At 31.4% G+C, this 57,671-nt stretch carries 56 protein-coding genes (1 of these 56 running past the window's edge); 23 read left to right on the top strand and 33 right to left on the bottom strand.

The window, feature by feature from the left end; translation table 11 throughout:
* The 3 genes from ileS to ACVC2P_RS03125 all read right to left on the bottom strand — a co-directional run.
* Window positions 1–1,186 carry the 5' end (the start) of an isoleucine--tRNA ligase gene (gene ileS / locus ACVC2P_RS03135; protein WP_452597030.1) on the bottom strand. It extends 2,222 nt beyond the left edge of the window, so only the first 1,186 of its 3,408 coding nucleotides appear in the window; the start codon lies at window positions 1,184–1,186; the stop codon falls past the left edge of the window.
* Window positions 1,187–1,295: 109 nt separating this feature from the next.
* Window positions 1,296–1,475, bottom strand: a complete 180-nt coding sequence (locus tag ACVC2P_RS03130; RefSeq protein ID WP_452597029.1) for a hypothetical protein — start codon at window positions 1,473–1,475, stop codon at window positions 1,296–1,298.
* Between the two features lie 169 nt (window positions 1,476–1,644).
* The gene (locus ACVC2P_RS03125; RefSeq protein ID WP_452597028.1) at window positions 1,645–2,646 is read right to left on the bottom strand and encodes an NAD(P)H-dependent glycerol-3-phosphate dehydrogenase; all 1,002 of its coding nucleotides are present in this window, start codon (window positions 2,644–2,646) and stop codon (window positions 1,645–1,647) included.
* Between the two features lie 135 nt (window positions 2,647–2,781).
* On the opposite strand from ACVC2P_RS03125, the gene ACVC2P_RS03120 reads away from it, so the two are divergent.
* Window positions 2,782–3,729: a nicotinic acid mononucleotide adenyltransferase gene (locus ACVC2P_RS03120; RefSeq protein WP_452597027.1), complete on the top strand. Its 948-nt coding sequence runs from the start codon at window positions 2,782–2,784 to the stop codon at window positions 3,727–3,729.
* Between the two features lie 178 nt (window positions 3,730–3,907).
* On the opposite strand, the gene ACVC2P_RS03115 is transcribed toward ACVC2P_RS03120, so the two are convergent.
* On the bottom strand, window positions 3,908–7,534 hold the full coding sequence (locus ACVC2P_RS03115) for a T9SS type A sorting domain-containing protein (protein ID WP_452597026.1): 3,627 nt from the start codon (window positions 7,532–7,534) through the stop codon (window positions 3,908–3,910).
* Window positions 7,535–7,748: 214 nt separating this feature from the next.
* Here ACVC2P_RS03115 and ACVC2P_RS03110 point away from each other — a divergent pair, with 214 nt between their 5' ends.
* Together ACVC2P_RS03110 and ACVC2P_RS03105 are read left to right on the top strand one after the other, a co-directional pair.
* Window positions 7,749–8,549, top strand: coding sequence for a TrmH family RNA methyltransferase (locus ACVC2P_RS03110; protein ID WP_452597025.1), 801 nt, complete (start codon window positions 7,749–7,751; stop codon window positions 8,547–8,549).
* A 3-nt stretch (window positions 8,550–8,552) separates the two neighbouring features.
* Entirely contained in the window at window positions 8,553–9,785 is a 1,233-nt protein-coding gene (locus ACVC2P_RS03105) for a M48 family metallopeptidase (RefSeq protein WP_452597024.1), read from the top strand.
* A 1-nt stretch (window position 9,786) separates the two neighbouring features.
* Here ACVC2P_RS03105 and ACVC2P_RS03100 read toward each other — a convergent pair whose 3' ends face one another.
* A complete protein-coding gene (locus ACVC2P_RS03100; protein WP_452597023.1) occupies window positions 9,787–10,452 on the bottom strand; it encodes a M15 family metallopeptidase in 666 nt (221 codons plus the stop codon).
* Window positions 10,453–10,496: 44 nt separating this feature from the next.
* Here ACVC2P_RS03100 and ACVC2P_RS03095 point away from each other — a divergent pair, with 44 nt between their 5' ends.
* The 3 genes from ACVC2P_RS03095 to ACVC2P_RS03085 all read left to right on the top strand — a co-directional run bounded on the left by ACVC2P_RS03095 (window position 10,497) and on the right by ACVC2P_RS03085 (window position 12,802).
* Window positions 10,497–10,850: a DoxX family protein gene (locus ACVC2P_RS03095; RefSeq protein WP_452597022.1), complete on the top strand. Its 354-nt coding sequence runs from the start codon at window positions 10,497–10,499 to the stop codon at window positions 10,848–10,850.
* Window positions 10,851–10,853: 3 nt separating this feature from the next.
* Window positions 10,854–11,447 (top strand): alpha-ketoglutarate-dependent dioxygenase AlkB family protein, encoded by a 594-nt coding sequence (locus tag ACVC2P_RS03090; RefSeq protein WP_452597021.1) that lies wholly within the window; start codon window positions 10,854–10,856, stop codon window positions 11,445–11,447.
* A gap of 458 nt (window positions 11,448–11,905) precedes the next feature.
* Window positions 11,906–12,802, top strand: a complete 897-nt coding sequence (locus ACVC2P_RS03085) for an alpha/beta hydrolase (protein WP_452597020.1) — start codon at window positions 11,906–11,908, stop codon at window positions 12,800–12,802.
* 94 nt (window positions 12,803–12,896) lie between these two features.
* Here ACVC2P_RS03085 and nadD read toward each other — a convergent pair whose 3' ends face one another.
* From nadD to ACVC2P_RS03070, 3 genes are read right to left on the bottom strand one after another with little or no spacing between them, the layout of a single operon-like run.
* Entirely contained in the window at window positions 12,897–13,475 is a 579-nt protein-coding gene (gene nadD, locus ACVC2P_RS03080) for a nicotinate (nicotinamide) nucleotide adenylyltransferase (protein ID WP_452597019.1), read from the bottom strand.
* A 1-nt stretch (window position 13,476) separates the two neighbouring features.
* Window positions 13,477–14,070 (bottom strand): guanylate kinase, encoded by a 594-nt coding sequence (gmk, locus tag ACVC2P_RS03075; protein WP_452597018.1) that lies wholly within the window; start codon window positions 14,068–14,070, stop codon window positions 13,477–13,479.
* A gap of 41 nt (window positions 14,071–14,111) precedes the next feature.
* A complete protein-coding gene (locus ACVC2P_RS03070; RefSeq protein WP_452597017.1) occupies window positions 14,112–14,969 on the bottom strand; it encodes a YicC/YloC family endoribonuclease in 858 nt (285 codons plus the stop codon).
* 109 nt (window positions 14,970–15,078) lie between these two features.
* On the opposite strand from ACVC2P_RS03070, the gene ACVC2P_RS03065 reads away from it, so the two are divergent.
* Window positions 15,079–15,558, top strand: a complete 480-nt coding sequence (locus ACVC2P_RS03065; RefSeq protein WP_452597016.1) for an acyl-CoA thioesterase — start codon at window positions 15,079–15,081, stop codon at window positions 15,556–15,558.
* On the opposite strand, the gene ACVC2P_RS03060 is transcribed toward ACVC2P_RS03065, so the two are convergent.
* Both ACVC2P_RS03060 and ACVC2P_RS03055 read right to left on the bottom strand, forming a co-directional pair.
* Window positions 15,547–16,449, bottom strand: coding sequence for a DMT family transporter (locus ACVC2P_RS03060; RefSeq protein ID WP_452597015.1), 903 nt, complete (start codon window positions 16,447–16,449; stop codon window positions 15,547–15,549). The two genes, ACVC2P_RS03065 and ACVC2P_RS03060, sit on opposite strands and share 12 nt — an antisense overlap.
* Window positions 16,450–16,492: 43 nt before the next feature.
* Complete coding sequence (locus ACVC2P_RS03055) at window positions 16,493–16,846, bottom strand: arsenate reductase family protein (protein WP_452597014.1); 354 nt, start codon at window positions 16,844–16,846, stop codon at window positions 16,493–16,495.
* Between the two features lie 141 nt (window positions 16,847–16,987).
* On the opposite strand from ACVC2P_RS03055, the gene ACVC2P_RS03050 reads away from it, so the two are divergent.
* Window positions 16,988–17,443 carry a DinB family protein gene (locus ACVC2P_RS03050; RefSeq protein ID WP_452597013.1) on the top strand — a complete coding sequence of 152 codons (456 nt, stop codon included), beginning with the start codon at window positions 16,988–16,990 and terminating at the stop codon, window positions 17,441–17,443.
* On the opposite strand, the gene ACVC2P_RS03045 is transcribed toward ACVC2P_RS03050, so the two are convergent.
* Window positions 17,440–18,135: a PdaC/SigV domain-containing protein gene (locus tag ACVC2P_RS03045; protein WP_452597012.1), complete on the bottom strand. Its 696-nt coding sequence runs from the start codon at window positions 18,133–18,135 to the stop codon at window positions 17,440–17,442. The two genes, ACVC2P_RS03050 and ACVC2P_RS03045, sit on opposite strands and share 4 nt — an antisense overlap.
* 161 nt (window positions 18,136–18,296) lie before the next feature.
* Here ACVC2P_RS03045 and ACVC2P_RS03040 point away from each other — a divergent pair, with 161 nt between their 5' ends.
* The 3 genes from ACVC2P_RS03040 (at window position 18,297) to ACVC2P_RS03030 (ending at window position 22,230) form a co-directional block, all read left to right on the top strand.
* Complete coding sequence (locus ACVC2P_RS03040; protein ID WP_452597011.1) at window positions 18,297–19,436, top strand: cystathionine gamma-synthase; 1,140 nt, start codon at window positions 18,297–18,299, stop codon at window positions 19,434–19,436.
* Window positions 19,437–19,525: 89 nt separating this feature from the next.
* Complete coding sequence (locus tag ACVC2P_RS03035; protein ID WP_452597010.1) at window positions 19,526–20,461, top strand: M28 family peptidase; 936 nt, start codon at window positions 19,526–19,528, stop codon at window positions 20,459–20,461.
* Entirely contained in the window at window positions 20,461–22,230 is a 1,770-nt protein-coding gene (locus ACVC2P_RS03030) for a MutS-related protein (protein ID WP_452597009.1), read from the top strand. Before ACVC2P_RS03035 ends, ACVC2P_RS03030 begins: the two co-directional genes overlap by 1 nt.
* A 4-nt stretch (window positions 22,231–22,234) precedes the next feature.
* Here the strand turns inward: ACVC2P_RS03030 and ACVC2P_RS03025 are convergent, their stop codons facing one another.
* The 9 genes from ACVC2P_RS03025 to panC all read right to left on the bottom strand — a co-directional run bounded on the left by ACVC2P_RS03025 (window position 22,235) and on the right by panC (window position 30,198).
* Complete coding sequence (locus ACVC2P_RS03025) at window positions 22,235–22,981, bottom strand: hypothetical protein (protein WP_452597008.1); 747 nt, start codon at window positions 22,979–22,981, stop codon at window positions 22,235–22,237.
* Window positions 22,982–23,091: 110 nt separating this feature from the next.
* Entirely contained in the window at window positions 23,092–23,349 is a 258-nt protein-coding gene (locus tag ACVC2P_RS03020) for a hypothetical protein (RefSeq protein ID WP_452597007.1), read from the bottom strand.
* A 102-nt stretch (window positions 23,350–23,451) separates the two neighbouring features.
* Window positions 23,452–24,342, bottom strand: coding sequence for a tetratricopeptide repeat protein (locus tag ACVC2P_RS03015; RefSeq protein ID WP_452597006.1), 891 nt, complete (start codon window positions 24,340–24,342; stop codon window positions 23,452–23,454).
* A 198-nt stretch (window positions 24,343–24,540) separates the two neighbouring features.
* Entirely contained in the window at window positions 24,541–25,275 is a 735-nt protein-coding gene (locus tag ACVC2P_RS03010; protein ID WP_452597005.1) for a hypothetical protein, read from the bottom strand.
* Window positions 25,276–25,444: 169 nt separating this feature from the next.
* A complete protein-coding gene (gene radA, locus ACVC2P_RS03005) occupies window positions 25,445–26,803 on the bottom strand; it encodes a DNA repair protein RadA (protein WP_452597004.1) in 1,359 nt (452 codons plus the stop codon).
* A 43-nt stretch (window positions 26,804–26,846) separates the two neighbouring features.
* Entirely contained in the window at window positions 26,847–27,992 is a 1,146-nt protein-coding gene (locus ACVC2P_RS03000; RefSeq protein ID WP_452597003.1) for an alpha/beta hydrolase, read from the bottom strand.
* Window positions 27,993–28,028: 36 nt separating this feature from the next.
* On the bottom strand, window positions 28,029–28,949 hold the full coding sequence (locus ACVC2P_RS02995) for a lysylphosphatidylglycerol synthase transmembrane domain-containing protein (protein WP_452597002.1): 921 nt from the start codon (window positions 28,947–28,949) through the stop codon (window positions 28,029–28,031).
* Between the two features lie 36 nt (window positions 28,950–28,985).
* On the bottom strand, window positions 28,986–29,336 hold the full coding sequence (panD, locus tag ACVC2P_RS02990; protein WP_452597001.1) for an aspartate 1-decarboxylase: 351 nt from the start codon (window positions 29,334–29,336) through the stop codon (window positions 28,986–28,988).
* A gap of 13 nt (window positions 29,337–29,349) precedes the next feature.
* Window positions 29,350–30,198: a pantoate--beta-alanine ligase gene (gene panC, locus ACVC2P_RS02985; protein WP_452597000.1), complete on the bottom strand. Its 849-nt coding sequence runs from the start codon at window positions 30,196–30,198 to the stop codon at window positions 29,350–29,352.
* 186 nt (window positions 30,199–30,384) lie between these two features.
* Here panC and ACVC2P_RS02980 point away from each other — a divergent pair, with 186 nt between their 5' ends.
* The 7 genes from ACVC2P_RS02980 (at window position 30,385) to ACVC2P_RS02950 (ending at window position 41,199) form a co-directional block, all read left to right on the top strand.
* Complete coding sequence (locus tag ACVC2P_RS02980; protein ID WP_452596999.1) at window positions 30,385–31,191, top strand: glycogen/starch synthase; 807 nt, start codon at window positions 30,385–30,387, stop codon at window positions 31,189–31,191.
* A 25-nt stretch (window positions 31,192–31,216) separates the two neighbouring features.
* Window positions 31,217–32,899 (top strand): DUF4270 domain-containing protein, encoded by a 1,683-nt coding sequence (locus ACVC2P_RS02975; RefSeq protein ID WP_452596998.1) that lies wholly within the window; start codon window positions 31,217–31,219, stop codon window positions 32,897–32,899.
* A gap of 5 nt (window positions 32,900–32,904) precedes the next feature.
* The gene (gene glmS / locus ACVC2P_RS02970) at window positions 32,905–34,752 is read left to right on the top strand and encodes a glutamine--fructose-6-phosphate transaminase (isomerizing) (RefSeq protein ID WP_452596997.1); all 1,848 of its coding nucleotides are present in this window, start codon (window positions 32,905–32,907) and stop codon (window positions 34,750–34,752) included.
* Between the two features lie 167 nt (window positions 34,753–34,919).
* Window positions 34,920–37,694: a TonB-dependent receptor gene (locus tag ACVC2P_RS02965; RefSeq protein WP_452596996.1), complete on the top strand. Its 2,775-nt coding sequence runs from the start codon at window positions 34,920–34,922 to the stop codon at window positions 37,692–37,694.
* 2 nt (window positions 37,695–37,696) lie between these two features.
* Complete coding sequence (locus ACVC2P_RS02960; RefSeq protein WP_452596995.1) at window positions 37,697–39,214, top strand: G-D-S-L family lipolytic protein; 1,518 nt, start codon at window positions 37,697–37,699, stop codon at window positions 39,212–39,214.
* 170 nt (window positions 39,215–39,384) lie between these two features.
* Window positions 39,385–40,893, top strand: coding sequence for a F0F1 ATP synthase subunit beta (atpD, locus tag ACVC2P_RS02955; RefSeq protein ID WP_452596994.1), 1,509 nt, complete (start codon window positions 39,385–39,387; stop codon window positions 40,891–40,893).
* A 12-nt stretch (window positions 40,894–40,905) separates the two neighbouring features.
* Window positions 40,906–41,199: a F0F1 ATP synthase subunit epsilon gene (locus ACVC2P_RS02950; protein WP_452596993.1), complete on the top strand. Its 294-nt coding sequence runs from the start codon at window positions 40,906–40,908 to the stop codon at window positions 41,197–41,199.
* Window positions 41,200–41,296: 97 nt separating this feature from the next.
* Here ACVC2P_RS02950 and ACVC2P_RS02945 read toward each other — a convergent pair whose 3' ends face one another.
* The 13 genes from ACVC2P_RS02945 to ACVC2P_RS02885 form a co-directional block, all read right to left on the bottom strand.
* Window positions 41,297–42,379, bottom strand: a complete 1,083-nt coding sequence (locus ACVC2P_RS02945; RefSeq protein WP_452596992.1) for an acyltransferase family protein — start codon at window positions 42,377–42,379, stop codon at window positions 41,297–41,299.
* A 129-nt stretch (window positions 42,380–42,508) separates the two neighbouring features.
* A complete protein-coding gene (locus tag ACVC2P_RS02940) occupies window positions 42,509–43,633 on the bottom strand; it encodes a hypothetical protein (RefSeq protein WP_452596991.1) in 1,125 nt (374 codons plus the stop codon).
* Window positions 43,634–43,668: 35 nt separating this feature from the next.
* Window positions 43,669–45,246, bottom strand: coding sequence for a hypothetical protein (locus ACVC2P_RS02935; protein ID WP_452596990.1), 1,578 nt, complete (start codon window positions 45,244–45,246; stop codon window positions 43,669–43,671).
* A 746-nt stretch (window positions 45,247–45,992) separates the two neighbouring features.
* Complete coding sequence (locus ACVC2P_RS02930) at window positions 45,993–48,158, bottom strand: DUF5916 domain-containing protein (RefSeq protein WP_452596989.1); 2,166 nt, start codon at window positions 48,156–48,158, stop codon at window positions 45,993–45,995.
* Window positions 48,159–48,160: 2 nt separating this feature from the next.
* A complete protein-coding gene (locus ACVC2P_RS02925; protein ID WP_452596988.1) occupies window positions 48,161–48,598 on the bottom strand; it encodes a nuclear transport factor 2 family protein in 438 nt (145 codons plus the stop codon).
* 119 nt (window positions 48,599–48,717) lie between these two features.
* Complete coding sequence (locus ACVC2P_RS02920; RefSeq protein WP_452596987.1) at window positions 48,718–49,767, bottom strand: helix-turn-helix domain-containing protein; 1,050 nt, start codon at window positions 49,765–49,767, stop codon at window positions 48,718–48,720.
* 5 nt (window positions 49,768–49,772) lie between these two features.
* A complete protein-coding gene (locus tag ACVC2P_RS02915) occupies window positions 49,773–50,213 on the bottom strand; it encodes a LexA family protein (RefSeq protein ID WP_452596986.1) in 441 nt (146 codons plus the stop codon).
* Window positions 50,210–51,469 (bottom strand): Y-family DNA polymerase, encoded by a 1,260-nt coding sequence (locus ACVC2P_RS02910; RefSeq protein WP_452596985.1) that lies wholly within the window; start codon window positions 51,467–51,469, stop codon window positions 50,210–50,212. Before ACVC2P_RS02910 ends, ACVC2P_RS02915 begins: the two co-directional genes overlap by 4 nt.
* A 31-nt stretch (window positions 51,470–51,500) precedes the next feature.
* Entirely contained in the window at window positions 51,501–52,058 is a 558-nt protein-coding gene (locus tag ACVC2P_RS02905) for an N-acetyltransferase family protein (RefSeq protein WP_452596984.1), read from the bottom strand.
* Window positions 52,045–52,251 (bottom strand): helix-turn-helix domain-containing protein, encoded by a 207-nt coding sequence (locus ACVC2P_RS02900; protein ID WP_452596983.1) that lies wholly within the window; start codon window positions 52,249–52,251, stop codon window positions 52,045–52,047. Before ACVC2P_RS02900 ends, ACVC2P_RS02905 begins: the two co-directional genes overlap by 14 nt.
* 3 nt (window positions 52,252–52,254) lie before the next feature.
* Window positions 52,255–52,773, bottom strand: coding sequence for a DUF2975 domain-containing protein (locus ACVC2P_RS02895; RefSeq protein WP_452596982.1), 519 nt, complete (start codon window positions 52,771–52,773; stop codon window positions 52,255–52,257).
* A gap of 2 nt (window positions 52,774–52,775) precedes the next feature.
* Complete coding sequence (locus ACVC2P_RS02890; protein WP_452596981.1) at window positions 52,776–53,297, bottom strand: DUF2975 domain-containing protein; 522 nt, start codon at window positions 53,295–53,297, stop codon at window positions 52,776–52,778.
* A 2-nt stretch (window positions 53,298–53,299) separates the two neighbouring features.
* Complete coding sequence (locus tag ACVC2P_RS02885; RefSeq protein ID WP_452596980.1) at window positions 53,300–53,818, bottom strand: DUF2975 domain-containing protein; 519 nt, start codon at window positions 53,816–53,818, stop codon at window positions 53,300–53,302.
* Between the two features lie 145 nt (window positions 53,819–53,963).
* Here ACVC2P_RS02885 and ACVC2P_RS02880 point away from each other — a divergent pair, with 145 nt between their 5' ends.
* From ACVC2P_RS02880 to bioD, 5 genes are read left to right on the top strand one after another with little or no spacing between them, the layout of a single operon-like run.
* Window positions 53,964–54,521 (top strand): hypothetical protein, encoded by a 558-nt coding sequence (locus tag ACVC2P_RS02880; RefSeq protein ID WP_452596979.1) that lies wholly within the window; start codon window positions 53,964–53,966, stop codon window positions 54,519–54,521.
* The gene (locus ACVC2P_RS02875) at window positions 54,502–55,362 is read left to right on the top strand and encodes a DMT family transporter (RefSeq protein WP_452596978.1); all 861 of its coding nucleotides are present in this window, start codon (window positions 54,502–54,504) and stop codon (window positions 55,360–55,362) included. Before ACVC2P_RS02880 ends, ACVC2P_RS02875 begins: the two co-directional genes overlap by 20 nt.
* An 18-nt stretch (window positions 55,363–55,380) precedes the next feature.
* Entirely contained in the window at window positions 55,381–56,532 is a 1,152-nt protein-coding gene (locus ACVC2P_RS02870; protein WP_452596977.1) for an aminotransferase class I/II-fold pyridoxal phosphate-dependent enzyme, read from the top strand.
* A gap of 15 nt (window positions 56,533–56,547) precedes the next feature.
* Window positions 56,548–56,925, top strand: a complete 378-nt coding sequence (locus ACVC2P_RS02865; protein WP_452596976.1) for a DUF2007 domain-containing protein — start codon at window positions 56,548–56,550, stop codon at window positions 56,923–56,925.
* Entirely contained in the window at window positions 56,926–57,561 is a 636-nt protein-coding gene (gene bioD / locus ACVC2P_RS02860) for a dethiobiotin synthase (RefSeq protein WP_452596975.1), read from the top strand.
* The last annotated feature ends 110 nt before the right edge of the window (window positions 57,562–57,671 follow it).

Below are 57,671 nucleotides of genomic sequence, written 5' to 3'. Positions count from 1 at the left end.
GTGGTACTAAATTGTCATTCTCGTCTTTTACTAATAGTGGTGGGACTTCTGGTGATGCCTGTTTAGCTACCAAAGCATCATCTGCTCCAAATGTTGGTGCTGTGTGTACTATTCCTGTTCCATCTTCCGTTGTTACAAAATCTCCAGAAATAACTCTAAAGGCATGTTCTGGATTATCGTTTGGTAATGCATACGGTAATAATTGCTCGTACTTTATACCAACTAAATCTTTTCCTTTAAACTCTTTTACAACATAAAATGGTATTTTTTTATCGCCACTTTTGTATTCTAAAAGTGCTGATTTTTCTTCAACTTGCACATTGTTTTTCCCTCCAAATTGTTTTCCAACTAATGGTTTTGCCAAAATCACATTCATTGGTTTAAATGTGTATTGGTTATAGGTTTCAACTAAAACATAGTCAATTTTAGGTCCAACGGTTAATGCTGTGTTACTTGGCAAGGTCCAAGGTGTCGTAGTCCAAGCTAGGAAATGAATATCGCCTTCGTTTTGTAAAAAGTCTGGTAATGTACTCTCTATAGCTTTAAATTGAGCAACTATTGTGGTGTCTGTTACATCTTGGTACGCGCCAGGTTGGTTAACTTCGTGAGAACTTAATCCTGTTCCTGCTTTTGGTGAATACGGCTGTATAGTGTAGCCTTTATACATTAATTTCTTAGTGTAAATCTCTTTTAATAGCCACCATACACTTTCCATGTATTTTGGCTCGTAGGTAATATATGGATCATCCATATCTACCCAGTATCCCATTTTTTGGGTTAAGTTATTCCAGATATCTGTGTAACGCATTACTGCTTTACGGCATGCTGCGTTATAATCTTCTACAGAAATGGTTTTCCCTATGTCTTCTTTTGTAATCCCTAATTCCTTCTCTACCCCAAGTTCTATTGGCAAACCATGTGTATCCCAACCTGCTTTACGCTTTACTTGAAACCCTTTCATGGTTTTGTAACGTGGAAAAATATCTTTAATAGCTCGTGCTAAAACGTGGTGTACTCCTGGTAATCCGTTTGCAGATGGAGGTCCTTCGAAAAATACGTAAGGTGCCGCGCCTTCTCTAGTGGTTACACTCTTTTCAAAGATATTATTGTCCTTCCAATACTCTAGTATTTCACTTGCTACGTTTGGTAAGTTAAGTCCTTTATATTCAGGGAATCCTGCACTCATTTTTTCTGATTTATTATAAGAAATGCGAAATTAAGGAATTTTGCGAAAAAAGTGCGTGTTATTGAGGGGAAATGGTGAGTTTATAAACTGGATAATTAGTATTAATAAACTATTTACCTTTAGATATTGTAGTTTTTGTTATCCCTTCAATAATTTTCGTAATAGGTAAAACTTGTAATAACGATTTTATAGCTTCATTTACTGCTTTCATTTTTTTAGTTGGCATTATCCAATAAATTATTATTAAAGCTAAAAACGTGAGGCATAAAACTGGTATTATTTCTTTCATCTTAATTACTGTATTTATGTAAATTGAAATAATTACTTTTCAACCAACAATACAATATTATGAATTAAACAACTATTAATAAGACTATTACCAAACTCAATCTTAACACAATGTAAACATTACCAGTGTTAACAACTCATATTTTTTGTTAACAACAGAAAAGAAATAATTAATCCAATTTATCCGTCAATTTCGCAAACACTTTTTTGGCATCTTTACCTTCATACAAAATGCTATACACAGCTTTTATAATAGGCATTTGCGTTTTTTTAGTGTTTTTCTGATTAATTAAAAACGCACTTTTAGTCGCATAGTAACCTTCTGCTACCATATTCATTTCCATTTGTGCAGATTTTACGGTGTAGCCCTTACCTATCATGTTACCAAACATTCTGTTTCTAGAAAACACAGAATAGCCTGTTACTAATAAATCGCCTAAGTAGGCCGAATTATTAATATTACGTTTCATTTTATGTACTTTTTTAATAAAACGTTTCATTTCGCGAATAGCATTACTCATAAGCACACTCTGGAAATTATCTCCATACCCTAATCCATGTGCTATTCCTGCTGCAATAGCATAAATGTTTTTAAGCATTACCGCGTATTCTGTACCAATGATATCATCGCTAATTTTAGTTTTTATATAACTACTAGATAAGGCATTGGCAATACTTTCTGCTTTTGTTGGGTCTGCACAAGATATGGTAAGGTAAGACAATCGTTCTAGCGCAACTTCTTCTGCATGACAGGGCCCAGCAATAACTCCTATATTTTCGAAAGGAATATTATAATAATCATGAAAATGTTCTCCTAGCAGCAATCCTGTTTCTGGCAAGATTCCTTTTACCGCAGACACCACCACTTTATTAGTAATATCTACTGTTAGTTTTTGTAATTCGGAATAAATAAAGGCTGATGGTATTACAAAAATAAGTACTTCGGCTTTACTAGCCATTTCATTTATATCATTACTTAGCTCTAATTGCTCTAAATGAAATTCTACAGAACTTAAATAACTAGGATTGTGTTGTTCTTTTAGTAAATGCTCTTTGGTATACACGCTACGCATGTACCACCCAACCTTTGTTTCATTTTCACATAACATCTTCACTATGGCTGTTGCCCAACTTCCTGAACCAAAAACGGCATATTTTAATGCTTTACTCATAAGGTATTATCTATAAATAGAGTTTCAAAAGTACACAAAATATTAGTCTTCTATATACAGTTAAACGTTAACTGTTTTAATTTTTGGCATGCGTTTTGAAATACTACTATTATCAATCCTTAAAACGAAACGAATATGAAAACGATAAAATTACTCTCGGTATTTGCCTTAGTGGCTACTTTATTTACTTCTTGTTATACAGAAGTTATTGTAGAAGACCCAATTGTTCCTGCTCCTAGTATTAGTTTAAATCAGCTTTTAAACACTCATGAGTTATGGTACGTAGATATTAATGAGACTGTTGGTTATGGAGAAACTCCTTTTTTACAGATTGCTTTTACGATCTCTTTTAAAAACGGTGTTTTATATGCTAATAATAATTTAGTTGGTATTGGCAGTCAAGGTAATGGATATGGTATTCCTGTTGGAAACTATAATGCTTATAACATGATTTTAGATATTAATCATGACATTGATGGTTTTGAAACTTTTGATGTCTATCAAGTAGATAGCAATACTATTGAATTATATAACCCAAATAACGATACGTCTTATTTTTTAAATGGTTACCAACGTTCTAATTTCGATTACGATTATGTATTTTACGATAACATTCATTACTTCATGCAAGAATATGAAGCTTGGGAAAAAACATATACTAGTGATTACGGCGCTTTAAATGAATTTGATAATGAAAACTTTTTACAGTTTTTATCTGGAGGAAACGATTCTACGTTTAGAAGTTCTCAAGATCCTGTAGGAACTAATCCAGATAACTTATTTTGGGATTACACAGGGATTTATGGTGTTAGTGATGTACCAGGTAATATGTATTTAAAAACTTTAACATTAGATTATGATTTCTTCGACAATGAATTCTTTGAGTTAAGCGTTATTAATGATGAAACGATAGAGTTGTTACACCCGTCATCTGGAACAGTATACGAGTTTAGAGGTAGAGGTTATATACAATACTTAAAAACTGGAACGACTGTAGATAAATCTAAACCGTCTGCACTAAAAAAACGTAAGCAAAGAAGTGCTAAAAAAGAGAATAAACGTGAAAACACACGTGTTAAATAAAATAGTGTGAAATGAAAAATTCTGCGAGTTAGAAAAATTTCATTAAAAATTTGGTTGGTTAGTTAGTAAAAACACCGTTTAAAAGCAATGTCTTTTAAGCGGTGTTTTTTTTATTACGCAAATAAAAAAAGCTTCAGCACGGCAATACTGAAGCTTTTAAAAATAATTATGGCATTAATTATTCAACTACTAACCTCTTAATAGTTTCTTTTGTATTCGTTTTTAAGTTTATAAAGTACATTCCACTTTGTAGGTTTTCAATATTTAATTGCGTTTTCAAAGTGTTTCTACTTAAAGTCTTATTTATTAATCGTTTTCCTTGAATATCGTAAACAATAATTTTTGCATCCTCATTTAACATAGCTCCTAGAGTAATATTAACTATAGTATTAGCTGGATTAGGATGTACTGTAAATGTATTATCTAGGCTAAATTCCTCTACAGATAAAGCTGGCTCTACAAACTCTGTGTTAAACGTATTAGTTATTACTGCTGCGTTAAAATCGAAATAAATCTCTGCTGTATTTGGTATAATTGTACCAATATTATATCCAGCTGTTGGCTTTATTTTATAATATACATATCCATTGCTTCCATCTGCATCTTGAGACTCTGCTGGTAAATTAATAGCATCAAAAAACCATGTTAATTGATTATCTACCGCTTTTAAAACAGCATCATGGCTAGTATGTAAAACTTCTAGTGTACTAACATCTAGTAAAGGGTTTATGGTATTCTCTATTCTTACATTAATTGCTTCTGCTGTTCCTACATTTTGAAACCTTACAGTGTAATACAAGTATTCGTTTGTGGTTATAAAATCTTCATATACTATTTCTGGGCCATGCGATTCTGTTATATCATTAGGGTCGTAAGAGCCAACGACTTCTTGACTTAGTACTGATGTGTTATTATCTACAACAATGTCATTTGCTGCTGTTGTATATGTAGCAGTATTTGTAACATATTCTCCTAGATTTACAGATGCAGGCACATTCATTTCTATCCACGCACCTCTTGTTTCTCCTGGTAATAAGTTTACAAAATTGAATGTAAATCCATTAGCATTAGAGGTTACCGTTACCTCTGGCGAAACATAACTTACTCCTAAATAATTTACTAATGGGTCGTTTATAAAAGTAACTGTTCCAGAATTTATTGTAGAATATCCTGTATTTTCTATAATTAGATAATTATAATAATCGAAACCTGGTCGTGGTGGTGCAGATGGAAATAAAGATACAGATAAGTCTTCGCATTGCGATTGCTCTGTTACAGGGAAGTCTATAGCTATTGTATTGCCTGAGGTTACGTTAACATTTTCAAAAAGCGATGTAGTTATTGTATAGCAACTTTCGTAACCTTCGTTTGTACTTAATGTAATATCGTAGGTATTAGCATCATCATAACTATAAATATTAAACCCTCCAGATGCCGCATTTACCGTTGTTATGTTAGTATCATTATTTTTTTCGTAAGTAAAAAAGCCATTTGTAAATGGTGTGTCTACTCCATTAAAAATACCATCGTTATTTTCATCTATAAAGGCATTAACTTCTATAATTCCAAAGTTATCAGTAGAACAGAAGACATCAAAATTAATAGGGTTTTCATCGGTACAACCAACTATTATAAAATCTGATTGTACATAAACTGTAATTGTATCTCCTGTAGATTCGAATGTTAAATTAGTAAGGTCTCCTTCATTTCCATACGGGCTCGCTGCATTTAAATTAGTTACGCCATCGGAATCTAAAACAATTAATTCATCCCAATTGTTTTCTACCATACCCGAATTAAAAACAACTCTTAAAGGGCTTCCATTACTACTAACAAAAGTATATTGTTGTGTCTCGTTATCTTCATAACAAAATGTTATGTTTTCTGGTGTTCCACATGTAATTGTTGTTGGGCAACTCTCTGAAATTAAATTAAAATCTACTATAGAGTAGCATGTACTTGAATTAGCATTTACTCTTACATATATTGTTTGCGGATTTACATACGCCGTATAACTATTAGCATTAGCTATTGAATTAACATCATTCTCTGCATCTTGTAGTGTTTCATAAAATTCTAATGTAATTGTGTTAGGGTCAATGCCGTTTAAAACCTGAGGTATTACTGTTGTTAAATCAAACACACCTAAAGTATCGCACGATACTAGATCTTGAGGTGTTTCAATTACTGGCGAGTTTCCTGCTCCAATAGTTACAAACTCAGTGCTTTCGCATCCTGTAACTGGATTTGTTATTGTTACCGAATAGAAACCTTCTGTTGTTACTAATATTGTAGGTGTTGTTTCGTTAGTATTCCATATATAATCGTAATTTGGATTCCCATTAGGATTTAATTCTAAGGTTTCTCCATTACAGATTATTAACCCTTGATCGAAACTTACATAAGGATGCTCGTTAACAATTAAGGTTAGTGTCGTTGTAACAACATCATTAGTTGCTATTTCTGTTACTTCAACTACAATCTCTTGTGGGTTACTCGTATTTGTAAAGGCCGTAGGATTTGAAATAACATTAGATTGGCTATCGTAATATATTACTTGATAATTTGATGCATTTAATCCATCTAAAATTGTAGGTTCTGCAGATGTTAAATCGAATGTTGCAATACCTTCTATTCCTTCGTTACAAAGTTCTAATGTTGCCTCATTAATTGCAAAAGGTGCATATTCTGTTTGCAGTATTAATTCTTCTACTGCATAACATCCTTGGGTTAAATCTTCTACTCTAGCAAATACGGTTTGTGTATTGGCTACAATATTATTGTATGGTGATGTTAAACTATTAACATTATTATATGCATCGTTTAAAGTTTCATGATAAGTAACTGCTAAAAAGGTACTCCCTCCTGTTATTTCATTGTCCTTATCAACTAAATTAAAGGCTGCAAAACCATCGTTATCCGTATCTATAACAACCAACGGTGTTGGGGGAACACTTTGTACTCCTAGTACATTTAAGTACAACTCTGTAAGACTACTACATCCTGTAGTGATATCTTCAACTTTTACATATAGTATTTGAGTATATGGTGTTGTGTTAGTATATAAGCTAGCAATAGAATTTATTCCTGCACTTGCATCTGCTTCTGTTTCGTAATAAGTTACGGCGTAGTTAATGTTTCCTTGCGAGAATTGAGTGTCGTAAATAGTTAAATCAAATGTCGCAAAACCACTACCTGTTTCATCGCAAACTATAGTGTCGTTTGGGTAAACTATTGGAGATGGATTTGCTATAATGTCAAAACTTACTATGTTAGACATACAGTCGCTTACTGTAGACACGGCAACTGCATATATAGTTTGCGGATTTACAAATGTAGTAAACGGGCTAGCTAAAGGATTTGTTTGCCCTATAGCGTCTTGCTCTGTTAAATAATAATATACATCATAGGTATTGGACGAAGACAAGTTAGCCAAAACCTCAGTGTCTTTAATTGCTAAATCTACTGTTACGTTACCACTACCTTGCTCATCGCAAATAACTAGATCTGTTGGAGTGTTTGCTACTGGAGGGGCTATAAACATTATATTTATAGCATCGCTGTAATCTGTTCCAGCAATAGTAGTAGTAACACTATACTCTCCCGATTGGGTTACAACTAGATAGGATAATGATTCTCCTGGGATTACTACACCTTCAAAAAACCAAATATAATTGGTTCCTGAAGTGTCTGTTTCAATAATATATTCACTTGCACATGTTTCTGCATCTGGTCCCAAATCTATTTGAGAAAATCCCGATACAGAAAACAATAACACAAATAATAATGGTAGTATTTTTTTCATGATAGTTTAGTAAGGGTTTTAATAAATTTATCTTTAACACTGCAGTTATTTAAATTAAGATAAATTCAATATCGATTAATTACTACTTAAACAATTCGTTTAAAAAAACTCCTACCTTCTGTTTTTTATTAATTAAAATAATTATCTAAAATAACCTGTATAATTATCTTAAATTTGCTCTAGCGTATAATAGCTAGAATTGTCTAAAAATACTATGGTTAACAAGCAAATATCCAGCACACAAAACTCTTTAATAAAACAGATTATTTTATTAAAAGAAAAATCTCGTGAACGGAAAAAAAATAAGCTTTTTATTATTGAAGGGGTACGCGAAATTGACCTAGCAATAAAAGGACATTATATTATTGAGACTGTTTTATTTTATCCTGAATTAATTTCTGAAAGCACAGTAAGAAGCAATATTAACCAAGACATTAACCTCATAGAAATTAGTAAAGAGGTCTATCAAAAAATAGCTTACAGAGAAACTACTGAAGGTATTATAGCTATTGCAAAAAGTAAAACCAATAGTATTGAAACTTTACGTTTTAATACTAATACGCCTTTAATTTTAATTGCCGAAGCGCCTGAAAAACCAGGCAACATTGGTGCTATACTTCGTACTGCTGATGCTGCAAAAGTAGATGCTGTAATTATAGCTAACCCAAAAACAGATTTATATAATCCTAACATTATACGCTCAAGTGTTGGTTGCATATTCACCAACCAAATAGCTACAGGTACAACAGACAGTATTATTCATTTTTTAAAGAATAATAATATTAATATTTATGCTGCTATTTTACAAGAATCTGTAGCATACCACACTCAAGATTTCACTAAACCAACGGCTATTGTAGTAGGTACTGAAGCTACAGGTCTAAGCCAAGAATGGCGAGATCATTCTACAAAAAATATAATCATCCCTATGCAAGGCGCTATAGATTCTATGAATGTTTCTGTTGCTGCAGGTATTCTTATTTTTGAAGCTAAAAGACAACGAAACTTTAACTAAATTATGACATCACAAACGCTATTTTATATATTAATTGCTATTTTAATTATTAGTTTTTTAATTGATACCATTTTAGATGCTTTAAACGCAAAACACTATAATGATGCAATTCCAGAGGAACTAAGTGATGTTTATGATGCTGTAGAATACAAAAAATCTCAGGCTTACAAAAAAACAAATTATAGATTTAGTATTTTAACCTCTACATTTTCTTTAGCATTAACACTAGCGTTCTTTTTATTTGATGGTTTTGCTTTTGTAGATGAATTAGCAAGACAACTTTCTACTAATACCATATTAATAACTTTGATCTTTTTTGGTATTATCATGATTGGTAGTGATATTTTAACGACTCCTTTTTCTTATTATAAAACCTTTGTTATAGAAGCCCGTTTTGGTTTTAACAAGACCACCAAAAAGACTTTTGTTTTAGATAAAATAAAAGGCTGGTTAATGACTATTATTGTTGGCGGAAGTATATTGGCGTTATTAACTTGGTTTTACCAAACTACTGGTAATTCGTTCTGGTTATATGCTTGGGGATTAATTACCATATTTACATTAGTCATGAATGTATTTTACTCCAAGTTAATTGTTCCTTTATTTAATAAGCAAACGCCTTTGGAAGATGGCTCTTTAAGAACTGCTATTTCTAACTATGCAAAAACGGTAGGTTTTAGTTTAGAGAACATTTTTGTTATCGATGGCTCTAAGCGAAGCACTAAAGCCAATGCTTATTTTTCGGGTTTTGGCAGTGAAAAACGTGTAACATTATACGATACTTTAATTAACGATTTAGAGGAAGAAGAAATAGTTGCTGTGTTAGCGCACGAAGTGGGGCACTACAAACGTAAACACATTATTTATAATTTATCTATTTCTATTATTATAACAGGCTTAACGCTTTATATTTTATCCATTTTTATTAGTAACCCATTACTATCTGAGGCTTTGGGTGTTAGTATTCCTAGTTTTCATATTGGGTTAATTTCTTTTGGTATTTTATATAGCCCATTATCTGAAATAACTGGGTTACTCATGAACTTGCTTTCACGTAAATTTGAGTATCAAGCAGACGATTATGCTAAAAACACATACAATGCAAAGCCTTTAATTGGCGCTTTAAAAAAACTAACTAAAAATAGTTTAAGTAATTTAACGCCACATCCTGCGTATGTATTTATGCATTATTCGCATCCTACACTGTTGGAGCGTATTCGTAATTTGAAAAAATAATTTACTCCACAACAAAATCAAAATATTGATTTTTAAAAGGCTCGCCACGAAGGGTAAAATGCCACCATTCTTGCAGGTAGTTTCTAAAACCACAATTTTTCATTACTTTTTGTAATAGGCTCCTGTTTTTTCGTTGCTCTCTATTTAGGCTACTGTTTTTTATCCAGGATTCACTTCCAAAAAAATCGTAAGGCGATCCCATGTCTAACTCTTTTCCTGTTTTCATATCTACAATTGTAATATCTACAGTACTGCCACTACTATGTCTAGATTTAGAGGCTATGTAACCTGCTTTAAATAAGTTCTTCTTTTTTACTTTAGGGTAAAAAGCAGCTTTCATTATTGTATCATTTACATCCTTAGCCCAACGCACAAAATGGTTTACCGCGCGTTGAGGTCTATACGAATCATAAATTTTAAGAGATAAATTTTGCTTATTTAATTCTGCTTGTGCCTTTTTTAAACCTAAAGCAGCTTCTTTGGTTAAAATGGCTTTATTTTCTTTATAACCATCTATAACTTCTCCCACAAAATTGTAATCTGTACAGTAACGTAACTCTATTTCTATATTAGGGACTACATCTTTTACATATACAAACCCTTCTGGTAATTGTGCAAAACAGAAGCTTACCATAAAAGTTAGTAAAAAGGTTAATTTTAATCGCATAGTTTTATGTTTATGTGCTAATTTAGAGAAATAAAATTTTAATTATGGTATTTACTTGGCATCTTTATGTAATGGTTTCGCTATATATTTTTGCAGGTATTATGCATTTTATAAGGCCAAAAATGTATTTACGTGTTATGCCTAGATATATACCTAACCCCAAATTAATGGTCTATTTAAGTGGTATTGCCGAAATTATATTAGGCCTAATGTTATGTTTCCCAACATTACAAACATTTGCTATTTATGGAATAATCCTTATGCTAATTGTATTTTTAGTGGTTCATTTTTATATGTTATCTGGAAAGAAAGCTTCCGCAGGAATTCCAAAATGGATTTTAATACTCCGCATTCCTTTACAGTTTGTTTTAATGTATTGGGCTTATCAATATTTATAATGTATGTTTCCAACTGAAGAGATAAAATTAGATTTGCCTGATGCAGACATTAGCTATTTTCCTAATTTCTTTAATATAGCAGAGGCTAATTTTTATTATAATACACTTTTAAAAGTAATTCCTTGGCAACAAGATGATATTACTGTTTTTGGAAAAACATACAAACAACCTAGATTAACAGCTTTATTTGCAGACAACAACAAGCCATACTCCTACTCTAACATTACTATGCAACCTCATAGTTTTAATAGTCATTTATTAGCTATCAAGGATAAATTAAAAATTAAAACCAATACGTCTTTTACAACATGTTTAGCTAATTTATATAGAGATGGTCAAGATAGTAACGGTTGGCATGCAGACAATGAAAAAGAATTAGGTAAAAACCCAGTAATTGCTTCTGTTACTTTTGGTGAAATGCGTCATTTTCATTTAAAACATAGAACAGATAAAACATTACGCGAAAAACTATTATTAGAGCATGGCAGCTTATTGTTAATGCAAGGCGAAACACAGCACCATTGGTTGCACCAAATAGCCAAAACAAAACGAGAAATACAACCGAGAATAAACTTAACGTTTAGAGTGATTAAATAATTTATAGTACGTGCAAAAAATAAGATTTACTGAAATAGAAACGTATAAAACCTAAAAAGCTGAGGTCCCTCAACCTCAGCTTTCAGTTATTTGCAAAATATGTATATTGTTAGATTTAGTATTGCTATATCAACAAATAGCGATGCAAATATTAATTAATTAATCCATTGAACTAAAAAGTATGTATTTTAGTACAATCCAAAAATAAAATTATAATTCTTACTAACCGTTAAAACGTGTTAATATTCGATGAAACGCACTTAATTTTAACAAAAAACAGTTGATTTTAACAAATAGCCGATGAAATACATGTTTTGTTAAGAGTTTTTTTCAATTTCTATCCAATAAATAAATGTAAATTTGCGTTATGTATATTATAATTGGCATTTTGTTTGCATAACTATCATTAATAAAACTTTTTTTAAATGAAATTAAAATTGTCTTTTCTTTTTATTGTAATGAGTACATTACTTTTCGCGCAAGAGAAAACATACTCTAGTCAAGATGTAGCTATTAACAAATTAATAGATGGGACATTATTAACCCCTAATAATGCGACGAAACCAAACCTGGTTATTATTATTGCTGGCTCTGGCCCTACAGACAGAGATGGAAATCAAAATTTTTTAAAAAGTAATAATTTAAAAAAATTAGCTGAAGGACTTAGCGCCCAAAATATAGCAACGTTTAGATACGATAAACGTATTGTAAAACAAATACGACGTGGTAACGTAGATTCGTCTATTTTATTTGATGACTTTGTAACTGATGCTGTATCGGTAATTGAATATTTTAAGAAAACCAAACGTTACAATGCCATATATGTGGCAGGACACAGCCAAGGTAGTCTTGTTGGTTTATTAGCTGCTAAAGGTAGAGCAGATGGTTTTATCTCTCTTGCTGGCGCAGGGCAATCTATAGACAACGTTATTATAGAGCAAGTTACCAAAACTGCACCTATGTTTACTGAGGATGCTAAAAGAGTTTTTGCTATTTTAAAAAAAGGAAAAACAACAAACGATTATCCGCAAGCCTTAGGTTCTATTTTTAATAAAGATGTACAACCTTTTATTGCGAATTGGATGTCTTACAATCCTAAAGAAGAGATAAAAAAACTAGATATGCCTATTCTTATTATTAATGGCACTAAAGATTTGCAGGTTTCTGAAGAGGAAGCAAAGCTTTTACATGATGCTGCACCTCAATCTACTTTAGCTATTATAGAAAAAATGAATCATATTTTAGTTCCAATTGAAGGGGATAGTTTAGAAAACTCTAAATCGTATAACGAAGCTTTTAGAAAATTATCTCCAGAGCTTTTAGAAACTATTGTGAGCTTTGTAGAAAAAAGTTAAGCGATTTAAAGCTTCTCGTTACAATTTCTCGTTTATCGAAATCATTGGAAGTAACCACTGAAACACATCATTCTTTTATTATGTTGTAATTGACTTATTTGTAAAAATTCATGTCATCAAGATACTGCCATACATTTTCGGGAAGTAATGGCTTCACATTTTTCCCTTCTTTTATTGCTTTACGTATCATGGTAGACGATATTTCCATAATAGGCGCTTCGACTCTATGTATTTTTTTATGGCCATTAAACTTGGTTTCTATAATACCTTCAGATATTCTAGGATATACATAAATATTATGATATTCTAAAATAAGTTCGTAATTCTTCCATTTATGAAACCCTTTTAAATTATCCTCTCCCATAATTAATGAAAACTCATGATTAGGGTATTTCTCTTTTAAATAGGTTAATGTATTTATAGTATAATTAGGTTGCGGCAATTTAAACTCTATATCGCTAGGTTTTAATTTTAAATAGTCTTTAGTTGCCAAATAGACCATTTCCAAACGTTGAAAATTATCTAATAGTGTACTTTTCTTTTTAAAAGGATTATGTGGTGTTACCACAAACCATACTTGGTCTAAATCGCTATTTTCTACCATTTGGTTTGCAATTACCATGTGCCCTATATGTATAGGATTAAAAGAGCCAAAATAGAGTCCTACCTTCATTTTATTTTTCTTTTAAAAAATCCCCAACTATGGTTTCTGCTTCTTTTAATGCTTTTTCTAAATTATCATTAACAATAATAACATCAAACGATCTAGCAGTAGCCAGTTCGGCAGGAGCTTTTGCTACACGCATGCTAATTTTTTCTTCGGTTTCCTCTCCTCTATTTTTTAATCGTCTTATTAATTCGTTTAAATCTGGCGGTTTTACAAAAACAGCTAAGGTTCTATCTGGGAATTTATCTTTAATACGGAGTCCTCCAGAAACATCTATATCAAAAATAACATGTTTTCCTAATGCCCAAAGTCGCTCTACTTCGCTCTTTAATGTGCCGTAAAAATTATCTCTATATACTTCCTCCCACTCTAAAAACTCGTCGGCTTTAATTTTATTTTTAAATTCCTGAAACGATAAAAAGTAGTAATCCTTACCGTCTACTTCTTGTCCTCTTGGTTCTCGAGAAGCAGCAGAAATAGAAAACGCTAAATTAAGTTCTTCTTGCTTTAATAAATGCTTTACTAATGTTGTTTTTCCTGAACCCGATGGTGCAGAGAATACTATAAGTTTTCCGTTATTTTTATTTGTCTTATCTAACACTGGGATCTCTTAATTTTAGTTTTTTATTAGAAATTTAATTATTAAAGCACATTTAAAAGTTGTTCTTTAATTTTCTCCAATTCATCTTTCATTTGTACAACTAATTGTTGCATTGGCGCATAATTACTTTTAGAACCAATAGTATTTATTTCTCTTCCCATTTCTTGTCCTATAAATCCTAATTTTTTTCCATTAGAGTCTTTAGAATTTAAGGCTTCTATAAAGTAATTTAAATGGTTTTTTAATCGTACTTTTTCTTCTGTAATATCAAATTTCTCAATATAATAGACTAGCTCTTGCTCAAAACGATTTTCATCATACTTTTCTCGTAATTCTTCTACTCCTTTTCTAAGTCGCTCTCTTACACCTTCTACACGCTCTGGATCCATTGCAATTACTTTTTCAAGTAAATCATCTATAATTGCTACTCGTTTTTTAAAATCTGCTTCCAAAACCTTCCCTTCATCTAGCCTGTAACTTTTAATGCTTTTAATAGCTTCTTTTATTTCAGTTTCTATGGTTTGCCATTCATTTTCATCTATTTCCTCTCGCTCTGTATTTAAAGCATCAGGAAAACGAACAGCCATTTTTAAAAGCTCTATCTCTTCTCCAGATGTTACTTCTTTTAACTGTTTCATATACTGCTTAACAACTGGTGTGTTAATTTTTGTAGAGGTATCTTCTGCAGTTGTTTCTACATATATAGAAAAATCTACTTTTCCTCTCACCAATTCTTTTGCAATTACTTTCCTTAGAGCCAATTCTTTTTCTCTGTAAATGGAAGGCATTCTTGCATTTAAATCCAGGTTTTTACTATTAAGAGATTTTAGCTCTATTGTTATTTTTTTTGTTGGTAACTGTACTACAGATTTACCATAACCTGTCATTGAATGTATCATAAACTATTTTATAAAGTTGAGCAAAGGTAATGAAAACAGATGCTTTAGAAAAGATTAAGATTTTATGCCATAAAAAACTTTAAATTTGCACTCTATAATTTAAAGTTTTATGTACACTAAAAATTTCGAAATACGCTGGAGTGATATTGATGCTAATAGACACCTAGCAAACTCTGCTTACATTAATTTTATGAGCCACACTAGAATGGCCTTTTTAGTAGAAAAAGGTTTTACCATGCAAGAAATGGTAAAGTTTGGTGTAAGTCCTGTGGTTTTTTATGAGCATGTACATTACTTTAAAGAAGCGTTTCATGGCCAACCTATAACTGTAAGTTTGGAAGTTTCTGGTTTAAGTGAAGATGGTATGTTTTTTAAATTTGATCATAACTTTTATAATCATAAAGGAGAAAATTTGGCGTATTGCGAAATATTTGGTGCTTGGATAGACCTAAAAACGAGAAAACTATCTGCCTTGCCAGAAGAGTTATTAGCGTTAACTAAAGTTTTTCCAAAAGCTAAAGACTACAAAGTATTAACTAAAGAAGACACAAGGCTACATGGTAGAAAACCCATAAATTTAAGCTTGTAATTTTGGTTTTTTAGTGACTAAATAAACTCCAGAAAAAATTAAAGCAGTAGCAAGAAGTTTTACACTTGTTAAACTACCACTTCCCATTATAATAGCAAAAAGACCAGCAATAACTGGTTGCATATAGATAAAAATACTAACGGTTGAAGCCTTTAAATGTTTTAAAGATAATGGAGTTAAAATATAGGTGCCAAATGTTGCCCCAACAACTACAAATGCTACAGCAAAATAGGCATAAGGTGTAAATTTAGAAAAATCGGTAGCTATTAATTCGCTATAACCAAATGGGATGACTAAAATTAACCCAAATAGGAATAGCCATTTTATAAATGTAAACGGATGGTATTTATAGGTTAGTTTTTTTATTAAAATAATATATATACTATAGGCTGTTACATTTATTAATATTAACGAATTCCCTAAAGCAACATTATCACCTTCAAAAGACGATTTGCCATAAACTGTTAATACAATAGCTCCTACAAATGCTAAAAGAATACCTGAAATTTTTAAAATAGTTATTTTTTCTTTTAGATATATAGCCGACATAATAAGCACTAATACTGGCGTTATAGTTACAATTACCGATGCATGTATTGGAGAGGTATACTGCAATCCTTTTATAAAGAGAAGCATATTAATGGCTATTCCAAAGAGTGCTGCAAAAAAGAATTTTAAATAGTCTTTTTTTTCTATTTTTTCTTTGGGCCCTATAAAGCTAAATATCCAAAATAAAAGCGCTGCTCCACCAATACGTATTATTACAAAAGCTGTCGCATCAAGAAAACCACCAGCCATAACGTCTTTTGCAAACGTATAATTTAAACCGTACAAAAATTGTACTGCTAAAGCAGCCAATAAGGCAAAAATTCTAACTTGTGCTTGTTTCATTCTATAGACGTTATACCCTTAAAAACTATAATATATTTACTTTTTATGCTAATAAAGCTTGCTTTGCTGCTTCTACATTTTTCTTAGAGTTACCAACAAATATAACGCCATCAATAATCATTACAGGGCGGCTTAAAAAGGTGTAGTGTTCTAAAATGTAATTCTTATAATCGTTTTCTGTTAAGTCTTTATTTTTTAAACCCATAGATTTATAAAGTGTTGCACGCCTACTAAATAAGGCCTCATAACTTCCTGCTAAATCTTTCATTTCTTCTAACTGAGCTTCTGTGATTGCTTCAGTTTTTATATCCTGTAAAATAAAATGCGAAGGCACATTTAATTCTTTTAATATTCTAATACAGGTACTACATGTTTTTAAGTAATATATTTTATTCATATTATTTTTGTTAGAATGGTTTTTTATTGATTTATGCCTGCAAAGTAAATTCATTTTTGAGTAAATCCATCAAACTTAATTTTCTTTTTAATTATGGCAGAATTAATTTATTCTATATACATTTATCCCAAAATAATACTTATGGATTTCGCTTTCGACATTACTATAAAAAACCGTATGCTTTTTAAATCGTTTTTAGAGCATTTTACTTTAGAAGAATTAAACAAAGTTCCAGCTGGTTTTTCTAATAATATCTTTTGGAATATTGCGCACACTGTTGTTACACAGCAGTTATTAGTCTATAGCCTATCTGAGTTACCTATGCTAGTTTCAAAAGAATTAGTTTTAAAATATAAAAAAGGAACCAAAACTGAACACGTTGCAACGCAAGATGAAGTTGACGAAATAAAAGGGTTATTATTTTCTACTATAGAACAAACAAAAGAAGATTATAATGCCAAGATTTTTAAGCATTACAATACCTACACTGTTTCTACAAAAAGCACTTTAACTAATGTGGAAGATGCTATTACATTTAATAACTTTCATGAAGGCATTCACTTAGGTTATATTTTAGCACTTAAAAAGTCGCTTTAAACTTTTAAATATTTATTAGCAACTTCGTAAGGAATTGTAAATTCCAAAGGTTCATCTGCTGGCGTTAGTGTGTCGTAAAAGATAATAACACCATCATCGCTAAACCCTATTGTTTTAGGCAATTGGAAGTCGTCTTCTTTAAAGTCTACATTAGGATTTACATAACCTGTTAATAATTCTTTATCATAATATTTTTTCACTATGGTTTTAAAACCATCTACGTCATTAAATAAATCCTGAAACTCTAAAGGTTTTCCTGTTGTACTATTAAAATTAAAAAACTTAGTAATAATATTACTATGCGCACCACCTGTGTTTATAGACGAATTCATAGCTATACAAACTATAGTTTCATTTTTATAAAGCACTTCTCCATCTACTACAGCTTCCCATATAGGTAAATTATCTAAAGATAATTTTTCTAATTCTGCTTTAAAGGAAGTATAAGATTCTCCAAAAGCTGTTATATTTTCTTTTATACTAGCCTTAGCTGTTTTTGCGGCATCTACAGTTAGTGCATTATTTACAAAAGACTCTAATGTGTTATTTATATTTTTAGAAGCCTCTGTTTTCCCCTCTGCCTTTGGCATATTAATTTCTACAATAGCATCGCTTTCTACTAAAATATTAGTTTCTGAAAAATTAAGAACGACTTCTTTTTTACAAGAATGCAAGCATATTATACAAAACATAAAGCTTGCTATTTGAAATCTTTTAAAGATAGAATTGTTAAACATAGATTAAAGACATTGTTTACATTTGAATACAACGAATTAAAAGCTATTTTTGTTGTAATCAAAACTTTTAAGATGAAAACCTACCAAAGGTTTAACTTCTTCAAAGCTACAAACACATGAAATTTAACACTAAAACAATACACGGTAAACAACATCACGATCCTGCGTATGGTGCGGTAATGCCACCAATTTATCAGACCTCTACATATGCACAATCTACTCCAGGCGGTCATAAAGGTTTTGAATACTCCAGAACACACAACCCTACAAGACAAGCTTTGGAAAATGCTTTTGCTAGTATAGAAAATGGGGAATTTGGAATGGCTTTTGGCTCTGGTTTAGCAGCAATAGACGCGGTAATGAAATTACTAAACCCCGGAGATGAAGTTATTTCTACTAATGACTTATATGGGGGTTCCTATAGATTGTTTACCAAAATATTTCAAGGGTTTGGCATTAAGTTTCATTTTGTAGGCATGGAAAATGCTGCAACTATAGAACAATATATTAATAATAATACAAAACTAATTTGGGTAGAAACACCAACTAACCCAATGATGAATATTATAGATATTAAAGCAACTGCTTCTATTGCTAAAAAACACAATATACTATTAGCTGTAGATAATACTTTTGCCACACCTTATTTACAGCAACCTCTAGATTTAGGCGCAGATATAGTTATGCATTCTGCCACTAAGTATATTGGCGGACATAGCGATTTAGTTATGGGCGCTTTAATTGTAAAAGATAAAGCCTTAGCTAGTAAACTCTATTTTATTCAAAATGCTAGTGGCGCTATTTGTGGGCCACAAGATGCATTTTTAGCGCTTCGTGGTATTAAAACCTTACATGTAAGAATGCAACGCCATTGCGAAAATGGGAAGGCTATTGCAGAGTTTTTAGCTTCGCACCCAAAAGTAGAAAAAGTCTATTGGCCAGGTTTTGAAAATCACCCAAATCATGATATTGCAAAATCTCAAATGAAAGGTTTTGGAGGCATGATTTCTTTTACAACAAAAGGAAATAACTACAAAGCGTCTATTAAAACAATAGAAAGTTTAAAAATATTTACACTTGCTGAGTCTTTGGGAGGTGTAGAATCTCTGGCTGGACATCCAGCTAGTATGACTCATGCTAGTATACCTAAAGAAGATCGTGAAAAAATAGGTGTTGTAGACTCTTTAATTAGATTAAGTGTTGGTATAGAAGATGTAGAGGATTTAATTAACGATTTAAAACAAGCTCTAGGCTAGATTAAACAAACAACAATTAAAATACCTTTATTTTAATTGTATTATAACCATATAGCTAATACAATGTTAGCTTTTTAAACAACAGTATTATGTTTCGTAAACTCACAGTATTATATGTATTAATTTTTGCTTTATTTTTTAACTGTAAAAGCGGAAAACAACACGTTAGTAAAACGCAATCCCCGTCTAAGGATTACGTTTACAATTCTGATGCCTTATTACAACATGTAAAAACGTTATCGTCTGATGCTTTTGAAGGTAGAAGAACTGGTACAGAAGGTGCAAAAAAAGCAAAAGCATACATTATTAAGCAGTTTAAAACTTTAGAGGTACTTCCTTTAAATGGTAGTTACGAACAAGATTTTTCATTTAGTGGGAGAGGAAAAACATACAATGCTACTAATGTTTTAGGTCTTATTAAAGGAACCAATTCTACAGAAGAGTATATTGTAATTAGCGCCCATTACGATCATGAAGGTATTAAAGATGGTAAAATATATAATGGAGCAGATGATGATGCCTCTGGCGTAAGCGCTTTATTTGCTTTTGCAGATTTCTTTAAGAAAAACCCACCAAAGCATAACGTTATTTTAGCTGCTTTTGATGGTGAAGAATTAGGTTTAAAGGGGGCTTATCATTTTGTTGAAAGTGCAATTATTCCTAACAACAAAATAAAACTAAACCTTAACATGGACATGGTAAGCCGAAGTGATGATAACGAATTATTTGCTGTTGGCACACGCTACAATACTCAATTTATTCCTGTTATAGATCGTTTTAATACAGATACATTAAAATTAACTAAGGGACATGATGGAGAAGATGGTAAAGAGAATTGGACCTTTTCTAGTGATCATGCTGCGTTTCATAAAGCCAAAATTCCTTTTATTTATTTTGGTGTTGCAGATCATGAAGATTACCACAAACCTACAGACGATTACGAAAATATTCACCCAGAATTTTATAAAAATGCTGTGCAAACCATTATTAACGTATTTAAAGCACTAGACGCCTCTAAATTATAATGACCGATTCTAAAACGTATTATAAGCAACAATTACAAAAACATACTATTGAGGTTTCTCGATTAAAAAAGCAATTAACAAGCCTTAGTCTATTTCGCTTGTTAGTTTTTTTAGCTACTGGTTTTGCTATCTATTTAACGTTTAGCACATGGCAAATAGCAATAATTATTGGTGTTTTAGGACTATCTGCATTTCTATTTTTATTATCTAAGTATACCGATTTAAAAGCAAAACGAAATTTACATCAAGCTTTAGTTTCTATTAATGAAGAGGAACTAAAAATTGCTTCTGGTGATTTTCACGATAGACCAGATGGTTCTCAATTTCAAGACCCATCTCATTATTATAGTTTAGATATCGACTTATTTGGTAGAGGTTCTTTTTTTCAGTTTATAAACAGGTCTGCTACTAATGAAGGGACTTCTGTTTTAGCCAATGCTTTAGTTGCAAACAAAACTGATGGTATTATAGAGCGCCAAAAAGCGATAGATAACTTAGCAAAAAAACCAGATTGGCGTCAACGTTTTTCTGCTATTGCTTCTCTTATAAAAGTTGAGACACCTGCTCCCGTTATAACACAATGGTTACAATCACATCAATCCTTTTTACCCTCTTTTATTAAATGGCTTCCTCTAGCGTTCACGTTAGGTTCAGTTGCTGTTTTTATACTTATTATTTTTAGTATAGCACCTCCGTTATTGTTTTTATATTGGTTATTATTAGGCTTAGGTATTACTGGTCGATTTGTAAAAAAAATAAATACTCTTGCTACAAACACTAGCAAAATTAAAGATACCTTTAGACAATATTCTCTATTATTAAATGAGATTGAAAATGAAACTTTTAATTCAGAGTTACTTATAAGTAAGCAAAAGCAAATTCAATCGGAACAAAAAACAGCATCATCAATTTTTAAATTGTTTTCACAACATATTGATGCTTTAGATAACAGAAACAATATTATTTCTGCCATTTTTGGTAATGGGTTATTTTTATGGGATATAAAACAAACCTATAATATCGAGAAATGGATTGAGACTTATAAAAATACTGTTAAAGATTGGTTTGAAGTCGTTTCTTTTTTCGACGCATACAATTCCTTAGGAAGCTACACCTTTAATCACCCACAGTTTGTGTTTCCAGAAATTAGCACAAACCCATCGGTTATTAAAGCTACAGATTTAGGGCATCCTTTATTAAATAAAAATAAACGTGTAGATAGCGACTTACTTATTAATAAACAGGAATTCTTTATTGTTACTGGAGCGAACATGGCTGGCAAGAGTACTTTTTTACGTACGGTTTCATTACATATTGTTATGTCTAATGTAGGGTTACCTGTATGTGCTAAAGCTAGCACGTATGCTCCAGTAAAATTAATTACCAGCATGCGCACAAGCGATTCGTTAACAGATGATAGTTCGTATTTCTTTTCAGAATTAACACGTTTAAAATTTATTGTAGACACTATACAAAAAGAGCCTTATTTTATTATTCTAGATGAAATTTTAAAAGGGACAAACAGTACCGATAAAGCTATTGGTTCACGTAAGTTTGTAGAAAAATTAGTCGCTTCTAATGCTACAGGAATTATTGCTACTCACGATTTAAGTCTTTGTGAAATTGAACAAGAATTAAAGGATGTTAAGAACTATTATTTTGATGCCGAAATTATAAACGACGAATTACATTTCGATTATACATTAAAACATGGTATTTGCCAGAATATGAATGCTAGTTTTTTACTTAAAAAGATGGAGATTGTTTAATTTATTACTGAGGAATATACAAAGCCTCATTTAAAATCCATTTTTTTACGAGGTTTCTATTACTTGTTATTTCTGCAAATACATAAATTTTAGATTTAAAACACGGAGACGTTTCTGCTAGTTCTATAAGCACTTTATTATCGTAATAACTAGAATGTAAAAAATATAGGATTTTATCATGTATTAAAACATACCCTACATGATTATCTAACCCTACAAAATAAATACCATTATCATAGACCTGATTTACTTTACTTTTTAAAGTATTAAAATCTAAGTTTCTAAATATTTTAAGCTCCTCTTTGGGTTGCAACGCTATTGCCTCGTTTAAACCTGCTTGTTGCGCCATTTTATAACGATTAACATTAAATCCAACATGCCTTAATGTGGTAGACACAAAATAACCGCAAGCTATTTCACCTTTGTTAGGCGTATTAGTGTGCCCATTAAAATCCCAAGGGGTATTATACCAATGTGGCACAATATCGTTTATTAGTTTTGTGTAAAGGTATTTTGAAGTGGTATCTATTGCTTTACTTGCATTGTTTGCTAATAACGTTTTAAAATAGCCTTTATCTTCTCTAATTTTAGTTTTGTGTAGTTTATAATTTCCCTTGGGTTTAAAATTAATGTTAAGCTTTACACTATCTAGCTTTGGTGACTCTTTTTTATAGATCACTTTTTCACTAGCATCAACTATTCTTGGAGTGATTGATTGTTCTTCTTTTTCTTGAGTTCTACAGCCAATCAATAATAATGAAAAGAATATTATATAGAGAGATTTAATAATTGTACATATTAAGTTAGTAGTATTAAAACTCTATTTCTAATAATTTATTTTACATACTAAATAATATTCTTCTAGCAGTTATTATCTGCCATCCATTGACGCAAATCTCTTGCTCCTTTTGAAAGCCTACGGTAAACATAAGCTAAAGTTACCGCTGTCCCTGCTGTTATACCTATAGCTGCTAATGTTCCTAAAACAGTTGCTGTTAACCCTAAAGAGACGATACCAACAACACCCCCAATAAGAAAGCTTAACACCCAAAATAGGTCTATTGCTCTTTCTAGGTTTCTTAATTGAACTCTTGCTTCATTACAATTTCTTGGTGCCATAATACATATATTTTAAATTAATAACAATACAAATAACACATTAAAAAAAGAATGCAACAAGAGGATTAAAACGCTCTTTAACAGGATGTAACCACCTTTTTATTATAGTTTTTTTCTTATTTTACTCAACATAATCAAAGCGTTTTCATCTTCTGGTTTTAATTCTAAAACTTTATTATAATGCTCTAATGCTTTAGCATAATTCTTGCTTTTAAAATGAGCTTCTCCCAAACTATCATAAACATTATATTTATAAGGAAATATCTTTGTATTTAAATCGAAAACATATAGTGCTTTTTCCGTTTGATCGCTTCTTAAATACATATAACCTAAAGTGTTTAATTCTCTACTTCCTTTTACAAATTCGGCAAGTCTAGGCACTAATGTAGATTCTAATAATTTTAAAGCTTCTATAGTATTCGATTGAAATAAAGTATGCATATAATTAGCTGCCATATAATTTGGCGTATACTTATTTGTTGTAACAATTTTAAGGATATCTCGCTCTAATGTTTCTTTAGGAGATTCAACTATTCTATTAATTTCCTTACCTTCTTTATAAAAAATAAAGGTTGGAACACGATGTATATTTAAGCCTTTTTCTTCACCTGTTGGGCTTTGTTTGTAGGCTTCTGCTGTTTTATCTACAGCAATAACTTCTAGTTGAGAATCTGGAAATTTTACAGCATCAAGAATATTATAAAAACGTGGTACTTGTCGTTTACTATCTCCACACCATGTCCCTAAAAACACTTTTATAGTATAACCTTTTATAGAGTCTTTTAATTGATTTATAACTTTATCGTTAACTAAGTATTCGCTGTAATTTTCATTAAACCATTTAGCATAATTAGTTGTCGTTAAGCCTTCTTTATTTACAACTCCTAATAATTTTGGCTTCCCTTTATCGTCTACAACTTCTTTATTAATGGTTTGCGAAAAGCTTAATGACAGGCTTAAAAATGCTAATAAAAAAATAACTGTTCGTTTCATAATAGATTGATTTTTAATGATCTCAAATCTATTATATATACTTTATAACTACTATTATTATTTACAAGCAGTAATAATAAATGTACAAACTGCACCTTATTCAATTAGAACAAAAAAACTACATCTTATTTCTAAAATGTAGCTTAACTTAATATAATACAAAGCCTTGAATTTATAGCATTGATTATATTTTAACCATTAATCTCTAAAAATTAAATTTGCTCCTCCCGACATTGCGCTCCCAACTGCAGCAGCACCAATAACACCTCCTACTGGCCCTCCTACTGTAGTTCCTGCAACTGCTCCAGCAACACCTCCAATAACATCTGCACATACGGTAAATATTGCTCTTAAACATTTTTTCTTTCTATTGGCTTTGGCTTCAAGCTGTAAATTTTCTGTCCAATAATCTAAACTATATCTTGCTATAGCACTAGCAGACAGTAATACTTGTTGTTGTTCTATCATTAATTTAGAATGGCTTATTCTAAATTCCCATGACGATAATCTTTCTAGAGTCTCAATTATAGATTGATTGTTTTGATCGAAGTTTAAAATTGTAAAAATTAGCCAGAATAACTTGTCTTTAACTTCTTCATCTAAAGTTAAGATATCAAGAATTCCTAGTGTTACTCCATCATTTTTTTGGATATGGCTTAGTAACCTATCGGTTTGTAATGCTAATGTATCGACAAATACATCATCAAAAGTTTTAATAAACCCTTTATCCGCAAGCGCTTGATATTCTAAAGCATGCTTTATTAACGATTTGGCATCTGGCTTTTTTACTTTGTCAACAATATAAGCTAAAGCATCATTGTGCATTTTACCAACATAATGGTATGGATTAGATTTAGCCGCTGCCAATACATTTATTTCTTGCATTTGTGCATCGAATTCAAATTGTTGTGTTTTTTCTAGTTTAGTTTCCATTTGTAATTATTGTTTAATATTTGACACTACAAATGTATTTTGAAAGTATAAATGAATTGCGCGTGCGCCAACCTTAAAACCTAGGGTTGTTTACCCCTTATTTAATAGGTTTACAGATACCGGATGCCGCTATTTAATACGTTTCAATAATTTATTAGTATAAATGGACTTAAACAATTAACCCTACCAAATCCTCAACTTTAGAAAGTAGTTGAATTTTAATTGCAGTATCTTTTAAAGTAATAGTATTATACTTAGATACAAATATGGTAGAAAACCCTAATTTTTCGGCTTCTAAAATACGTTGTTCTACACGTTGTACCGGTCTCACTTCTCCAGATAAACCTACCTCAGCAGCAAAACAAAAATCGCGTTGAAGTGCCATATCTTCATTAGAGGATAATATCGCAGCAACTACTGCTAAATCTATTGCAGGATCGTCTACAGAAATTCCTCCTGTAATATTTAAAAACACATCTTTCGCCCCAAGCCTAAAACCTGCTCGCTTTTCTAAAACGGCTAACAACATATTTAATCGTTTAGCATTAAATCCTGTAGCGCTTCGTTGTGGTGTTCCATAAACGGCTGTGCTAACTAATGCTTGTACTTCTACCATTAAAGAACGTATACCTTCTATGGTTGCAGCAATAGCGTTTCCAGATAATTCTTCGTCTTTTTTAGAAACCAGTATTTCACTTGGGTTACTTACTTCTCTTAAGCCAGTGCCTTGCATTTCGTAAATACCTAACTCGCTAGTAGAACCAAAACGGTTTTTTTGTGCTCTTAATATTCTAAACACATGGTTACGATCGCCTTCAAATTGCAATACCGTATCTACCATATGCTCTAAAATTTTTGGCCCAGCTATGTGTCCATCTTTAGTTATATGGCCAATTAATATAACTGGCGTCGCTGTTTCTTTTGCATACTTAATAAGCTCTGTAGTACATTCTTTTATTTGCGAAATACTACCACTAGACGATTCTATATAATCGCTATGCAAGGTTTGTATGGAATCTATAATAACAATATCTGGCTCTAAAGCCTCGATTTGCTTAAATATGTTTTGGGTTTTAGTTTCTGTTAAAATATAACAGCTATCATTCTCTGGATTAATACGATCTGCTCGCATTTTTATTTGCTTCTGGCTTTCTTCTCCAGAAACATATAGTGTTTTGTATGGTAATTTTAATGATATTTGGAGTAATAATGTACTTTTTCCTATACCAGGTTCTCCTCCTAAAAGTGTTAAAGATCCTGGCACAATACCACCACCAAGTACACGATTAAATTCTTCATCTAAAGTATCTAACCGCGCCTCTTGAGAAGAGTCTATATCTTTTAATTTTAACGGTTTTGAAACCCGTTTTGTTGTATTAGTAGGCGTTTTCCAATCACTCTTTTCCGGTTTTTGTATTAACTCTTCTACAATTGTATTCCATTCTTTACAGGCTGTACATTGCCCTTGCCATTTAGAGTATTGCGTACCGCAACTTTGACAGAAAAAAGTTGTTTTAACTTTTGCCATATTTATTTTCCAGAAACTGGAATTATTTTATTGTTATCTAATATTAGTAACCAAAATCTGCTTTAATCTGCTCAGATAATTCTAAAACTTGATCCTTAGTAATCCCTCCTATTTCCTCTAAAATATAAGCAGATTGATAGGTTTTCATTGCTTTTTTAGGTTTTCCTGTTTTTTCATAAAACTTCCCTAAATAGTAATGTCCAAGTAACGTATCTGGGTATTCTTTTCTTGCCAATTTACCTAGTTCTTCGTAATGTTCAAACTTTTCGGTTTTTTTAATTGCTGCGGCAATTGCTCTAAAATCATTAACTGAAATTGGTTTCTCTATTCCAAACAAATCTTTTATAGTGGCATACTTTTCTTTTAAGTAATCTACAGGAGAAGTATCTAACTTAAGTATAGTCTCTTTATATTCCTTTTTAGATATAGGCTGAAATACAAAAAAGATACTTTCTAAAGCTTTAGGTATTGCATGCGCAGGTAGAGAATAATGAGAAGGCCCATCAAAATTATCAAAACTGCGCAATAGGTTTTTATTATCTATAGAAGATAAAGCTGTATTCAAAGCCTCTGTTCCCTTTTTTATATGCTTTACATCTTTATTAGACGTTGCTAAATAATAAAATGTTTTTGTCTCTACTCCAGATAATCTTTCTTTTAAAAAACTAGTCATATCTGGTGCTAAATCTGGACTTAATACTATATAAGATTGAAATAATGGAACATCTTTTAATAAAAAATAATTAATAAAGTTAGCGGTTTGGCCATGACCTACTGCTACTTTAAATTTTTCTGTACGGTACACCTTTTCTATATAAGGTATTAACTCCATACCAACAAATTCAAAAAACTCTGCACCTTCATCTAATGGTAATGAGTTTTGCTCAGAGTAGTTTGTATCATTATCTCTTGACTCTACTTGATTAACTCCAACAACTATAGCTTCTGGAATATCTTGCCAATATGAATAATAATCTACGTTACCCGCAACAATTTCAAACAAATAATCTCCATCAAAAACAACAACAATGGGATAACTTTTATCGGTATCATCGTATCCTCTAGGCACTTGTATTTTTAATTGTCTCGACTCGCCTAAAATTGAAGACTCAAATTCTTTATATATAGTTTGAGCTGTTATTTGCTGAAATGAGAAAATAAAAACGAAAAAATAGAATAATCTTTGCATTGTAGGTTAAATTTAATTTACAATGCAATGTACAAATTATTTCTTTCTGTTGTAAATTGGCAGGTATAAGAGTGAAAGTCCTCCTAAAACAATAATCATTACAGTTTGCGAAGCCCACATAATCCACCCAAAGGCATAGCTAGGGTCTTTGGTTATACCAAAAATAGAAAATGCAGCAAAGACTGCTACAGGATAAGACCCAATCCCGCCATTTGTGGCAGCAATACTAAAACTAGCAGATATAAATCCTATTAAAATAGCACCAAAAGGGACATTGTTTAATTCTGGAATAGACAAACTAGTCACATAAAACATTAAAACATACATTCCCCATATAAAGAACGTATGAAAAATAAAAGGCCATTTTTTCTTCATCTTAAAAATGCTTAAAACTCCTTCTATTAATCCTGTAACAAAATTTTTAATCTTTAAAGCAATTCCTGTTGTACTTTTTTTAATATAAAATACAAAAAATGCTCCCGCTATAATTAAACCCGTTATGCCTATAATTACTTTAATTGGGTTAAACCGTTCTACTAAAAAGCTATAGATAAAATCAAATTCTAAAAATAGGGTTATAGTAATAATAATTAGCATAACTAACAAGTCTGCAACACGCTCAGCTACAATAGTACCAAAACCTTTTTCAAAAGGAACACCTTCATAATTTGTAAGAATAGATGCTCTAGCCACTTCACCAGCTCTAGGAATAGTATAATTAATTAAATAGGTAGCAAAAACTGCCATTATACTGTTTCCAAACTTAACTTTAAACCCTAAAGGCTCTAATTGAAACAACCAACGGTAAGCTCTAGACAAATGACTTAACAACCCAATAAAAACACCTAAAACAATCCAGCTTTTATCTGCTTCTTTCCAATACTTAAAAATCGTAGACAAGGGAACATCTTGCAACGAATACCATACTAAAAAAACTCCCAATAGTATTGGGAGCATTATTTTTAATAGTTTAAGTATTGTTTTATTCAAAACCTATTTTAGTAAATTAGTTGCTTCATCAGGAAAAACTAACGATGGTTTAAACACTTTAGCTTCTTCTATATCCATAAAAGCATAAGTAATTAATATAAGCGTATCTCCAACAGCTACTTTACGTGCTGCGGCTCCATTTAATGTAATTTCTCCGCTATTTCTTGGTCCAGGAATAGCATAAGTTTCCAAACGCTCTCCATTATCGTTATTCACAATTTGAACTTTTTCTCCTTGTACAACATTCGCAGCATCCATTAGATCTTCGTCTATAGTTATACTACCAATATAGTTAAGTTCTGCGCCAGTAACTTTTACTCTGTGAATTTTAGATTTTACTACTTGTATTTGCATGAGGCAAAGGTAATTAATTTAGTGCTAAATTGTCTATTAATCTTATATCATCTGCATAAGCTGCAATAAAAGCACGATAGGTTTTAGATTTAGATTTTCGTTTTACTGGTTTTAAGGTTTCTACATCTGCAATTATAAAATATTCTAACTCTAATAATTTATGTTTTGCAAATTCTTTTTCAACCCACTCCGTAACTTTTTTAGCACTTTTTGTGCCAAACTTTTCTTTGGCAGTTTTTAGTGTTTTATAAATAAAAGGAGCTGCTATTTTATATTCTGGTTTTAAACGTTCATTACGAGAACTCATTGCTAAACCATTAGCTTCTCTATGTATTTTACAACCAATTATACGCACAGGTATGTTATATTTTTCTACCAGTTTTTTTACAATTGCTAATTGTTGAAAATCTTTCTCACCAAAATAAGCATTATTTGGTGTTATAATTTCAAATAAACGTTTAACAATAGTCCCTACACCATCGAAATGTCCAGCGCGAAAACGGCCTTCCATTTCAAACTCTAATCCATCAAAACTAAATTGTTCAGACTTCGTGTTTCCTTCGTAAATATCTTCTACACTAGGTGCGTAAACTATTATTTTATTAGAAACTGTTTTTAAAAGTGTAACATCTCTCTCTAAAGTTCTTGGATACTTTATAAGGTCTTCTTCATTATCAAACTGTGTTGGATTTACAAAAATACTAACAACAGCATAGTCATTATTTAAAAGTGCTTCTTTTACTAAAGACAAGTGTCCATTGTGTAAAGCTCCCATTGTTGGTACAAATCCAAAGGTTATTTTTTTATCCTTTTCTCCGCTTATATGGTTTTGAATTTCTGTTTTATTTGAAAAGACCTTCATTATTTAATATAAAATTAACGCGTGCAAACTTAATATATTAGTAGCAATCTGCATAAAATTTTGTACTTTTGCGTGTTTTTTATTTTAGAATTTTCTAAAGCTTAACTAAATATTATGATTGTAAACAAAACTTCTTTCCAAAAAAGGAACGACTTTTGTGTACAACGTTAACATTAAAACTATCGTATGAAAGATAAAAAGATATTATATGTGTCGTCTGAAGTTGTTCCTTATTTACCAGAAACGGAGATTTCTTCAATGTCATTTGAAACTCCAAGAATGGTTAATCAACAAGGCGGGCAAATAAGAATTTTTATGCCAAGATATGGTAATATAAACGAGAGAAGACATCAATTACATGAAGTTATTCGCTTATCTGGTATTAACCTAGTCATTAACGATTTGGATATGCCACTAATTATTAAAGTGGCTTCTATACCAAAAGAACGTATACAAGTTTACTTTATAGATAATGACGAGTACTTTAAAAGAAAAGCAACATTAACTGATGAAGAAGGAAATTTATTTCCAGATAACGATGAGCGAGCTATTTTCTTTGCTAAAGGTGTTATAGAAACGGTAAAGAAATTAAACTGGTCTCCAGATATTATTCACGTACATGGTTGGTTAGCCTCATTATTACCTCTTTATTTAAAACAGTTTTATAAAGACGAACCTTTATTTAACGAAAGTAAAATAGTAACTTCTATTTATAGTAAAAGTTTTGAAGACACTTTAAATAATGATATGATTAACAAAATAGCTTTCGATAATATCGACACAAAGGCTATTAAAGTTTTAGAGAAACCATCATACAATAATTTAATGAAGGTTGCAATAGATCATTCAGATGCACTAATTATTGGTTCTCAAGATATTCCGGAAGAATTAGAAAGCTATTTAAAAACTTCAGAAAAGCCTGTTTTAGACTTTAAAGAAAAAGACGAATTTGCTGAAGCATATACAGAATTCTACAATACTAGCGTTGTATAGCTAAAAAGAGCATTAAAATATATTTATGAAAAAGATATCGAACACCCTAAAATCGTTAGCTTTACTAACACTTATCCTGTTTGTAACGATAGCCTGCGACAAAGATTTCTCTAATTTAGATAGTGACATCCAAGGGATTAAAAACTTCTCAACAAACAGCATAAAATTCCCTGTAGTTTCTTATTCTCAAAAAATCACAGACAACACAACCGGGATACAAGCAAATGGTTTGCCAGGTAATTTATTTGGTGTTTACAATGACCCTAACTCTGTATACGGTATTACTACTGCGGGTATTGTTGCACAAATTACACCAACAAATTTCAACCCAGATTTTGGTGAAGCTCCAACAGATGCGTCTATTTCTAGAATAAAATCTGTTATGCTAACAGTACCATATTTTACTTCAATTGAATCTACAGATGAAAATGGAAACAATGAGTATAAATTTGACTCTATATATGGAGGTTTTAACCCTCAAGCTAAGTTTAAATTATCTATATACAGAAGTAATTATTTATTAAGAGACTTAGATCCTAATACAAATTTTGAAGAACCTCAAGCCTATTACTCTAACCAAGAAGATCTTTTTTGCGCGCAAATTGGAGAGCTTTTATATGTAAATGACAATTTTACACCTAGTATTGACGAGATTAGAATACAAGAAGTTGATGACGACGGGAACCTAGTTTTTGAAGATGATGGCATAACTCCTGTAATAGAAGAACGCATACCACCGTCTTTAAGAGTAGACTTAAATGATCCTAACATTGTTCCTGATGATTTTTGGGAAAATTTAATTATTGCAAATGAAGATAATGACGTATTAAGCAATGCTAATAACTTTAATGAATTTTTTAGAGGCTTAATCTTTAAGGTAGAAAACACATCTGGTACAGGTGGTAACATGCAAATGCTAGATTTAACGAATTCATTGGCTAGCATTGTATTAGACTATACAAATCAAGAAGAAATTGATGAGGGGACAAATGTAAGAAACCCTACATTATACAGGTTAGCTTTTGGAGGCGGTATTAAAGTAAATACTATAAATAATGACTTTAATTTACCCGTTGCACCAAACACAACTATAGGAGACGATAAACTACACCTTAAAGGAGGAGATGGCTCTATGGCCGTTATAGAATTATTTAATGGTACAGTAGACGATGAAGGTACACCAGTTGACGCATTCACTTATTTTAAAGATAAAGAAGATAGATGGCTTATTAACGAAGCTAACTTAGTTTTATATGTAAACCAAGACGATGTTGCTGGTAACGAACCTGACCGATTGTTATTATACGATTTAAAAAATAACACACCAATAATAGATTATTTATTAGATGGTAGTACAAATACATCAGAACCTACAAAATCTAAAATTGGCTATTCTGAAATATTAAAACGAGACAGTAACGACAATGGTGTAAGCTATAAGTTTAGACTAACAGAGCACATAAACAACTTATTACTAAGAGATTCTACAAATGTAAAATTAGGAGTTTATATAGCTAACAATGTAAACATAATAAACAATTCAAAAATTCAAGGCATTGTTGAAGACGACGATGATGCCACTATAAACACTTTTCCTGTAACAAGTATTTTATCCCCTAAAGGTACTGTTTTACACGGAAGTAAAGACAATATTCCTGAAGGAAAACGTCTTGAATTTGAAATATATTATACAGAAACAGAAAATTAAAAACTATGTGTGGAATTGTCGGATATATTGGAGAAAGAGAAGCCTACCCAATAATACTAGAAGGCCTTAAACGATTAGAATATCGTGGGTATGATAGTGCAGGAATAGCTTTATATGACGGACAGGATATTAAACTTTCAAAAACAAAAGGTAAAGTTGCAGATTTAGAACAACGTGTAGATCAAGAAATAGACGAAAGCGGAACAGTAGGAATAGGACATACAAGATGGGCTACTCATGGAGTACCAAATGATGTTAACTCTCACCCTCATTACTCTAACTCTGGAAATTTAGTAATAATCCATAACGGAATTATAGAAAACTACGAATCTTTAAAACAAGAATTAATAAAAAGAGGTTACACTTTTAAATCGGATACAGATACCGAGGTATTAATTAACTTAATTGAAGATGTAAAGAAAAATGAAAACGTAAAACTTGGCAAAGCCGTTCAAATCGCACTTAATCAAGTTATTGGAGCCTACGCCATTGCGGTTTTTGACAAAAACAAACCAAATGAAATTGTTGTAGCAAAACTTGGTAGCCCTTTAGCTATTGGTATTGGAGAAGATGAGTTTTTTATTGCAAGTGATGCCACACCATTTTTAGAATACACCAAAAAAGCCATCTATCTAGAAGATGAAGAAATGGCCATTGTAAGACGCAAAAAAGGTGTTAAAATTAGAAAAATTAAAAACGACTCATTAGTAGCACCTTATATACAAGAGCTACAAATGAATTTAGAGCAAATTGTAAAAGGTGGTTATGAACATTTCATGCTAAAAGAAATTCATGAACAACCTAGTGCAATAAAAGACACATATAGAGGCCGTTTAAGAGCAAAACAAGGCATTATTAAAATGTCTGGAATAGACGATAATATCGAGAAATTCATAAATGCTAACAGAATTATAGTTATTGCTTGTGGTACCTCTTGGCATGCAGGTTTAGTTGCAGAATATATTTTTGAAGACTTAGCAAGAATACCTGTAGAGGTAGAATACGCTTCAGAGTTTAGATATAGAAATCCTGTAATTACAGAAAAAGATGTAGTGATTGCTATTTCTCAATCAGGAGAAACTGCCGATACACTTGCAGCAATTAAATTAGCCAAATCTAAAGGAGCCTTTGTATTTGGTGTATGTAATGTTGTAGGGTCATCTATTGCGCGAGAAACGCATGCTGGAGCCTACACACATGCTGGTCCAGAAATAGGTGTCGCTTCTACAAAAGCATTTACAACACAAATAACAGTTTTAACATTAATAGCGTTAAAACTAGCTAAAGAAAAAGGAAGTATTTCAAACTCTAAATTCCATTTACATCTACAAGAATTAGAATTAATTCCAGGAAAAGTAGAAGAAGCCTTAAAATCCGATAACCACATTAAACAGGTAGCAGAAACATATAAAGACGCTAAAAATTGTTTATATTTAGGAAGAGGATTTAATTTCCCCGTTGCTTTAGAAGGAGCTTTAAAACTAAAAGAGATTTCATATATACATGCTGAAGGCTATCCTGCTGCAGAAATGAAACACGGCCCTATTGCATTAATAGACGAACAAATGCCAGTTTTTGTTATTGCAACCAAGAAAGGACATTATGAAAAAGTTGTAAGTAATATACAGGAGATAAAATCAAGAAAAGGTAAAATAATTGGTATTGTAACAAAAGGAGACGAAGATGTTAAAAACCTAGCGGATCATATTATTGAAGTACCGGAAACTTTAGAAGTATTAACCCCACTTTTAACAACGATACCGCTACAATTACTATCTTATCATATAGCTGTTTTATTAAATAAAAATGTAGATCAGCCAAGAAACTTAGCTAAATCGGTAACTGTAGAATAAACAACATTATCGAATAACATAAAAAAGGCACTATTTATTAAGAATAGTGCCTTTTTTTATTCATTTTTAACTGTTTTTTTGCTATGCACGCATAATTTTGTTAACTTTTTTTTATGATCTCACTAAAAAACGTATATTGGTCTTTCCAATATTAACTAATTAAAGAAATGAGAACAATCTTATCAATTTTATTGTTGCTTTTTTGTGGTATTACATATGCACAAACAACAATTACTGGAACAGTTGTAGACGAAAATAGTCAACCCATTCCAGGAGTCAACGTATTTGCTGTTGGCACATCTTCGGGAACTTCAAGTGATTTTGATGGTAACTTTAAACTAACCGTAAGTCAAGATCCTCCTTTTACAATTCAAGCTAGTAGTGTAGGCTTCTCTACAGAATCAATTGAAGTTACTACTAACAACCAAGTATTAAATTTCATTTTAAAAGAGGGTAGTATTCTAGATGAAGTTGTCATTTCTGCATCAAGAACACCAGAACGTATTTTTGAATCTCCAGTAACGGTAGAGCGTTTTGGTCTTAAAGAAATAAAAAATACAGCATCTGCAGATTTTTATGATGGATTAGAAAACTTAAAAGGTGTGGATGTAAACACAAACAGTTTAACTTTTAAATCTATAAACACACGTGGTTTTGCAACATTTGCAAACACTCGTTTTATGCAGTTAGTAGATGGTATGGATAATTCTGCTCCAGCAGTAAACTTCCCATTAGGAAACTTAGTCGGTATGATTGAAACAGATGTATTAAGTGTAGAACTTTTACCTGGGGCATCATCTGCGCTATATGGAGCAAATGCTTTTAATGGTATTTTATTTATGAGAAGTAAAAATCCTTTCGAGCATGAAGGTATTAGTGGCTATATAAAAAGAGGGATTACATCTCAAGAAGCAGCTGGAGATAATGACTATACAGACCTAGGAATTAGAATGGCTCATAAATTTACAGACCACTTTGCAGCTAAAGTAAACTTTGGTTACTTAAAAGGAACCGATTGGGCAGCTACAAGTGAGGTAGATAAAACAACTCCTGGAGGCACAAGAGCAGATACAAATTATGATGGAATTAATGTTTATGGAGACGAAGTATCTACAAATATACGCTCAGCATCAGGTTTAGGTATTATACCAGATGTTGTAGTAAGTAGAACAGGTTATAATGAACGTGACTTAACAAACTATAATGCAGAAAGTGTTAAAGCTGATTGGGGCTTTTATTTAAGACCAATAACAGATAATAGTTTAGAAATATCTTATGTAGGTAAAATAGGAACAGGTACAACTATATACCAAGGAACAAACAGATATAACATTAAAAACTTTACACAACAACAACATAAATTTGAAGTTAAAAACGACAACTTCTTTGCTAGAGCATACGAAGTAGCAGATAGTGCTGGTGATTCGTACGATATGGTTTTTACTGGTATTAATATTAACAGAGCTTGGAAAAGTGATGCAGATTGGTTTGGTGATTATATTAACACATTCGCAGGCATTAACTTAAGTGGTAACCCATTAGGTTTAACAGAGCAAGAAAAACATGATGCGGCAAGAGCAGCAGCAGACACTGGTCGTTTTTTACCAGGTACTCCAGAATTTCAAGCAGCATTTAATAAAAGTGTAAATGATCCAGATTTAGCAACAGGATCTAAATTTCAAGATAGGTCTAAATACTTCCATAGTGATGCTAACTATAACTTTAGCCACCTAATTGACTTTGCAGAAATACAAGTTGGTGGTTCATACAGAAAATATACTTTAAACTCTGGAGGAACAATTTATACAGATGGAAATGGAGAAATTAAGTACTCTGAAGCTGGTATTTATACTCAAATTCAAAAAAACTTTGAATTATCTGATGGTAAAGAATTAAAAATTACGGCTTCTGGACGTTATGATAAATCAGAATTGTTTGACGGTTTCTTCTCGCCAAGATTATCTGGTGGTTTAACGTTAAATAAAGACCATAATATTAGAGCTTCTGTACAAACAGGGTTTAGAAACCCAACAACACAAGATTTATTTATTGGATTAGATGCAGGACGTGCTATTTTAGTTGGTTCAGCACCTAATAACTTAGATAGATATGTAAGAACATTCCCAGTTAGTACAGTTGCCCAAAATACACTTGGTCAACCAAGTAGTGTTACACAAACTGGAGCTGTTGCATACAACAACTCTTATTCAGCTACAGCTGTACAAGAATTTGCAGCAACAGGTAACCCTGCTATTTTAGCAGCACCTAGCGCAATTGCAAATCCAGATATTATAAAGCCAGAACGAGTAACATCTGTAGAAGTAGGATATAGAGGAAAGTATGACAAAGTTATTGTAGACTTTAGTACATACTATAACTCTTACCAAGATTTCATTTCTCAAGAAGTGGTAATCTCTCCATTCTACGGAACAGTTGGGGATAATACATTATCTGTAGCAGCAATAGTAAACAATGACTTCCAAACATATAGTACTTACACAAACTCTGCTGCAAGTATTAATTCATACGGAGCCTCTTTAGGTTTATCTACTAAAGTATTTGGAAATTTTGATTTAAGCGGTAACTATACTTATACTAAGTTAGATTTCGATCAATCTTCAGATCCAGATTTAATGACAAACTTTAATACACCAGAACATAAGTTTAAAGCTACTTTTGGTAATACAGAATTATTTAAAAACTTTGGATTTAATATAGCTTACAGATTTAGCGATGACTACTTCTGGGAAGCAACTTTTGGAGAAGGTGTTGTACCTGAGTTCCATGTTTTAGATGCTCAAATAAACTATAGAGTTCCAGCAATTAAAACAATAATAAAAGCGGGTGCTACCAATATTACTGGTAAAGAATACTTTACTGCTTTTGGTACAGGATTTATTGGTTCACAATACTACGTTTCATTAACAATTAACAATCTATAATAATGAAAAAGATAAAATATATATACCTATTAGCAATTGCTTTAGGGTTTACAGCATGTAACGACGAAGAAGATTTTATAGATGCACCAGAACCAGCAGCAACATATCCAGCCTTAACTGCGGGTAGTGCAACACTTTCTAACTATGTAGCAGTAGGCGCTTCTTTTACAGCAGGCTTTACAGATGGTGCTTTATTTAATGCAGCACAACAGAACTCATTTCCTAACTTATTATCACAAAAATTTGCTACAGTTGGAGGCGGTACTTTTACACAGCCATTAATGAATGATAATACAGGAGGAATGGTAATAGGTACAACGCCTATTATTCCTTACAGATTAGTATTTAACGGATCTGGACCACAACGATTAAACGAATTTTTCGCAGATTTAGGAGCACCGGCACCACCAATAACAACAGATGCTACTGTAAACCTTGGTAGCACATTTAATAATACTGGTGTCCCTGGTGCAAAAAGTTTTCATTTAGTAACGCCAGGCTACGGAGCGTTAAATCCATATTTTGGGCGTTTTGCTACATCTGCTGGAGCAACAATACTAGGAGATGCAGCGGTACAACTTCCAACATTCTTTACATTATCAGAAATTGGAGGAAACGATGTATTATCTTATGCTACCTCTGGAGGTATTGGTGAAGACCAAACAGGTAACTTTAACCCTGCCACTTATGGTAACAATGATATTACAGATCCAACAGTTTTTGGTCAAGTATTTAATGGTATAGTAACACAATTAACTGCAAATGGATCTCAAGGTGTTTTAGCTAACATTCCTTACATTACAGATTTACCATATTTTACAACAGTACCACACAACCCAGTACCTTTAACTGCAGCTACAGCGGCACAGTTAAACGCTGGATATGCACTTTATAATGGAGGAATAGTACAAGCTTATGCATTTTTAGTTGCTACTACACCATTAACACAAGAAATGGCAAATGCAGAAATTGCGAAAAGAACCATTACATTTAGTGCAGGAGATAATAATGCTCTAGTAATTATAGATGAAGACTTAAGAAACTTAACAGGCATAAACCCTCAATTAATTAACTTAAGACAAGCAACTGCAGATGATTTAATAACATTACCAACATCTTCAGCTATACCAACAGGAGCAGGTACAGCGACTCCATTAGGAGATGCATCTGTATTAACACCAGAAGAGCAGTTAGCAGTAATAACAGCAACAGATGCTTATAACCAAACTATTGATGATACAGTACAAGCTACAGGTTTAGCTTTTGTAGACTTTAAAGCAATTTTACAGCAAGCTGCAACAGTAGGTATTGAAAACGGAGACTTTATTTTAACTACAGATTTAGTAACTGGAGGTTTAGTAAGTTTAGATGGTATTCACTTAACAGCTCAAGGTTATGCTATTATGGCTAATGAGTTTATGAAAGCTATAGATAAAACGTATGGGTCTAATTTTGAAGCATCAAATTCATTATTTAAAGTGGTTAATTATCCAACAAATTATTCGCCTTTATTACCATAAGACTACCTAATAAATAACAGTATAAAACGCCTTCAAATTGAAGGCGTTTTTTTATGCTTAAAAATGCTTTAAAAAACCCCTTTAATATTAAATTAAAACTACTATCTTTGCACGCGAAAACAAATTGCGTTTTCAATCAATTAAATTGCATAATATTAAATAGATAAGTAATGTCAAAAGTTACAGGTAAAGTTGCACAAATAGTAGGTCCAGTTATCGATGTTGAATTCGGAGCAGGTGCTGAACTTCCAAAAATTTACGATTCATTAGAAATAAATAGACCTGATGGTTCTACTTTAGTACTAGAAGTACAATCTCACATTGGTGAAGATACTGTACGTACTATAGCAATGGATTCATCTGATGGTTTAAGTAGAGGTACAGAAGTTAACGCTACTGGTGCTCCAATACAAATGCCTATAGGAGGAGACGTTTACGGACGTTTATTTAATGTAATTGGTGATGCTATCGATGGTTTAGGTGACTTACCTAAAGCGGGTGATGCAGGATTACCAATTCACAGAAGCGCACCTAAATTTGAAGATTTATCAACTTCTACAGAAGTTTTATTTACAGGTATTAAAGTAATTGACTTAATTGAGCCTTATGCAAAAGGAGGTAAAATTGGATTATTTGGTGGTGCTGGAGTAGGTAAAACGGTATTAATTCAGGAGTTAATTAACAATATTGCAAAAGGACACGGTGGACTTTCTGTATTCGCAGGAGTAGGAGAAAGAACTCGTGAAGGAAACGATTTACTTCGTGAGATGTTAGAGTCTGGAATTATCAAATATGGTGATGACTTTATGCATTCTATGGAAGACGGTGGATGGGATCTACAAAAAGTAGATAAAGCTGCCATGAAAGATTCTAAAGCAACTTTCGTATTCGGACAAATGAATGAGCCACCAGGAGCACGTGCACGTGTTGCCTTATCTGGTTTAACAATTGCTGAATATTTCCGTGATGGAGCTGGAGATGGACAAGGAAAAGATGTACTTTTCTTCGTAGATAACATTTTCCGTTTTACACAAGCTGGTTCTGAGGTATCTGCCTTACTTGGACGTATGCCTTCTGCCGTAGGTTACCAACCTACATTAGCAACAGAAATGGGTGCAATGCAAGAGCGTATTACTTCAACTAAAAAAGGTTCTATTACATCTGTACAAGCGGTATACGTACCTGCAGATGATTTAACGGATCCTGCACCAGCAACAACATTTGCTCACTTAGATGCAACAACAGTATTATCTCGTAAAATTGCTGAGCTTGGTATTTACCCAGCGGTAGATCCATTAGATTCTACTTCAAGAATTCTAACAGCAGATATTTTAGGAAATGAGCACTACGATTGTGCACAAAGAGTAAAAGAGTTATTACAACGTTATAAAGAATTACAAGATATTATCGCCATCTTAGGTATGGAGGAATTATCTGAAGAAGATAAAATGGCCGTAGGTAGAGCAAGACGTGTACAACGTTTCTTATCTCAACCATTCCACGTAGCAGAGCAGTTTACAGGTATCCCAGGAGTTTTAGTAGATATTAAAGAAACTATTAAAGGATTTAATATGATTATGGATGGTGAATTAGATCACTTACCAGAAGCAGCTTTTAACCTTAAAGGATCTATCGAAGAAGCTATTGAAGCTGGAGAGAAAATGTTAGCTGAAGCTTAAAACTAGAAAACTATGTACTTAGAAATTGTATCGCCAGAAGCTACCATATTTAGTAGCGAAGTAGATTCTGTTGTTGTTCCAGGAATAAATGGAGAATTTCAAATGCTGAAAAATCACGCACCTATAGTGTCTCTTTTAAAGTCTGGAAGCATTCAAATTCACACACACACGCAATCGCATTTAGTTTTTGACGATTTACATGGACTTGTAGTACCTCATGCAGATGATGATAAAGTACTAACAGTTCAAATCAACTCTGGAACGTTAGAAATGAACGGTAATAAAGTTATTATTTTAGCAGATTAGCTTTTATAAATAACTCATAATATTTAAAATAAAAAACGCGAAACAATTAAGTTTCGCGTTTTTTATTTTATGTAAAATCTAAGAATAAATTAATAGATTATATTTTTATAAATAGCTTCTTTCTATACATTACATACCCAAGTAATAAGTAAAAAGAAACAACCGATAGCCCGTAAAGTAATGAGGATAATTTATGACTAAAAAAGTCATGCACAAATACAGTATTATAAATCCATGAATGAATATTTTCGTCCCCTATTTTTGTTAAATAAAATGCCTTAGAAATAAAGCTAGATAAAAAATAAATAGTAATTGCATTCATCCCCATATACTTAAAAATTGCTCCAAATTTTACTTTTTTCACATCTGTTATATAATAAATAATAGCTAATATTAACGTTGCCCAACCACTTGTTGCGAGTACAAAACTACTACTCCAAATAGCTTTATTAATGGGAAACCATAGATTAAGTAAATAACCTAAACATAATAATATTATAGCTACTATAAATAACAAACTAACGTTTTTAAGACCATCTAATAATTTCCCGATCAATACTCCTGAGATACAGGTAGCAATAGCTGGAATTGTACTAAATAATCCTTCTGGGTCGTAATCTTTTTGCCACATATGGTTTTCAAGCAAGTTAAGATCTATATACATAGCCCAGTTATTAGGGGCTCTATTAAATGTTGGAAATTCTCCATTAGGGAGAGGAACAAAACCCAAAAATAACCAATAGCCAATTACAATAATTATAGCTATACCAAGTAACACTTTCCAATTACAATTAAGATACAATATCGCCGAAAAGAAAAAAACCAGACCTATTCGCTGTAAAACACCTAGAAATCTGAGATCTGCTACATCAACAAAAAAAGGAATATAAGGTAAAAACCATGCTAAAAATAAACCTAAACCAATCAGTTTTAGACTCCTTATAGCAATTTTACGATATGTAATAAATTCATTTGGTTTGTTTTTATATGCAAAATATATAGAAATACCTACAATAAATAAAAAGAAAGGAAACACTAGGTCTGTAGGTGTCAACCCATGCCAATCGGCATGCAATAATGGTGCGTAAACGGCACTCCAAGTTCCTGGAGTGTTAACTAAAATCATTGCCGCAATAGTAATTCCTCTTAATATATCTACAGATTCTATGCGTTGCGCCATGGTTAATTTTATTTAATATCTATCTATTATTCAGTTTAATACACTACTAAATTAACCTTTTTTCATTGTATAAAAAAACACGAAGTAAAGCCTTCGTGTTTTATAATATTATAACATTTGTATTGTATATTACCTCTGTCCAAAACCTGTAATTAATTGAAATGTTACACCCCAATCTGCTGTGCTTGTTTTAGAATAGTTTACAAAATGATTTAATCGAAAACGAGTATGCGGTGAAGCAACATAAGAGAAACTATTAATAAGTTGTCCATTAATACCTGTTTCAATAGCATCATCTTTATAATTATTTATTAGGACTCCATTAGATACATTAAAAATATAATTTCCTTTTAAATAATATTCTATATTTCCTTGTAAATTATAATTCCATTCATCTGAGCGATTATCGCTATACAATGTATTTCCTGTTACTGCCAAAGCTCCTATTTTCCATGACTCCCCTATTTTTTTCAAAATATCTACTCCTACTCTATTAATTTGCCTTGTAACATTATTCCCATTATCTAATCTACCAGACATACCCACAATACCATATTCAAATGGTTTAAACATTGGTGAACCTATTCTACCTGTAATTAACCAAGTGCCGTTATAATCTAGGTGAATATAATCGAACTCTCCAATTGTACTATTATAGGTTAAAAGAGACTTACTTACCGTACCACCAATAGACACACCTATTTCTCCATCTAAATTAGCCGAAATGGGAGATTTAAAAAAGACGCCTAAATCTTGATTAAACCCAATATCGTTTCTAGTAACATTTGCCGTAAAGTCTGATACTGGATCTATTTTTGGGTTATGCCCAAATTTTACACGACCATAGCCTACAAAAAAAGAGGTTCTATCCCATTTAGTTGAAAACGACACCCCAATATTTTGAGGTTTAAAGCTAAAAATATCATCTCTAATATTGTCCTCACTTAATCCTCCATTAAACTGTAGTGATACCCTAGCTTTAAAGCTATTTACAGCAATGTTTTTAACGTAACCTTTTTGTAACTGTTTTTGATTTTTAGATAAAAATTGATAGGTAATATTATTTGAAGGCCCCACGTTTGAAAAATCTAAGTAATCTATGTTACCTTCATTTATATATCCATAATGAAAATTCGTTTGTAAGTAATGAAATTTCGTTTGTTGTTTGTCTCGTTTAAGAGATTGTTGAGATTGCGCTATTTGTAACCCTATAAGTAATGAGCAGACAAATGTTATAATGGTTTTATTGTTCATTATTTTTTAATTCTATTGATGAAAATGCTTTTGAATTAGTAGTTGTAAAGTTGTTTACGGATTCTTACTCGCTCTCTTAATTCTTTTGGAAGTTTTACTCTTCCCATCCATAGAGGAGCAATTCGCTCGTAAGAGATTAGATGAATATTTAAAACGTCTCGTTCTAACGTATCAAAGGACAAGTAAACTTTACCTAATCCTTTATGAAAATTATCCACCCAATGCCCAGTTTTAGAATCTGTAAGCAACACATATCTTTCATAGTCTTTAGGCATTAAATCTTCATCGAAAGTAATGGTTGCTTGTGCTGGATTATATCGTCTTCCTTTTGGGTATGTATTAAAGCCAAAATGCAAACCATATAGCTTTTGTTCTTGTAATGTTGACAAATCAAAGTTTCCTATAGTAAGTGTATAGGGAGACCATTTTCCTTTAACCTGTATTTCTACAACGCATTCTGTTTCGGGCAAATCAACACTTTTAATAGTTATCTCATTTAAATGGGATAACCAATTCATATCGAATGTTAAAGCTGTTTCTGGTGAGTAAAACCCTTCATCTCTAAACTGAGCAAATTGTAGCGGTTGCTTTTCTGGGTTTAAAATAGATTTGTAGGTTTCTTTACTTAAGCTATTTTCATCATAGCCGACAAATAAACCGTAGTCTATTTTATAGTGTTCTTCCATATCTAACAACGCTATAGGTTTGTTGCTTTCATGGCCTACTTCAATCATCTTGGTATCCCAAGACTTTTTTATTGGTTTGCGTAGTTTTTCGAAATCAATTTCAATACCTTTTGAAAAGTTAGATAATGTTTTATAATCGAAATCTCCAAAATCGAATCCATTCAATTTTACATTAGGGTTTTTTAACTCAACCAATGTCTTGTATACATTTTTGGGTATTAAAAACCAGCTATGTGCTAGAATTTTATTTTGATTATAGTTTACCGGATTCTTTACTCTAGCATTAAAATCGGAATAATCTTCACTAGTTAAAACTATTTCCCATTTACCAGGATCTAAACAACCGTTAGTTATACTTGCTCTATACACACGGTCTAGTGCTTTATTAACTTCATCTGTATTTTGCTTTGATCTCTCTATTTTAAACTCGTTAAACTCTTTTCTAAACCCTACTCCAAATCTATTAAATTCCTCAAGCAGTAATTCTGGATATAAATGTGCTCCAGTAGTGTTTAAAGTAGGTACAACACGCATTAAATCGAAGGCATTAAATTTTATTTTATTTCCTATACCATCTTCGAATACCATATCTACTAAAACTTGACCTTTAGGCATAACATCATTTAATGACAGGGTTATTGTATTAAAGTTTAAAACATTACTGTTGTTAAATGCCATATCTTTCTCCCACGCATCATATTTATAATTAGAGTTTGGGCTTATTCCTGTTGTAATTAGTTTATTATTATGGTCGCTAAATAGTTGTTTTATTTCTTTTGGAGCTTCAGCCGTTTCTACTGTTTTGGTATTTGTCCATTTATAGGTATAACAACTTGTAATACTTAATGGAAATATAAGCGCTATAAAAATAGCCTTAAACATTTGTTTCCGTTTTTTCTTAGTCTTTAATGATTTTGAAATTCTCATGTTCTGAATTTTTATGGTTTTGTTTTTTATTGATTTAGCTATAAATATGGCATATAAGCACACATGTATGTTATTAACTCGTGTTAATGATGTTAATTTCTATACACAGATTTGCTTTAAACACATCAAATTGTAAGACTCTTACTCTTAAATGTATTTTATTTTAATAGGGTTTTGTTTTAAGTTATTGTTTAAAAATCCTAGGGTTAGATTTTTAATAGAACACGGTTGTAGTTACCTGTTATTTATATGGTTTATATTAATTAATAGCTTAGGTGATAAAGAGCATATTAAAATATGTTTTTTGTTCTTTATCGTTGTGAGTAAAATACTTATTAGTTTACTACTTTCATAATTTCTAATATTTTAACTAGTCATTTTCCAACAACTACTTGGATTAATAAAATAGAAATCTTTGTTTAGAGATAAAATATAAAAAAAGCTATACGTCACTACTTTAATTATAATTTTAGTACTCTAAACTAAAAAGAATACTCTTTAAATTCAATTTCCTTTCCTTTAAAAAAAGTATAGAAGTGACTTCCAAAAACAACTCTAATACTTTTTTAGGTGTAACGAAATTAAATAAAAAAATTTAAGCTAATTGTATTTTAACCTATGTTTTTACGTCTTTTATCGAAAAACTATAAAAACACTCAACTTGTTTATTTTAACGTTATTTATAGGTTAAATTTTAAAAATTGTATTAAAAAAAAATGCGAAGCATAGCTTCGCACTTTTGGGCTTTATAGGTCTAATCTATAATTTATTTTAAAGGCTAGTCCCCAATTTGTTCTATTAAATGAATTTGTTTTGTTGTAATTATCGCTTAATACTAAATAAATATATGATAACGGTTTATACTCCCATTGTAAGCGACTATTTACATTAAAATTATTTCGTTGGGTGTTGTGTTGTAAATAAGTAGTCCAATTTAATCTGTTATTAAAAAAGACTTCTCCTGTAAAGCGCATTAAATGAAAGGTTTGTTTGCCTAATTCTTTTAAATCTATTCTATTAATATCGTAACTGGCTTCTAAATTGGCAAATGGTAGTAATTGATAATTTAAATATATTCCTCCAGATGTTCTTTTTCCACTAAAATATTGTCCTTTTTGAATATTAAAACGATACCTTAATTTTTGGTTGTTTGCAGAATTATAACCTACTTTTAAAAGTCCATAATTATACTTCCTTGGTTGTAATGCATTACCATTTCTTAAGGGGTCGAATCCATATTTTAAATCGACATAATCATAGGTAAACACATAATATAACGCTGATAAATCTTTAAAAAATATGGCAGAATTTAAAAAGTGCGCTGTTTGGTTTAATTTGCCTTGCTCATCGAAATAAGTATTGTTTCTATAGTTTAAAATTCTAAAGGAATTTAAAGTATTAGAGGTTTCATAAAATTTTTGATACTCGATACCAGTATTTACTTCTGTATACCCCTCTCTAACCGTTACATTATTTATAGCATCGTAATTATATAATCTAGGTGTAAACCCAATGTCTGTAATAAAATTACGTCCAATGGTTTTAACCCCTGCGTTCCATTCGAATCCTCTTTTATTAAACCAAATTCCTGCATTATAAAATGTATTTTTATTAGATATTCCGTCGTTAAAACTCTTACCAAAATTAGCCAGACCTATCCATTTATTATTACTCGATTTGTAATTAAGGTTCAGTCCCGTAACACGATTATAATCATCTATAAAGTTAAAGGCATTGGTTTGTTGTCTGTTTATTAAATATCCTGTAGCTGCAATACTTTTAGAGAGTTGTTGCTCTCCTACTATAACTCCATAGTTTTGAGCTGCTATATCTTTATTTTTACTAGATTGTACATTTAAAATGCCTATTCGTGTTTTTGATGCTAAATTTCCTGATAGTTTTAATCCGAACTGAATGTCTGAACTCGCACCTATTCGCCTTGAATAAAACGGATTAATTCCATTGACTCCTAGATTAGAAAACAAGTCTGAATTTTCTAAAAAGAAATTTCTTTGTTCTGGAAAAAAAACAGAAAACCGTGTTAAGTTCGTGACTTGTTGGTCTACATCTACTTGTGAAAAATCAGGGTTAACTGTAGCATCTAATTTTAAAGAAGACGTAAGGTTATATTGTACATCTAAACTGGGTTTGTATGTTGTTTCTTTAACATTACCGGTAACATTATTTTGATAATTTGAGGTTAAAGAAGGGGTTACAGTAAACCGAGAGTTTGCTTTCTCTGGTAAGTTTTCAACAATAAACTTCTCGGTAAATCTTAAATCGAGATTAGCATAGTTACGCTTTACATTTTTAAAAATTGTCCAAGAGTTATTTTTAATGTCTCTTACATAAAACTGCACACCAAAGACAGCATTATCCTTATTAAAGTTTAGCGCTTTTAAAGGGATTGCTATTTCATACTGTTTTTTGTTACCATTTAAAACTGCTTTAGCTTGCCATGTTGCATTCCAACTAAAGCTAAGGTTATAATTGCTATTGTTTCTGCCTACTAACCCATCGGTTAGATTTCCTAAAGCATTAACTGCAAAAAAATAACCATTTTGTTCTTGGTTTTGGGTATCTAAAATTATTACAAAAGCATCGCTAAAAGCTATAGAGACATCTCTTTTTAACGTACTTACTTGCGTTTTTGCTGTGGTGTCATTATAAATGGCTCTTATATATAAGTTTGTTTTGTTATGAAACAGTTTTACAGAGGTTTGGTTTTTGGCTAAGCCAATATCTGTTGGTAAATAATTGTAAAACCCTGTATATTCTGGTAATTGCTCCCAAACTGGCTCTTTAAAGTTTCCATCTATTTCTACTGTAGCATCTGCATATTTAATTGTAGCCGTTTGTGCTGTTATAGGTAATATATAACAACACATTATTAATACTAAAAAACGCTTCATAATTAGTTACTTGCAGCGTTATCTACTCGTGTTGCCGTTTTACTAATAATTTTCCAGCTGTTTTCAAATTTCTTCAATAAGAATAAATCTATATAAACCCATTGTCTTTCAGGCCCGGCAATTTCAACCTTCGCGGTTGCAATATCTTTCACCACTTCTATCGCTAATACTTTCGCTTCACGGCCATTAAATTTTCCTGTTTCTCCATTTTTAAAGAAACCTACATAGTCTTTTGGTGTTATTGATTTAAAACTACCGTCTCTAAGTGTTAAATATAATGTTGCATCTTCGGTAAAAGCACTTTCTAATAGGTCTAGCTTATTATAGGAACTACCTTCCATATATTTTTGTAAAGTCGTTTCAACTTTTACACATTCAGACTGTGCTTTTGTAAATTGAAAAGTGAATAGTAGGGCTAATAATAGCATGTAATTTTTCATGATGAATTTGTATTTAATGTTTTTTTATTTCATTTAATACAAACATGAAAAAACAAGCTAAAATTAGCGTGTTAGCTTATAATTGAAGTGTCCAGAATTATAATTTTGGAGTTAATTTATTACGAATAGTGTTTTTTGAATTCTGATGGTGTTTGCCCAACAACTTTTTTAAAGGTGGCATAAAAAGTTGATTTTGAAGAGAATCCTGCTTCAAACCCAATGGCTTCAAGCGTAAATTGATTGTTTTCTTTTATTAATTGCTTTGCTTCTTCAATACGTTGCTCATTTATAAACATTGCAAAGCTTTTTCCTAAGTTATCGTTTAAAAATTGAGATAATTTATGTGGTGTAATGTTAAGTACCGCTGCAATATCTTTTAATTTAACATCGGTATTTTTATAGAATTGTTGTTCTTGCATTACTTTTTGCAACTTCACTTTTAACTGCTCTGCTTCATTCGTTTCAATCTTTTTTAATGCATATTTTTCTGGAATATCTTGAAATACACTTTCTCTGTTATTTTTAAATAGTAAAAAAATTAATAAGGCATAAAACACAATAGAAAATGTCACTGTTCCTATTAAGTACAAATAAAAGTAACCTATTATATAGGCAGAATAAATTAATACATTGCCTACAAACACAGCAACTAACCAAAGCTCTGAAGTGGTGCATTTCTGCGTTTTATGCATTACTTTTTTAAAAATCGTTTTAAGCAATACTCCCGAGCCTAATATATAAAGCCCCCAAACAACATAAATTGAGTAAACAATATAGTTACTCCATGCTTCTGGATTAATTCGATAAGGTTTTACAATACCTATAGTTACAATTACAATTGTTGCTGTTGCAAAATGTATTTTCCATGCACGCGGAATGACTTTAGTGTTTTCTATAGAGGATTTTATATAGTAAAATAATGCACTTCCTATTAAAAAACAGGCAGATAAACCTATTTGAAGTATTAGTAAATCTCGTGCTTCTCGTTCTGTAAAAATAGTATATACAGATTTACCTATTCGTATACTTAAAAACAGTAATAATAAGCCAAAAAAGAAATTTTGAACACGTTTTTGTTTACTAAAAAAAAGGAAATAGAAACTGGCTAAAAAACCATTAAAAACACCGATAGAACAAATAAAAAATACCAGCGGATTATTAAACGCCATGTGGTTTATACTTTTTTAATAACATTAGTAACAATACCCCATATTAAAAAGTTATTGTCTTCGGTAATTTTAATAATAGGGTAATTAGGATTTTCTGGTTGTAACCAAACCTCATCATTATCTACTCGCAGTCGTTTTACTGTAAATTCGCCATCTAAAAAACAAACTGCTATTTTATTATTTGCGGGCTCTAAACTTCTATCTATCACCAACAAATCGTTATCCTCTAGCCCAGCACCAATCATAGATTGTCCGCTAACTCTAGCATAAAAGGTAGCTTCTTTATTTTTTACTAGTTCTTCGTCTAGAGATAAACGTTGCTCTTTAAAATCGTCTGCTGGCGATGGGAAACCTGCAGAAATCCCGGTATCGAAAAACTGTGCAGCTGCATCGTCTACGGTTTCTGGTGTAAAGAAGGTTAAACTTCCTGATTTATGTACTATCATTTTACAACTATAATATCGTTAATATTAGTGGTATATCTTGGAGACAAGCGTTCTTGCCTCATTTTCCAGGTGCGTTTTAAATCTTGGTTCCCTAATTTAATTTTATAATCGCCATATTTAGTGTTTAAACTATCTATGGAGGCCATTAATGGTTTATGTTTCGGGTTTTCGTTATGAAACATATTTAATTGATAATTATCTGTAGGTACCAATCCTGTTACAATAACACCTGCTCGCTTGTATTTTATTCCTTCTTTAAATATAGACATTACTGCGCTAATAGCATAATTACTTATAATTAACGAGGAGTTTGTAGGGTATGTTAAATTAACACTAGTACTTTCCCTGTGTTGCTCAGCTCCTTTTTTATGTCTATCGCTACTTAACGAGACTATAATAACATAGCAACTAGAATCTTGTTTTCTAAGTTTCTCTGCGCAACTAGAGGCAAATGTAGAGATGCGTTCTTTTATGTTATCTATATCCGAATAGGTATACTCAAAACTACGTGTAGTGGCAATCATTTTTCGGTCTTTATGCTCATCTAATTGTAGTGTAGAAATTCCTTCTAGGTCACGTTTTAAGCGCGATTCTATAACCGAAAAATTCTGTTTTACCCATGCATCAGGTAATTGCACAAAATCTAAAGCTGTTTTGCAGCCTTTTAATTTTAAACGTTTAGATAAGCGTCTACCAATACCCCAAACGTCTTCAATTTTAATCCATTTTAAGGCTTTTATTCGTTTTTCTTCAGAGTCTATAACATAGACGCCTTTAGTCTCTTTAGGAAATTTTCTTGCTATTTTATTAGCTATTTTAGATAGTGCTTTTGTTGGTGCTATACCTACGGAGGTTGGAATCCCTGTCCATTTTAAAACACGGGTTCTTATTTGTAAACCATAATCATTATAATCGAAATCGGTTTTAAAGTTTCTAAACTCTACAAACGATTCGTCTATACTATAAAATTCTATATCTGGTGTAAATTGTTTTAATATGGACATAACACGACTACTCATATCTCCATACAAAGGATAGTTAGAGGATAGCACATGTATATTATTGGCTTTACAAAAGGCTTCCCATTTAAAAATAGGCGCGCCCATTGGTAAACCAACTGCTTTGGCTTCATCACTTCGTGAAATAACACAACCATCATTATTACTTAAAATAGCAACTGGTTTTCCTTGTAAGTTGGGGTTAAAAGCACGTTCACATGAAGCATAAAAATTATTACAATCTACAAGTGCAAACATAGACTGTAAAGATACGAGAAAATGATTTTGGTTACTTAATATTCAAAATAATTAATTCCCAAACTCTATTATTAGACTCATATTCCTTTAAAATTTCGAAACCAACTGCTTTGTGCGCATTAGATGATCTTATATTTTTAGCATCTACTTCTGTTATTATAGCATTAAAGTTACTTTTAAGTTCCTGAGCCATATAATTATATAAGCCTCTAAAAACACCTTGACCTCTCATGCTTTTATCTATACATATTTGCCCCATAACAACATAACTAAGCGTTTTATTTTGCTTTAATAATTCCTTATCTATTTCATTAAACATAGGGATTAATAATGGAATTTCTGTTTTAAAACTTTGCAACATAGACAAGGTATAACCTACAACTTTATCATCTTGTTTAGCAATACAATGTGCACAAGCAGTGTTCATTCTTTTTAAAATATCTAGGTCATGTTTTATAGATACAAAACCTTCTTTTACCTTGTCGCCATCTGTAAGTGATTCTGGTAAATTCTCCTGTTGGAGTGTTAAAATAGCGTTTAACTCTTTTTCTGTTTTTACTCTATGGTATGTAATATTAGTCTTCAACATATTCTAAAATATCACTTGGTTGGCAATCTAATGCTTTGCATATAGCTTCTAATGTAGAAAAACGAATTGCTTTTGCTTTACCAGATTTTAGTATAGACAAATTAGCTGTAGTTATCCCTATAATTTCTGCAAGTTCTTTGCTTTTCATTTTACGTTTGGCAAGCATAACATCCAAATTTACAATTATGGCCATAGTTTATATTGTTAACTCATTTTCTTGTTTTAAACTTTTAGCGCGCTCTAAAATTTTACTAAATACTATTAAAAATAGGCCAATTATAGTAGAAAAATAAAGACTATATAAAAAGTCATTATTTAGTTTAAGGTTTGAAACAATATCCAATCCATTTTTAAATACATTAAAAATAACAACAATACTACCTACAATACTCGACATTAAAAGTATATTTCCCGATTTTTTAAACAAGTTAATTTTCTCATTGGTAAAACTTCCGTCTATAACTTTAAAATTTAAGATTTTTATAAGGTGATAAAAGCCAAAAAAGAATAAGCCTTTAGATATTATTTTTACAATCATTATTCCAACATCTATAGATGTTACGTTTTGATTAGAGCATACTCCTATATAAGACATATCATTCTCCATTATAGCAAATACGTTTTTAATTATTAATAAAAAATAACTTCCTAAAAAAACAAAAAACATAAGTTTAATTATCATTTTAAAAACTTCTATCTCTTTTAAATTTTTCATGGTTATATTGTTAATTTATTTTCAGATTGTATCTCTATACCGCGTTTAAAAATAACAGCTACAATAAATAATAATCCTGCCATGAAAATAAACGCTTTGCTTCCCCAATTTATATCGAAACTGGCTCCTTTTTGTATTAATCTATCGCTATACGAATTCGCTATTATAGCAATAACACTTACCACAACAGCATAGTAACTAATTTTAGAAATTATATTGCCTACTACTACATCAAAAGGATTATCGAAATCAATATTTTTAAATAGTTTAATAACCAGATAAAACAAATACGCCTTTAAACTAGCTATTGTTATTAACAAGGAAACAATATAAATATAATACAGCTTAGAGTAAGCTTTAAGTTGAGATAAATCTAACCCCAGATATAAATTTCCTGCTGCTTCTGCATTTACAAATAAACTTATTATAAACGAAATAATAATAGCGCCAACCTTAATGCAAAGCCCTATAAAAATAACCCAAGAAACTATTTTTAATAGCTCTAAAATTTGTTTTGTTTTCATAATTAAATTGTTAAATCATTTTCTTGTTTATACTGTCTTGCTTGAGTAAATATGTAACTAGTAAGCATAAAAAACATGCCTAAAATGATAAAAAACAAACCATGTACTTCTAATGTATCTACATGAAATGTTTTTAAACTAAATTTCATGCTTAATAATGCTGGAGTACCAGTTAAAGAGACAATCTGGATTATTATATAAGTAACACCAGTAATTACAAATGTTATTCCTGTTCTTTTTAAATTTTTTGTAACCTCCAAAGAAAAATAGTCTGTATTTAAAATCGCTTTCATAGCCTTGCGCAAGTATAAAACACCTACCATTAACAATACATTACTAATAATTAACAAAAGATGATTTACACCAAAATAACGAACAATATTTGGTCCATTTTTTAATCCATTCCATGTGTTTCCAGAAGAATAAAATAGTAAAGTATTTACTATCATTCCAGCTAATATTAATAGAAATACAATACTAAAAATATCTATTAATAACTTTAATCTCTTAGCAATTCTCATAATGAAAAAACTTAATTTATTATTGTTTAACAATAACAAACATAATAAAAAATTATTGAAAAACAATAATTTTTTATTGAAATAAGATAAATATATCTTTCAGTTAAATTAAAAAAGTAGTCTTACAATTATTTATATTTGACTAATGAAAGACACTAACATAATCGTTTCTGAAACTAATAGACCTTATTGGAAATTAGTCCTCGCGGCATTAGTATTTACCACTGTTATTTATTTAATTTTTGGAGATTATAAAAACTTTCAACTAGGCGAAGCATACCTAATACAGTTTGTAGAAAATAAACTGTTTGCTATTATAATGCTTACTGCTGCTGGAGTAATACTTAGTACTCACAAAAAAGTTTATATAGATATAAGCCAATCCCGATTTAAACCAACTACAGAAATTGGTTTTTTAAAATTTGGTCGCTGGCAAACAATCCGTAATTACGATTATATTTCTGTATTCTATAATAGAGTTACTAGAGATGGGGAGTGTTTTATAGTTAATCTTTGGTATGATACAAATCAATATTTCGAATTATATTCTAGAGATAATTTTGAAGATGCCGTATCTGTAGCTTTCGATTTATCCGAAGTACTAAATATAGATTTATTAGACGCCACTGTTCCAGACGATTTTAAATGGATAGACAAGGACGCTCTAAAAGCCAAACAATATAATGAAAAACCAACACCTTAGACAATTACTAGAACTAAGCCTAGCAACCGTATTTATAAGCACTTCTGGCGTATTAGGTAAGTTTATAGACATGCCGCCACCTCTAACGGTATGGTGGCGTGCGGCCTTAGCCATGCTTATTTTATTAGGTTATTGTAAATACAAAAAAATAAACTTAAAACTAAATAAAAAAGACGCCCCAAGTTTTATACTAAGCGCATTGTTTTTAGGAGCTCATTGGGTTACCTATTTTTACGCCTTAAAACTATCTAACGTAGCGCTAGGCATTTTATCGCTATACACCTTCCCAATAATAACGGCATTGTTAGAACCTTTGTTTTTTAAAACCAAACTAAACCCTATTCATATTATATTAGGGCTGCTTGTATTATTAGGTATCTATATACTAGTTCCAGAATTAAACTACCAAAACACATACGTAAAAGGTATTCTTTTTGGTATACTATCGGCATTGCTTTATGCCTTACGTACCTTAATACTAAAAAGTCATGTTCCAAATTACAATGGCACTATGCTTATGTTTTACCAATTATTAATAGTTAGTATTGCGTTATTGCCTATTTTGTTTTACTACGGAAGTTCTAACATAAACACACAATTTCCTTATGTTATTCTACTAGCATTATTAACTACAGCTATTGGGCATACCTTATTTATAAAAAGCTTAAAATACTTCTCGGTAAGTACCGCAAGTATTATTAGTAGTATGCAACCCATATATGCTATAATACTAGCCTATTTATTTTTAAAAGAAATCCCAACTTGGAATACTTTTTTAGGCGGTTTATTAATTTTAGCAACAGTAGTTATTGAAAGTGTTAGGAGTAAAAAGAACACTTAGTAATTGTATATTTGTTATATGAAAAGTTTTCCTAAAAAACTACAGCAAAAACTAGACAACCGTAAAGCAAGTAATGCATTACGACAACTGGGTACACAAAAAGATTTGGTAGATTTCTCATCTAACGACTATTTAGGGTTTTCTGCAAACGAAGATTTGTTTAAACACACGCACCAGTATTTAACAGAAAACAACCTTACTAAAAACGGTGCTACAGGCTCACGCTTATTAACAGGAAATCACTTATTATACAAGATAGTAGAAACTCAATTATCTCAATACCATAATAGTGAAAATGCATTACTCTTTAATTCGGGTTACGATGCTAACCTAGGGTTCTTTTCTAGTGTACCACAACGCGGCGATATTATCTTTTACGACGAATATATTCATGCTTCCATTCGTGATGGTATTACTATGAGTACAGCTAGAAGTTATAAGTTTAAACATAATAATTTAAACAACTTAAAAACACTAGCACAGCGTCATTCTGAACTCGTTTCCGAGCCCTATCAAACTATTTACATTGTTACAGAATCTGTGTTTTCTATGGATGGAGATACGCCTAACTTGAAAGCGCTTGCCACCTTTTGTACAGAAAACAATTATCACTTAATAATAGACGAAGCACATGCACTTGGTGTATTTGGAACTAATGGCGTAGGCCTTGTTCAAGACTTAGCAATAGAGCAATTAGTATTTGCAAGAATTGTAACCTTTGGGAAAGCTATGGGATGCCATGGTGCAGCAGTTTTAGGAAGCACAGCTTTAAAAAACTACTTAATTAATTTTTCGCGCACTTTTATATACACTACAGGATTACCACCACACGCGGTAGCAACTATTAAAACAGCATATAAAGAGCTTTTACAAACAGATGCTATAGCACAATTAAAACATAACATTCATTTTTTTAATAGTGAAATAGAAAAAAACCAATTACAGCAAATATTTATAACAAGTAACTCGGCAATACAATGCTGCATTATTTCTGGTAATAACACTGTAAAAACAATTGCCAATACTATTCAACACAACGGATTTAGTGTTAAACCCATACTATCGCCAACAGTGCCAAAAGGGCAAGAAAGACTTCGTTTCTGCTTGCATGCTTATAATTCTAAAAAAGAAATCTCCGAGGTTTTAAGCTTACTTAGTACCTTTGTTTAAAAATCATTTTTATCTATGGTAGATCATTATACAGTTTTAGCAACATTTCCGTATTCTACAGAAGCACATATAACAAAATCTAAATTAGAGGAAGAATACATACGTGTAATGTTGGCCGATGAAAAAACTGTAGACTCAGACCCTTTAATAAGCCAAGCCATTGGAGGCGTTAAACTATTAGTCCATAATGACGATTTAAACAAAGCCATAACTATTTATAATAGAATTAGAGCTTACGAAAAAGATAAAGATGGAAATGCTATTGTATGCGAAAATTGCGAGTCTACCAAAATATTAATAGCAGAACCCTCAAGAAAAAATATTTTTTACATGTTATTTCCGTTTTTCGAAAAAACGAAATACCGCTGTAATGTATGTAATACCGTTTTTTAAATGAATACCTATTTTATAACAGGCATCTCTACCGAAGTTGGTAAAACAGTAGCTTCGGCTATTATAACAGAAGCCCTACAAGCCGATTATTGGAAACCTGTGCAAGCAGGAGAATTAGACCATTGCGATACTAAAAAAGTAAAACAATTAACCTCTAATACAAAATCGCAATTTCACGATAATGCATATGCATTAAATACACCAATGAGTCCACATGCAGCAGCAGATATAGATGGAATACATATTAAAACCAAAACAATAAAAGCGCCAAAAACTAAAAACACATTAGTTATTGAAGGCGCAGGTGGTATATTAGTGCCACTAAACGACACAGACACCATACTAGATATAATACAACCAAATTATAAAGTGATAGTAGTTTCTAGACACTATTTAGGAAGCATAAACCATACACTTTTAACAGTAAACTTATTACAAGATAAAGGCTTTAACGTTGCCATTTTATTTAGCGGGGATGAGCATAAAACAACCGAGGCAATCATTAAAACCAAAACTAATGCGCCTATTTTAGGACGCATAGAAGAAGAACCATATTTTGATAAGAATATTGTTAAGGACTATGCAGAACAATTACGAGGCACTAAAGAGGCTCAACACTTTTTTGGATTAGATTAATTCTTTTTCTTATTGTTTTAAACCAACAACGTCACCCTAAACTTCTTTAACTTCGTTAACTTCGTTAATTAAAAACTAATCTTAAAAATAAGAGTACAGAATATTATAAG

This window comes from Pontimicrobium sp. MEBiC01747, from assembly GCF_053601635.1.
The sequence above is the reverse complement of the archived record's forward strand: the minus strand, read 5'-3'. Positions and strand labels throughout refer to the sequence as shown.

Excerpts from the sequence above, each read along its gene's own strand:
- ACVC2P_RS02965 (WP_452596996.1), top strand. The coding sequence starts at position 34,920 with ATGAGAACAATCTTATCAATTTTATTGTTGCTTTTTTGTGGTATTACA.
- ACVC2P_RS03090 (WP_452597021.1), top strand. The coding sequence starts at position 10,854 with ATGTTTCCAACTGAAGAGATAAAATTAGATTTGCCTGATGCAGACATT.
- radA (WP_452597004.1), bottom strand. The coding sequence starts at position 26,803 with ATGGCAAAAGTTAAAACAACTTTTTTCTGTCAAAGTTGCGGTACGCAA.
- ACVC2P_RS02950 (WP_452596993.1), top strand. The coding sequence starts at position 40,906 with ATGTACTTAGAAATTGTATCGCCAGAAGCTACCATATTTAGTAGCGAA.
- ACVC2P_RS02935 (WP_452596990.1), bottom strand. The coding sequence starts at position 45,246 with ATGAGAATTTCAAAATCATTAAAGACTAAGAAAAAACGGAAACAAATG.
- ACVC2P_RS02865 (WP_452596976.1), top strand. The coding sequence starts at position 56,548 with ATGGTAGATCATTATACAGTTTTAGCAACATTTCCGTATTCTACAGAA.
- ACVC2P_RS02925 (WP_452596988.1), bottom strand. The coding sequence starts at position 48,598 with ATGAAAAATTACATGCTATTATTAGCCCTACTATTCACTTTTCAATTT.
- ACVC2P_RS02975 (WP_452596998.1), top strand. The coding sequence starts at position 31,217 with ATGAAAAAGATATCGAACACCCTAAAATCGTTAGCTTTACTAACACTT.
- ACVC2P_RS03060 (WP_452597015.1), bottom strand. The coding sequence starts at position 16,449 with ATGAAACAAGCACAAGTTAGAATTTTTGCCTTATTGGCTGCTTTAGCA.
- ACVC2P_RS03085 (WP_452597020.1), top strand. The coding sequence starts at position 11,906 with ATGAGTACATTACTTTTCGCGCAAGAGAAAACATACTCTAGTCAAGAT.
- ACVC2P_RS02995 (WP_452597002.1), bottom strand. The coding sequence starts at position 28,949 with ATGCTCCCAATACTATTGGGAGTTTTTTTAGTATGGTATTCGTTGCAA.
- panC (WP_452597000.1), bottom strand. The coding sequence starts at position 30,198 with ATGAAGGTCTTTTCAAATAAAACAGAAATTCAAAACCATATAAGCGGA.
- ACVC2P_RS02885 (WP_452596980.1), bottom strand. The coding sequence starts at position 53,818 with ATGAGAATTGCTAAGAGATTAAAGTTATTAATAGATATTTTTAGTATT.
- ACVC2P_RS03010 (WP_452597005.1), bottom strand. The coding sequence starts at position 25,275 with ATGGAAACTAAACTAGAAAAAACACAACAATTTGAATTCGATGCACAA.
- ACVC2P_RS03125 (WP_452597028.1), bottom strand. The coding sequence starts at position 2,646 with ATGAGTAAAGCATTAAAATATGCCGTTTTTGGTTCAGGAAGTTGGGCA.
- ACVC2P_RS02930 (WP_452596989.1), bottom strand. The coding sequence starts at position 48,158 with ATGAAGCGTTTTTTAGTATTAATAATGTGTTGTTATATATTACCTATA.
- ACVC2P_RS02960 (WP_452596995.1), top strand. The coding sequence starts at position 37,697 with ATGAAAAAGATAAAATATATATACCTATTAGCAATTGCTTTAGGGTTT.
- ACVC2P_RS03105 (WP_452597024.1), top strand. The coding sequence starts at position 8,553 with ATGACATCACAAACGCTATTTTATATATTAATTGCTATTTTAATTATT.
- ACVC2P_RS02915 (WP_452596986.1), bottom strand. The coding sequence starts at position 50,213 with ATGATAGTACATAAATCAGGAAGTTTAACCTTCTTTACACCAGAAACC.
- ACVC2P_RS03130 (WP_452597029.1), bottom strand. The coding sequence starts at position 1,475 with ATGAAAGAAATAATACCAGTTTTATGCCTCACGTTTTTAGCTTTAATA.
- ACVC2P_RS03095 (WP_452597022.1), top strand. The coding sequence starts at position 10,497 with ATGGTATTTACTTGGCATCTTTATGTAATGGTTTCGCTATATATTTTT.
- ACVC2P_RS03035 (WP_452597010.1), top strand. The coding sequence starts at position 19,526 with ATGTTTCGTAAACTCACAGTATTATATGTATTAATTTTTGCTTTATTT.
- ACVC2P_RS03030 (WP_452597009.1), top strand. The coding sequence starts at position 20,461 with ATGACCGATTCTAAAACGTATTATAAGCAACAATTACAAAAACATACT.
- ACVC2P_RS03100 (WP_452597023.1), bottom strand. The coding sequence starts at position 10,452 with ATGCGATTAAAATTAACCTTTTTACTAACTTTTATGGTAAGCTTCTGT.
- ACVC2P_RS02880 (WP_452596979.1), top strand. The coding sequence starts at position 53,964 with ATGAAAGACACTAACATAATCGTTTCTGAAACTAATAGACCTTATTGG.
- ACVC2P_RS02875 (WP_452596978.1), top strand. The coding sequence starts at position 54,502 with ATGAAAAACCAACACCTTAGACAATTACTAGAACTAAGCCTAGCAACC.
- ACVC2P_RS03000 (WP_452597003.1), bottom strand. The coding sequence starts at position 27,992 with ATGCAAAGATTATTCTATTTTTTCGTTTTTATTTTCTCATTTCAGCAA.
- ACVC2P_RS03065 (WP_452597016.1), top strand. The coding sequence starts at position 15,079 with ATGTACACTAAAAATTTCGAAATACGCTGGAGTGATATTGATGCTAAT.
- ACVC2P_RS03115 (WP_452597026.1), bottom strand. The coding sequence starts at position 7,534 with ATGAAAAAAATACTACCATTATTATTTGTGTTATTGTTTTCTGTATCG.
- ACVC2P_RS03050 (WP_452597013.1), top strand. The coding sequence starts at position 16,988 with ATGGATTTCGCTTTCGACATTACTATAAAAAACCGTATGCTTTTTAAA.
- ACVC2P_RS02980 (WP_452596999.1), top strand. The coding sequence starts at position 30,385 with ATGAAAGATAAAAAGATATTATATGTGTCGTCTGAAGTTGTTCCTTAT.
- ACVC2P_RS03040 (WP_452597011.1), top strand. The coding sequence starts at position 18,297 with ATGAAATTTAACACTAAAACAATACACGGTAAACAACATCACGATCCT.
- ACVC2P_RS03045 (WP_452597012.1), bottom strand. The coding sequence starts at position 18,135 with ATGTTTTGTATAATATGCTTGCATTCTTGTAAAAAAGAAGTCGTTCTT.
- ACVC2P_RS02890 (WP_452596981.1), bottom strand. The coding sequence starts at position 53,297 with ATGAAAACAAAACAAATTTTAGAGCTATTAAAAATAGTTTCTTGGGTT.
- bioD (WP_452596975.1), top strand. The coding sequence starts at position 56,926 with ATGAATACCTATTTTATAACAGGCATCTCTACCGAAGTTGGTAAAACA.
- nadD (WP_452597019.1), bottom strand. The coding sequence starts at position 13,475 with ATGAAGGTAGGACTCTATTTTGGCTCTTTTAATCCTATACATATAGGG.
- ACVC2P_RS03055 (WP_452597014.1), bottom strand. The coding sequence starts at position 16,846 with ATGAATAAAATATATTACTTAAAAACATGTAGTACCTGTATTAGAATA.
- ACVC2P_RS02920 (WP_452596987.1), bottom strand. The coding sequence starts at position 49,767 with ATGGCGTTTAATAATCCGCTGGTATTTTTTATTTGTTCTATCGGTGTT.
- atpD (WP_452596994.1), top strand. The coding sequence starts at position 39,385 with ATGTCAAAAGTTACAGGTAAAGTTGCACAAATAGTAGGTCCAGTTATC.
- ACVC2P_RS02895 (WP_452596982.1), bottom strand. The coding sequence starts at position 52,773 with ATGAAAAATTTAAAAGAGATAGAAGTTTTTAAAATGATAATTAAACTT.
- ACVC2P_RS03110 (WP_452597025.1), top strand. The coding sequence starts at position 7,749 with ATGGTTAACAAGCAAATATCCAGCACACAAAACTCTTTAATAAAACAG.
- ACVC2P_RS02945 (WP_452596992.1), bottom strand. The coding sequence starts at position 42,379 with ATGGCGCAACGCATAGAATCTGTAGATATATTAAGAGGAATTACTATT.
- ACVC2P_RS02905 (WP_452596984.1), bottom strand. The coding sequence starts at position 52,058 with ATGTTGAAGACTAATATTACATACCATAGAGTAAAAACAGAAAAAGAG.
- ACVC2P_RS02900 (WP_452596983.1), bottom strand. The coding sequence starts at position 52,251 with ATGGCCATAATTGTAAATTTGGATGTTATGCTTGCCAAACGTAAAATG.
- ACVC2P_RS02940 (WP_452596991.1), bottom strand. The coding sequence starts at position 43,633 with ATGAACAATAAAACCATTATAACATTTGTCTGCTCATTACTTATAGGG.
- ACVC2P_RS03120 (WP_452597027.1), top strand. The coding sequence starts at position 2,782 with ATGAAAACGATAAAATTACTCTCGGTATTTGCCTTAGTGGCTACTTTA.
- panD (WP_452597001.1), bottom strand. The coding sequence starts at position 29,336 with ATGCAAATACAAGTAGTAAAATCTAAAATTCACAGAGTAAAAGTTACT.
- ACVC2P_RS02910 (WP_452596985.1), bottom strand. The coding sequence starts at position 51,469 with ATGTTTGCACTTGTAGATTGTAATAATTTTTATGCTTCATGTGAACGT.
- ACVC2P_RS03070 (WP_452597017.1), bottom strand. The coding sequence starts at position 14,969 with ATGATACATTCAATGACAGGTTATGGTAAATCTGTAGTACAGTTACCA.
- ACVC2P_RS03015 (WP_452597006.1), bottom strand. The coding sequence starts at position 24,342 with ATGAAACGAACAGTTATTTTTTTATTAGCATTTTTAAGCCTGTCATTA.
- ACVC2P_RS03020 (WP_452597007.1), bottom strand. The coding sequence starts at position 23,349 with ATGGCACCAAGAAATTGTAATGAAGCAAGAGTTCAATTAAGAAACCTA.
- ACVC2P_RS02870 (WP_452596977.1), top strand. The coding sequence starts at position 55,381 with ATGAAAAGTTTTCCTAAAAAACTACAGCAAAAACTAGACAACCGTAAA.
- glmS (WP_452596997.1), top strand. The coding sequence starts at position 32,905 with ATGTGTGGAATTGTCGGATATATTGGAGAAAGAGAAGCCTACCCAATA.